Here is a 57,671-nt window from a genome sequence, read left to right on the forward strand (position 1 = left end):
GCAGGAACTCTCCCGACCAATACCCGGCACTGGCAAACAGCGTGGCCCAGACCACGGCGCCTAACAGGTTGATGCACGCAAACTTGACGGGGGACACCTTACTCGCGCCAATCACCATCGGCCCCACCAGGCGCATGCCGTAAAGAAAGCGCACTGCAAAAATCGACACGGTCGGGTGGCGATTGATCAACGCCGTGACCTTGTCGATAGCGGCCTGTTGTTTATGCAAGCGCGGTAACAGGCGCTCACCAAAATAGCGTCCCGCCCAGAACAACAACTGATCACCCAGCATGCCCGCCAGGCTGGCATAGCCGATGACCGGAAGCAGTTTGAGGACATGCTGGTGAGCTGCCATGCCGCCCAGAATCAGGATGGTTTCGCCTTCCAGCAGGCAGCCGATAAAGATGGCCCAGTAACCGTAGGTGGCCAGTAGGTAATTGACATCGACGTGTTCAAACATGCGCGCTCGTGTGCTCCGTTATAGGCCGGGGACTTCAGGGTCAGTGCCGGTGCCTGTGATGAATATCCGGGAAGTGAGGATGAAAGTGGCGTACAGGCACATGGACATGTGCATGGGTATGGGGTTCCTGAGCCGGGTCATCTGCTTCGTGAGTGTGTTGATGGTGCTCATCATGGTGATGTCGATGGGTATGCTCCAGGCGCGCATGCTGGTGCTCATGTGCATGCACCTCAGTCAAGTGCAACCACACACCCAGCCCCATGAAGGCCGCCGCGACCCAAAACAGCCACGAGACCGATTCACCCAGTATCACGATTGAAATCACAGCCCCCAAAAAAGGTGCCGTGGAAAAATACGCCCCCGTTCGCGCCGCCCCCAGACCGCGCAAGGCCAGTACGAACAGCACCAGACTCACGCCATAACCCAAAAAACCAATCAATAACGTCGGAGACAGCACCTGCGCCGAGGGCCATTGGGCACCCAGCGATGTAGCAATTGCGCAGTTCACCAACCCGGCACACAACCCCTTTGCCCCGGCAATGTAGAGCGCATCAGACGCCGACACTTTACGCGTAAGGTTGTTGTCCACGGCCCAGCACAAACAGGCAAACGCCACTGCAAGCGGCCCCAGCCACGAACCCGTGTCGTTTGCACCCTGCCCTGACGGCAAGGACAGCACCACCCCCCCCGCAATGATGGCCAGCATTCCCGCTACAATCCGGCGATCAGCGTTTTCCTTAAACACCACCCACGCCAGCAGCGCGGTCAGTACGGGCTCCAGGTTCAGCATGAGCGAGGCCGTGGCTCCGGAGGTCAGCGTCAACCCGAACATGAGCGCCACAGGGCCCAATACGCCCCCAAAGGCAATTGCACCCGCCAACCATGGCCATTCACCTGCGCTCAGACCGGAACGCTTCCACCCGCGATCCCGCATGCAACGCACCAACAACAGGCCCGCCCCGCTCCCCAAATACAGCAACCCTGCCAGCAGCACGGGCGACACGTCGGCCCCCAGCAGCTTGGCCAGCGGCGTACTGGCGCCGAACAGGGCTGCCGCAATGAGCGCGTAGAGGACACTTGAATTCATTTCACCCACTTCTGTCTCGGACCTACACACACCCTAGCCTAGCCCTCCCAAAAAACTTACATATAAGCCTGATACTTTCTTCCAACGATTTGGATAACCCCCTTCGAGTAAACTCCCCGAGGCCATAGGCTTCTGATTTTTCGAGGGTTTTATTAAGCCCCTCGATAAAAAATGTGCCCTCTCAAACTTGCGTCATCGCATAAGCCTCTATATATTCGTCCACCTGTCACACAGGCTACGGGGCTGAGATTCAGTAAAACCAGCCGGTTTGATCGCTACATAGCGCTACCGCCCGAATGGCGAAATTGGTAGACGCATGGGACTTAAAATCCCCCGTTCGAAAGGACGTGCCGGTTCGATTCCGGCTTCGGGCACCAAACAAATCAAGGGCTTGCATGAGATTCTTCATGCAGGCCCTTTGTTTTTTTGTTCCGCAAAAAAATCAAGCCGCTGCGCAATTCCGGTGCTACCGCCATCCTGCCGAACACCTACAAACCCATTAGTCCGCTTCATCTGGAACACGGTCTGGCCTTGTGCGCACCTGATTATCGGGCGCCATCCGACCCGCAAGTCTTTGTGATTGATAGTCCCCTAACGAAAAGCACAGGCTAGAGGGCTTCGCTCGGGTTTATATCATTCCGGATGATAATGACCTTCGCTGGGTTCGATTCGTGCGCCAGCACCCGCGCCAGCATTATCCGCCCCATCTCAACAGATTGGCGGACTCCCCCTCATGGAACAGTCACTTAAACATTTGCGCTTCCCACTGGCCGCTTTGGCCATCGTGGTGATGAGTGCATGCGGCAAAACTCCACAAGCGACTGCTCCGGCGCCTGCTGCAAAAGTCAGTGTGGCCAAAGTGCTTGAGCAGCCTGTGAATGAATGGGACGAGTTCACCGGTCGGCTGGAAGCGCCGGAAACGGTGGAAATTCGCCCTCGCGTGTCCGGGCAGATTGATCAGGTCGCTTTCACCGAAGGTGCGTTGGTGAAGAAAGGCGACCTGTTGTTCCAGATCGACCCGCGCCCGTTTCAGGCGCAAGTACGCCGCCTTGAGGCACAGGTCCAACAAGCCCGCGCCAATGCCACCCGCAGCGAAAACGAAGCCCAGCGCGGCGAGCGCCTGCGCCAGAGCAATGCCATTTCGGCCGAGCTGGCCGACTCGCGCAGCACCGCTTCGCAGCAAGCACGCGCCGCCGTCGCGGCCGTTCAGGCCGAGCTGGATCTGGCCAAGCTGAACCTGAGTTTTACCCGCGTCACCTCCCCGATAAGCGGGCGTGTGAGCCGCGCGGAAATTACAGCGGGCAACATCGTGACGGCGGATGTCACACCGCTGACCAGCGTGGTTTCAACCGACAAGGTGTATGCCTACTTTGATGCCGATGAACGTGTGTTTCTCAAGTACACCCAACTGGCCCGTGAAGGCCAACGTGGCCAGACCACACCGGTGTACCTGGGCCTGTCCAATGAAGACGGCAACCCGCACCTGGGGCAAATGAACTTCGTCGATAACCAGGTCAACCCCAAAACCGGCACCATCCGTGGCCGCGCGGTGTTCGATAACGCCGACGGCAGCTTCACCCCGGGCCTGTATGCACGCCTCAAACTGGTAGGCAGCGGGACGTATTCGGCTGTGCTGATCAACGACGAAGCCGTCGGCACCGACCTGGGCAAAAAGTTCGTGCTGGTCCTCGATGGCGACAACAAGTCGATCTACCGCGCCGTTGAGCTGGGGCCGAAGATCGAAGGGTTGCGCATTGTGCGTAATGGTTTGCACAAGGACGACACCATCATCGTCAAAGGCTTGCAGCGGGTGCGTCCTGGCTCGCCGGTCACCCCTGAAGTGATCCCGATGGCGACCGAACAAACCCTCGCTGCACTGGCGCTCCAACGACAAGCCCTGGAAGCCAGCAACCTGCCACAGGTCAAGCCCGCCAACAGCGCGCCGAAGCTGGCTGGCGTCGCGACTCCTCGTGGTTAAGGGACGATAACTCCGATGAATTTTTCTCAATTTTTCATTCAGCGGCCGATTTTCGCCGCTGTGCTGTCCCTGCTAATCCTGATTGCGGGCGGCATTTCGCTGTTCCAGTTACCGATCAGTGAATACCCGGAAGTGGTGCCACCCACCGTCGTGGTGCGCGCCAACTTTCCCGGTGCCAACCCCAAAGTGATCGGTGAAACCGTGGCCGCGCCGCTGGAACAAGCCATCACGGGCGTTGAAAACATGTTGTACATGTCTTCACAGTCCACGGCCGACGGCAAGATCACACTGACGATCACTTTCGCCCTGGGCACTGACCTGGACAACGCACAGGTCCAGGTGCAAAACCGCGTGACCCGCACCCAGCCCAAATTGCCCGAAGAAGTAACCCGCATCGGTATTACGGTCGACAAAGCATCGCCCGACCTGACGATGGTGGTGCACTTGACCTCGCCGGATCAGCGCTACGACATGCTGTACCTGTCCAACTACGCCATCCTTAACATCAAGGATGAGCTGGCGCGCCTGAACGGCATTGGCGATGTACAAATGTTCGGCATGGGCGAATACTCGTTGCGCGTGTGGCTGGACCCGAACAAAACCGCGTCACGCAACCTGACTGCAACCGATGTGGTGAATGCCATTCGCGAGCAGAACCGTCAGGTCGCAGCCGGTGCGCTTGGCGCGCCCCCTGCCCCGAATGCCACAAGTTTCCAGCTTTCAGTCAACACTCAGGGACGCTTGGTGACTGAAGAAGAGTTCCAGAACATCATCATTCGCGCCGGCGATGATGGCCAGATCACACGCCTGAAAGACATTGCGCGGGTTGAGCTGGGCTCCAGTCAATATGCGTTGCGTTCGCTGCTCAACAACCAGCCCGCGGTGGCGCTGCCGATCTTCCAGCGGCCGGGCTCCAATGCCATTGATATCTCGAACGACGTGCGGGCGAAGATGGCCGAGCTCAAGCAGAGTTTCCCTGAAGGCATGGACTTCGACATCGTCTACGACCCGACCATTTTCGTTCGCGGTTCTATCGAGGCGGTGGTTCACACCTTGTTCGAAGCCCTGATCCTTGTGGTGCTGGTGGTTATCCTGTTCCTGCAAACCTGGCGAGCCTCTATCATCCCGCTGGTGGCCGTGCCTGTGTCGTTGATCGGTACATTTGCCGTGATGCACATGTTCGGGTTCTCACTTAACGCCTTGTCGCTGTTCGGGCTGGTGTTGGCCATCGGGATTGTGGTCGATGATGCCATCGTGGTGGTGGAAAACGTCGAGCGAAACATCGAGCTGGGGCTTAATCCGGTCGATGCTACCAAGCGCGCCATGCGCGAAGTGACCGGGCCGATCATTGCCACGGCGCTGGTGCTGTGCGCCGTGTTTGTACCGGCTGCGTTCATCTCCGGCCTGACCGGACAGTTCTATAAGCAATTCGCCTTGACCATTGCCATTTCCACGGTGATCTCGGCGTTCAACTCGCTGACACTGTCTCCGGCGCTGGCCGCCGTGTTGCTCAAAGGCCATCACGCGCCCAAAGACCGTTTTACCCGCTTGCTGGATCGCCTGTTCGGGGGCTGGCTGTTTGGCCCGTTCAACCGTTTCTTCGTCAAAGCCAGTAATGGCTATGTGGGGGCGGTCCGCCGGATCATCCGTGGCAGCGGTATCGCGATGTTGCTGTATGCAGGTTTGATGGTGCTGACCTGGGTTGGTTTTGCGCATACACCCACCGGTTTCGTCCCCCCGCAAGATAAACAGTACCTGGTGGCTTTCGCGCAACTGCCGGATGCCGCGAGCCTGGATCGTACCGAAGCGGTGATCAAACGCATGTCCGAAATTGCTCTCAAGCAACCGGGCGTGGCGAACTCAGTGGCATTCCCGGGCCTGTCGATCAACGGGTTCACCAACAGCCCAAACAGCGGCATCGTGTTCACCCCGCTCAAACCTTTTGACGAGCGTAAGGACCCGAGCCAGTCGGCAGCAGCTATTGCCGCAGCCTTGAATGCGCAATTTGCAGACATTCAGGATGCCTACATCGCGATCTTCCCGCCGCCGCCAGTACAAGGCCTGGGCACCATTGGCGGTTTCCGCCTGCAAGTCGAAGACCGCGGCAACCTGGGTTACGACGAACTGTACAAAGAAGTGCAGAACATCATTACCAAGAGCCACAACGTGCCGGAGCTGGCGGGGTTGTTCACCAGTTATCAAGTCAACGTGCCGCAAGTGGATGCAGCGATCGACCGCGAAAAAGCCAAGACGCACGGTGTGGCCATCAGTGACATTTTTGACACGCTGCAGGTCTATCTGGGTTCGCTGTATGCCAACGATTTCAACCGCTTCGGCCGTACCTATCAGGTCAACGTGCAGGCTGAACAGCAGTTCCGCCTGGAACCTGAGCAGATCGGCCAACTGAAAGTGCGCAATAACAAGGGCGAAATGATCCCGCTGGCGACCTTTATCAAGGTCAGCGACACCGCCGGCCCCGACCGGGTCATGCACTACAACGGCTTTGTCACGGCCGAGATCAACGGCGCAGCAGCGCCGGGCTACAGCTCGGGTCAAGCCGAGGCTGCGATTGAAAAGCTGCTCAAAGAAGAATTGCCCAATGGCATGACCTATGAGTGGACCGAACTGACATATCAGCAAATTCTGTCAGGCAATACCGCACTGTTCGTGTTCCCGCTCTGCGTGCTGCTGGCGTTTCTGGTGCTGGCCGCGCAATACGAGAGCTGGAGCCTGCCGCTGGCGGTGATCCTGATCGTGCCGATGACCCTGCTGTCCGCGATTACCGGGGTGATTCTGTCGGGGGGTGACAACAACATTTTCACCCAGATCGGCTTGATCGTATTGGTGGGACTGGCGTGCAAGAACGCGATTCTGATTGTCGAGTTTGCCAAGGATAAACAGGAAGAAGGCCTCGACCCGCTGGCTGCGGTGCTGGAAGCCTGCCGTCTGCGTTTGCGGCCGATTCTGATGACCTCGTTCGCGTTCATCATGGGCGTGGTGCCTTTGGTGCTGTCGAGCGGCGCAGGGGCGGAAATGCGCCATGCCATGGGCGTCGCGGTGTTTTCCGGGATGCTGGGCGTGACCTTCTTTGGTTTGCTGCTGACCCCGGTGTTCTACGTCCTGATCCGTCGCTACGTGGAGCGCAGTCAAGCGCGCAAAGCCGCCAGGCACATGACGTTGGAGTCGCAACCATGAACGTGAACGTATTCTTGCCGAGTCTGTTGGTACTCGCGTTGAGCGCGTGCGCCGTCGGCCCGGACTATCAAACGCCGAAGACCGAGCCGGCTCAGATCAGCGCCGATAACCTCAAAGGTTTTGACCGTGCCCATTTCGAAGCAATCTGGTGGCAACAGTTCGACGACCCGACCCTCAACCGGTTGGTGACGCGGTCGCTGGCAGGCAACCGTGAGCTGCGCGTGGCGTTTGCCCGGCTGCGGGCTGCCCGGGCGATCCGCGATGACGTCAGCAACGACGCCATGCCAACCATCACCAGCCGCGCCAGCAGCGAGCTGGGCAAAGGGCAGATTCCGGGGCAGACCGAAAAGCGCGTCAACAGTGAGCGGTACGATCTTGGGCTGGACATGGCGTGGGAACTCGACCTGTTTGGCCGTATCCAGCGTCAACTGGAAGCCAGCGATGCGGACGAACAGGCCGCCGCAGCGGATTTGTATCAGTTGCAAGTGACCCTGATTGCGGAATTGGTGGACGCCTACGGCGAACTGCGCGGCGCGCAACTGCGTGAGCACATTGCGCTGGCCAACCTGAAAAACCAGCAGGAATCCAAAGCCATCACTGAAAGTCTGCGTGATGCGGGTGTCGGTGATGAGCTGGACGTCATGCGCGCTGACGCACGTCTGGCGGCCGTTGAAGCCAGTGTGCCGCAGTTGCAGGCGCAGCAGGTACGTGAACGCAATCGGATTGCCACCTTGTTGGGCGAGCGTCCGGAGCAACTGAGCGTCGATTTGAGCCCGGCCAAACTGCCCGCGATTGCCAAGGCCCTGAACATTGGCAACCCCGGCGACCTGCTACAGCGACGCCCGGACATCCTCAGTGCGGAACGCAAACTGGCGGCCGCAACCGCCCGGATCGGCGTGGCCAAGGCAGATCTGTTCCCGCGGGTCAGCCTCAGCGGGTTCCTTGGGTTTACCGCTGGGCGAGGCTCGCAGATCGGCTCAGCAGCCGCCAATGCCTGGGCTCTGGGCCCGAGCATTACTTGGCCTGCCTTTGATTTGGGCAGTGTGCGAGCACGTTTACGTGGCGCGGATGCCGAAGCCGATGGCGCACTGGCCCGTTACGAACAACAGGTGTTGTTGGCGCTTGAAGAGTCGCAAAACGCGTTCAGTGATTACGGCAAACGTCAGCAACGCCTGGTGTCGCTGATACGTCAGAGTGAGTCGAGCCGCACCGCAGCCGATCTGGCGGCGATTCGCTATCGCGAAGGCACGGTGGACTTCCTGGTGTTACTCGATGCCCAGCGTGAACGGCTCGCAGCAGAAGACAGTCAGGCACAGGCCGAGGTTGAGTTGTATCGCGGCGTGGTGGCGATCTACAAAGCGCTGGGCGGCGGCTGGCACGTTGAAACGGTGGCCAGCGCGCACTGATGTGTACCTGATTTAACGGCTCCTTTGGTTGGTCGCATCCAACCGTTTAGCCCCGCGTTCATTCGGTCGCGGGGCTTTTTTTGGCCTGCAGTTCAGGCGGTTGGCCGTGCCTGTACAAGGGGCGTGTGGGGCAGCAGTTGGACCCCAAGGTATAACGCCAGCATCCCGTTCAGGCTCAGGGGGTCAACCCCGCTCAGCTCGGCAATCCGATCCATCCGGTACCGCAGGCTATTGCGATGGATGCCCAGCGCATCGGCGCACGCCTGACTTTGGCCGTCATGCTCGCACCAACTGCGCAAGGTTGCGATCAGTTGGCCATTGCTGTCCTTGGCGACCACTTTGTGCAGTGGATTGAGCAGTTCTTCCAGCGCATCGTCATTGCGATGCCGCCACAGCATCACCGGCAAGCGGTAGCGGTCAAGACTCAGTAAACGCGTGTCCGGCAACACATCACGGCCATACGCCAGCAAATCCCCCACGCGTCGATAACAACGGCGCAGTCCTTTGAGTGCATCCGCCTGTCCGCCTTCGGCGATGCGCAACACGTTCCAGCCGTGGCCGTCGAGCCGTTCCAGTAGCCGCGTGTCGTCCAGTGTGGTGGTTGACGGGCGGCACCACAGCAGCGAGGCATCGGCCGGGCACACGCACCAACTGTCCGGGTAGCGTGATTGCAGCCACACGCTCAGGGCCTCGGCACTCTGGCCCTTGCCCAGTTCAAACAAATAAGGAATGCGCGATAGCTGCGGCTTGAGCCCCAGTTGTTGGGCTTCGTCGATCAGGCGCGGTGAGTCGCCGCTTTCACTCAACAATATGGCCACCAGGTCGTCGCAACGTTGACGACGCCATTGCTGTTCGGCTTGTTGATGGCGTTGGCCCACCAGCATTTCGGCCGTCATGCGCACCAGTTCGGCGTAGGTGCGCAGCAATTCAGGTTCACCGGTCAGCCCCAGCACGCCGATCAGGCGCTGATCGAGCAGCAATGGCAAATTGATTCCCGGCTGCACGCCTTTCAGGCATTTGGCGGTTTGCGCATCGATTTCCACTACCCGTCCGTTGGCCAGCACCAATTGCGCGCCTTCATGGCGGGTATTGATACGCTCGGGCTCGCCGCTGCCGAGGATCAACCCCTGGCTGTCCATCACATTAACGTTGTACGGCAAGATGGCCATCGCGCGATCCACGATGTCCTGCGCCAAATCATGATCGAGTTCGAACATAGGGTGACAATCCTTGGAAACATTTGTTCGTGCGCACAGCCTCAGCAGAAAAACACTGTGCAGCAGCACAAAGACAGCAACGTTTGGGTGACCGAGACTCACGCAGCGACCAACGTTAACCTCGGATCGCGAAAAAACATAATAAAGAGAGACATGAGATGTCACAGAGCGCCCCCGCTTCGCTGACCGGCGATGACGATAAAAACGCCATCTACAAGCGCATCACCCTGCGTTTGATCCCCTTCATTTTTATCTGCTACCTGTTCAATTACCTCGACCGGGTAAACGTTGGCTTTGCCAAATTACAGATGCTTGATGCGCTGAAATTCAGCGAAACGGTCTACGGCTTGGGTGCCGGGATTTTCTTCATTGGCTACGTCTTGTGCGGGGTTCCCAGCAACCTGGCATTGACCCGATTCGGGCCTCGGCGCTGGATCGCCGTGATGATGATCACCTGGGGCGTGCTGTCCACCTGCCTGATGTTCGTCACCACCCCGACCCAGTTCTATACCCTGCGCCTGTTCACCGGCGCCGCCGAAGCGGGTTTCTTCCCAGGCGTTGTGCTCTACCTCTCACAATGGTTCCCCACGTTCCGTCGTGGCCGCATCATGGCGCTGTTCATGTCTGCAATCCCGGTCTCCGGCTTGATCGGCGGTCCCTTCTCGGGCTGGATTCTTAGCCATTTCGCCGCAGGCCAGGGCGGACTTGCCGGATGGCAATGGATGTTCCTGCTGCAAGGTATTCCCACCGTTGTGTTGGGTGCGCTGGCGATCTTCCTGCTCAGCGACAGTTTTGCCAATGCCAAGTGGCTAACGGCTCACGAGCGCGCCGTGCTCGACGCTGACCACCGCCTGGACACCGTCAACAAACCCGCCACCACTTCTGATTCGCTGCTTGCCGTGTTTAAAAACCCGGCCATCTGGGCGTTCGGCCTGATCTATTTCTGCATCCAGAGTGGCGTGTATGCGATCAACTTTTGGCTGCCGTCGATCATCAAAAACCTGGGGTTCAGCGACACGCTGGTGATTGGCTGGTTGAGTGCGATTCCTTACTTGCTGGCTGCTGTGTTCATGTTGCTGGTGGGGCGCTCGGCTGACGTGCGCAAAGAGCGTCGCTGGCATTTGGTCGTGCCAATGTTGATGGGGGCGCTGGGCTTGGTGATTGCTGTCAACTTCGCCACGCAACCGGCCATCGCCATCTTGGGGCTGACAATCGCGACCATGGGCGCCCTGACCGGCTTGCCCATGTTTTGGCAGGTGCCCACTGCCATGCTCAGTGCAGGCGCGGCCGCTGGCGGCCTGGCCTTGATCAACTCCATGGGTCAAATGGCGGGGTTCCTGAGCCCGTATCTGGTGGGTTTTGTCAAAGACGCCACCGGCTCGACCGATGCTGCGCTGTACCTGTTGGCGGCGGTGATTGTGGGCGGCAGTGTGCTGGCCTTGCGCATGACCCGCGGCATGCGTCACGCCTGACGCCATCGGTTTTGCTGCGCAGGGGGCGTTTTGCGGGCCTCTGCGCAGGCAATCGGCTCAGCAAGATTTGCCCTACAGCCTTTGGAGCCTCAAGCTACGCGTCTCTAATAATCAAAATGCGCGTTTCAACGAGGCTGTTGTGTCTAAAGGTATTGTTTTATCGGTTCTGGCATCGAGCCTGTTCGGTGTCATGTATTACTACACATCCCTGCTCTACCCTTTGAGTGGCGCCGAAATTTTCGGCTGGCGGATGCTCCTCACCTTGCCCTGCATGACCCTGTTCATGTGTTTTTCGGGGGATTGGCGGCTGGTGCCGACGATCTTCTCCCGCCTGCAGCAAACCCCCCGGCTGTGGATTGCCCTGTTTGCCTCCAGTGCGCTGGTGGGCCTGCAACTGTGGCTGTTTCTGTGGGCGCCCCTCAACGGCCACAGCCTGGACGTGTCACTGGGGTACTTTTTGTTGCCCCTGACCATGATTCTCACGGGCCGCGTGGTGTATGGCGAACACCTTTCCCATCTGCAAAAAATTGCTGCCGCGCTGGCGATACTCGGGGTCGCCAACGAGGTGTACCGGGTCGGCGGTTTTTCCTGGACCACCCTCGTAGTGGCCATCGGTTACCCGCTGTATTTTGTGCTGCGCAAACGGGTCGGGACCGACAATCTGGGCGGCCTGTGGATCGACATGCTGCTGCTCATGCCCGCGGCGTTCTTGTTTGTGCAAACAGGCGAACACGGCTTCGATGTGGCCAGCCAACGTGCGGCACTGTACACGCTGATCCCGGTACTGGGCCTCATCAGCGCTCTGGCCTTGATCAGTTACATCATGGCCAGCCGCATGCTTGCCTTCAGCCTGTTCGGTCTGCTCAGTTACGTTGAGCCGGTGCTTCTGGTGTGCGTGGCGTTGTTGCTGGGTGAAAGTATTAGCGCCGGGCAATGGCTGACCTATTTACCGATCTGGCTGGCGGTGCTGGTGTTGATGTTTGAAGGGTTCAAGCATTTGTTGCGTCAGCAAAAATCCGTGTAAAGGCAATGCAATGGGCTGGTTTCACAGCCCATTGCCACCCTCGAGGTAGATGAAGCCGCTGCAAGGACTACCGTTTATCATTTTTTTCAGCGAGTGCGAACGAACGTTTTAAACGGTTTTGGCCCAGTATTTGCTTGCTCGTTTCACGTATCACCTTCCGGACTAGCTTTTTAAGCCAACTGATTGGTTTAAAACATATTTGCCAATGGTGTTCCACAGCCTCAAGCTATGTGCCCACTCATACGAGTAACGCTGTAGATCCATTGAGGTTGTTGTGTCCAAAGGTATTGTTTTATCGATTCTGGCTTCCTGTTTATTTGGCGTCCTGTACTACTTCACATCCCTTCTGCGACCGCTGGACGGTCAAGAAATTTTCGGTTGGCGAATCCTAATATCGCTGCCCTTCATGACACTCTTTCTCTGCCTTTACGGCGAATGGAAGTGGGTTGCGCTCATCTTTCAGCGCTTGCGCGCCCGGCCTGCATTGATCCCCTGCGTCATGTTGACCAGTTTTCTGGTGGCGGTACAACTGTGGATGTTTATGTGGGGGCCTTTGAACGGTCATGGGCTCGATGTTTCATTGGGTTACTTCCTGCTGCCACTGACGATGATTCTCACGGGGCGCATCGTCTATGGTGAGCACCTGTCGCATCTGCAAAAGATCGCGACGGCGCTCGCTGTGCTGGGTGTGGCCAATGAACTGTACCGCACGGGTGGTTTCTCCTGGACCACGTTGGTGGTCGCCTTGGGTTACCCGATGTACTTTGTACTGCGCAAAAAAATCGGTATCGATAACCTCGGCGGCTTATGGCTGGACATGCTGCTGATGGTGCCCGTGGCGCTGTGGTTTGTGTTGGCAGGCGAGCATGTCGACCTTCAGGCGCAACGCTCAACGCTCTACGTACTGGTGCCGATGATGGGCATCATCAGTGCCGCTGCAGGTTTCGCTTACATCTTGGCAAGCCGCTTGCTGCCGTTCAGCCTGTTCGGATTGCTCAGCTATGTCGAGCCTGTGTTGTTGGTGGCCGTCGCCCTGCTATTGGGCGACAGCCTGGAGGAAGGTCAATGGCTGACCTATGGCCCGATCTGGCTGGCGGTGGGTGTGCTGGTACTCGAAGGTCTCAAACATGTGAGCCGGCAACGCCGCTATCTGAGCTAAACCGGTAGCCACAACCGGAAACGCGCTCCGCCCAGGGGGGAAGGCTCAATACTGAGCGTTCCACCTTGGGCTTCGAGGGCGCGCCGGCTGATCGCCAAGCCCAGACCAAAGCCCCCCGTGGCGCGGTCGCGGCTGCGGTCCAGGCGATAGAAAGGTTCAAACACGCGTTCGCGGTCCGCTTCCGGGATGCCGATGCCGTCATCGTCGACCCACAATTCACAGCCGTGCGCAGTGACATTCACCCCCACCTGAATGCGCCGATCGCAGTAGCGCATGGCGTTACGCAGCAAGTTTTGTAACGCGCGCGCGGTGAGTCTCGGGTCCAGCGCAAAGCGCTCCTGCGAGCCGTGCAGCAGCACGTCCAGCACGATGTCGGGGGTTTCCAGCTCTTCGTCGAAACTGCCCAGAATACTGTCGACAAATTCATCCAGCGACACCTCCACGCGCTCCGGCACCAGCGCCGGGTTTTGCAAGCGGCTAAAAGACAGCAACTCCAGCACCAATTCATCCAGTTCGCGGATATGCCCGACCAACACCTGCAACCGCTCGCGGCTGGCTGGCGGCAAGTCGTCGCATAACACCAGCGCCAAACCGAAATCCAGCCGCGTCAGGGGTGTGCGCAGTTCGTGGGAGACCGCATTGAGCAGGTCGCGTTGCTGGTTGAGCAGGCTTTCGATGTCTTGGGCCATGGTGTCAAATGCACTGGCCAGCCCGTGAACGTTCGACCGTGGCGAGATCTGCGTGCGCTCGCTCAATTGCCCCTGACCAATCAACGCCGCTGTGCGCTTGAGACGCTCCAGGTCGCGCCAGTGAGGACGCAGCCACAGCAATAAACACCCGAGCAATGCCGCGCCGATCAGTACGTTAATGCTCCAGTACAGGACGTTCATGTCGAAGGGATCGGGGGGCATCACCAATTCAATAGCCTGTTGCTTGTCCAGCGGTGACACCACCAGCGTGCGCCAGCCCCATTCGCCAATGCGCAACACGCCCTGCCCTTGCTGTAACTGGCGCTGTTCATCGGCATCGAATTTCGGGTCATTGACTGACAGCAGATTGACCCGCAACGGCGAGAACTGGCTGTCCAGCTCCCGGGCCAGCGCGGGCCATTGTTCGGCGGGTAATTGATGAAATTGTTTGACCAGCAGGGTTTGCATGCCGCGGGACATGTCGATGTTGTAATTCATGAACCGATCATGAAAGACCGTAACGATCAACTCGGGTACCAGGTAGATGGCTGCCCCGAATGTGACCATGGTCACCAGATATAGCCTTAGCAGGACCTTGAACATGGTTTCAGCATTCCCACTCGGAACGGCTGAAGAGGTAGCCTTTGCCCCACACGGTTTTGATCTTGCGCGCTTCCCCCGCGCAGTCATCGAATTTGCGCCGCAACTTGGAAATGGCCACGTCCACCGAGCGGTCTGTGCCGTTGAATTCAATGCCACGTAAACGCTGGAGGATTTGATCGCGGCTGAGCACTTCACCGGCATGCCGGGCCAGGACCACCAACAGGTTGTATTCACCGCTGGACAGCTCAATGTCTTGCCCGCGCCACGTGACGTTGCGTTCTGACAGGTCAATGCACAAGTTGCCGATCACGATCCGGTCATTGGCCACCTGCGGCTCGATCAGGCTGCTGCGGCGCAGTAACGTCCTCACGCGCGCCAGTAATACCCGCGGCTCGCAAGGTTTTGTCACATAATCGTCGGCGCCCATCTCTAGCCCCAGCACCTGATCATGACTATCGTCGCGGGCCGTCAACATCAGGATCGGCAGGCTGGCCGAGTCAGCACGCAACAAGCGGCACACTTGCAGGCCATCAAGGCCCGGCAACATCAGGTCAAGAATCACCAAGTCCGGCGGGTTGCTTTTAGCCCGGTCACGCACCAGGTCGCCACGGGCAATCACGCTGACCTCGTAGCCATTGCGCTCCAGGTAACTGGCAATCAGCTCCGAGAGCGCGGCGTCATCTTCGACCAGCAAAATAGTGGGCATAATAAATGCTTACAACTCGGGGAAAGCCAAAGGATATACAACCTCACACGGATAGGAGCATTACCTTCACACTTTTTCACACACCGCCTACACAGCTTCACAACGCCTCTTGCGTGCTGCCCTTAGCATGCGCAAGCACTTACAGAACTATCCTGCATTTATAAGAAGGCTCGCTCATTGAAAAAGCTCTTTGCCCCGCTCTGCCTTTCAGCGCTGGCACTGGCCCTCGCGGGGTGTGGCAAGAACCCCGACGCTGAAGAAAAAACGCCCCTGGTCAAGGTGCGAACCGAAGTCATCGCCACCGCGCCGCTGTCGATCAATAACGAATTGAGCGGACGCATCGTTGCCCCGCGCGTGGCCGAAGTGCGCGCCCGCGTGGCTGGCGTGGTGCTCAAGCGGGTGTACGAAGAAGGCAGCGAGGTCAAACAGGGGGACGTGTTGTTCCTGATTGATCCTGCGCCTTTCAAGGCCGATCTGGACAGTGCGCTGGCCGCCCTGCGCAAATCCGAAGCGCAGGCTTTGCAAGCCAGGTTGCAGAGTGAGCGTTACGCTGCGCTGATCGAAAGCAACGCCATCAGCGGTCAGGAATACGACAACGCCCGCGCCCAAGCGCAGCAGGCACACGCCGATGTCGCAGGCAATAAGGCCGCGGTGCAGCGTGCCCGCTTGAACCTGGGTTATGCCACGGTCACCGCGCCGATTTCCGGACGCATCGGCCGCGCACTGGTCACTGAAGGCGCTTTGGTCGGTCAGGGCGAAGTCACGCCGTTGGCACGGATTCAACAACTCAATCCTGTGCACGTAGACCTGACCCAATCCACCCGCGATCTGGACAACCTGCGCGAATCCTTCCGCGCTGGCGAATTGCAAAAGGTCGGCAACGAGCAGGCCCGCGTCACCCTTGTCCGTGATAACGGCAGCCTGTACCCGTTGCCCGGCAAACTGCTGTTCACCGACGTTAACGTAGACCCGAGTACGGGCCAGGTGATTCTGCGCAGCGAGTTTCCCAACCCGGATAACGACCTGCTACCCGGCAGTTTTGTGCGCGTGCGTCTGGAACAGGCTTTTAACAAGCAAGGCATCAGCGTGCCGCAGCGCGCTATTTTGCGTGACAGCGCCGGGGTGGCTCAGGTGTTGTTGGTTGAAGCGGACAATCGCATCAAGCAGCAGCCGGTGCAGCTGGGCAATGCCCAACAGGATCGCTGGATCGTCAATGCCGGCCTGAAAGCTGGCGACCGCATTGTCATCGAAGGCCTGCAACATGCCCGCCCGGGCGAACAGGTGCAGATCGATGACCCCGCTCTTCCCCTCGTACACTCCACGGATCGGTGAGCATGCCGCAGTTCTTTATCGATCGGCCCATCTTTGCGTGGGTCGTCGCGTTGTTCATTGTGCTGGCGGGGGCTTTAGCCATTCCGCAATTGCCGGTCGCCAAATACCCAAACGTCGCACCGCCCAAGGTTGAGGTCTATGCGGTCTACCCCGGCGCTTCGGCCCAGACGCTGGACGAAAGTGTGGTCAGCCTGATTGAGCAAGAGCTCAACGGCACGGATGGCCTGATGTATTTTGAGTCTCAGAGCAGCCTGGGCAGCGCCACCATTACCGCCACGTTCAAGCCGGGCATCGATCCGGAAATGGCGCAGGTCGATGTGCAAAACCGCCTCAAGGCCGTCGAGTCACGTTTGCCACAGGCGGTCATGCAACAGGGGTTACAAGTCGAGAAAGTCTCGTCCGGCTTTTTAATGCTGGTAACGCTCACGGCTAATAACAGCCCGCTGGACGAGGTCGCGCTCAGTGACTACCTCGCCCGCAACGTCATGAACGAAATCAAGCGTATAGAAGGCGTGGGCAAGGCCCAGCTCTATGGCGCCGAACGGGCCATGCGCATCTGGATTGATCCGCAAAAGCTGATCGGCTTTCACTTGACCCCTGCTGACGTCAATCAGGCAATTGCCAATCAGAACGCTCAAGTTTCGGCGGGCAGCATCGGTGATTTGCCGGGACGCCCGACGCAGGAAATCACGGCTACGGTGCTGGTTAAAGGCCAGCTCTCGACCCCTGAAGAGTTTGGCGACATTGTGCTGCGCGCCAATCCGGACGGCTCCACGGTGCGCGTGCGCGACGTGGCGCGGGTCGAAATTGGTAGTCAGGAATACCAGTACGGCACACGCCTCAATGGCAAGACTGCCACAGCCTTCAGCGTGCAGTTGGCGCCCGAAGCCAACGCCTTGAGCACTGCGACCCTGATTCGCGCCAAGATGGACGAGTTGAGCCGGTACTTCCCTGCGGGTGTTGAGTACACCATCCCGTACGACACATCGCCGTTCGTCAAAGTCTCGATTACCAAAGTGATGTACACCCTGGTCGAGGCGATGGTGCTGGTGTTTGCCGTGATGTTCCTGTTTTTACAGAACATCCGTTACACCCTGATCCCGACACTGGTGGTACCGGTCGCGCTGATGGGCACGTTTGCCATGATGCTGGTGCTTGGCTTCTCGATCAACGTACTGACGATGTTCGGTATGGTGCTGGCGATCGGGATTCTGGTGGATGACGCCATTGTGGTGGTGGAAAACGTCGAGCGGATTATGGTGACCGAGGGGCTGTCCCCACGCGAAGCCACACGCAAGGCCATGACCCAGATCAGCGGCGCTATCATCGGTATCACCCTGGTATTGGTGGCCGTGTTTATCCCGATGGCGTTCATGCCGGGCTCGGTGGGGGTGATTTACCAGCAATTCTCGCTGTCGATGGCCACCTCAATCCTGTTCTCGGCTTTTTTGGCCCTGTCGCTGACCCCGGCGTTGTGCGCCACCCTGCTCAAGCCCATTGCCAAAGGCGAGCATCATGCCAAGGGCGGTTTCTTTGGCTGGTTCAACGCGCGGTTTGAGCGGCTGTCCCAAGGCTACGAGCACTGGGTGGTGCATGTGATCAAGCGCAGCGGGCGCTATTTGCTGGTCTACGGCGCACTGCTGGTGATGTTGGTGCTGTGTTTTGCCCGTCTGCCCTCCTCGTTTTTGCCGGTTGAGGATCAGGGCTACACCATTACCGACATCCAGTTGCCGCCGGGGGCCAGCCAGGTGCGCACGATCAAGGTGGCTGAACAGATCGAAGCGCACAACGCCACTGAGCCGGGGGTGGGTAACACCACGATGATTCTGGGCTTCAGCTTCTCCGGTAACGGCCAGAATGCCGCGCTGGCGTTCACGACCATGAAGGATTGGTCCGAGCGCGGCGTAAAAGACTCAGCTTCGGCCATCGCCGACCGCGCCAATGCGGCGTTCAGCGACCTCAAGGATGCTGTGGCATTTGCCATTCTGCCGCCACCCGTGAGCGGGCTGGGGACCTCGAGCGGTTTTGAGTTCCGTCTGCAAGACCGTGGTGGCGTCGGGTATGACGTGCTGATGCAAGCACGCAGCGAGTTGCTGGCGTTAGCCGAGAAAAGCCCGGTGCTGACCAATGTGCGTGAAAGCGCACTGGCTGAGAGCCCGCAGGTGCAACTGGAGGTTGACCGTAAGCGCGCGAATGCATTGGGCATTTCCTTTGCCGACATCGGAAACGTGCTCTCTACGGCCGTGGGATCGGCTTACGTCAATGACTTCCCGAATCAGGGCCGCATGCAGCGCGTGGTGGTACAGGCCGAGGGCGATCAGCGCAGTCAGGTTGAAGACCTGCTCAAGATCAATGTGCGCAACAACCTCGACAAGATGGTGCCGTTGTCGGCCTTTGTCGAAGCGCGCTGGATTCAGGGGGCATCGCAGTTGACGCGTTACAACGGTTACCCGGCCATCAGCATTTCCGGCGAAGCGGCCGTCGGCCACAGCACTGGCGAAGCGATGATCGAGATCCAGCGTCTGGTTGCACAGCTGCCCGCTGGCATGGGCATGGAATGGACCGGCCTGTCGCTGGAAGAAAAAATCTCCGGAGCACAGGCGCCGATTCTGCTGGGCCTGTCGTTGCTGGTGGTGTTCTTGTGCCTGGCAGCCTTGTACGAGAGTTGGTCGATCCCCACTGCTGTGTTGTTGGTGGTGCCTTTGGGCGTATTGGGCGCAGTGCTGGCAGTGACGTTGCGAGGAATGCCCAATGACGTGTTCTTTAAGGTGGGCTTGATCACGATCATTGGCCTGTCGGCCAAGAACGCGATCCTGATCATCGAGTTCGCCAAGACCTTATATGACGAGGGTCATGATCTGGTGGATGCCACTGTGCAGGCGGCGCGCTTGCGTCTGCGTCCGATCGTAATGACTTCACTGGCTTTCATTCTCGGCGTCGTGCCGTTGGCCATTGCCACCGGCGCGAGCTCCGCGAGTCAGCAAGCAATTGGTACGGGCGTTATCGGCGGCATGATCGTGGCCACGCTGGCCGTGGTTTTCGTGCCGGTCTTTTTTGTTGTGGTGATGAAACGAGTGAGCAGAAAACCGCGAGCGCATTAAGCATCGTCGGCGCGTGCTAAGGTTCAGCACTACCACGTTACAGGGACTGTTTATGCCGCACCTTGCACGCACTCACCCTCGCCTGACCGCTGCCACTGTTCTGGGGGTTGCGGTCGGGATTTTCGCACCCGCCGCGACCCTGACCACCCAGTTTCTGCTGGGCTGGAATGCCGGTGTCTGGCTGTACTTGGCGTTGACGTTCTGGCTGGTGGTTCGCTCCAAAGCCTGCGACGTCAAACGCACGGCGGAAGTTGAAGACGAAAATGCCAGCATGGTGTTGTTCACTGTCTGCGTGGCTGCAATCGCCAGCCTGGCAGCGATCACCCTTGAGCTCTCCGGTAATAGCAAACTGAGCAACACCGACCAGGTGATGCACTACGCCTTCACGGGTATGACCATCGTCGGTTCGTGGTTGATGATCGGGGTTATCTTCAGCCTTCACTACGCCCGACTCTTTTACAACAATGATGGCCCTGAACCTGCGCTGCGTTTTCCTGAAGGTGAGCTGGACCCGGACTACTGGGACTTCCTGTACTTCTCTTTCACGTTGAGCGTAGCGGTACAAACCGCTGACGTTTCAATTGCCACCCGCGAGATGCGTAAAGCTGTATTGGGCCACTCCTTGTTGGGTTTCTTGTTCAACACGGCTGTATTGGGTTTCTCCATCAACATTGCCGCAGGCTTGTTTTAAGCCCATAAAAAAACGCCCGCCCCTATGACAGGGCGGGCGTTTTTTTGTGCGCCAGAATCAGTCTGCGGTCAATACACCGCGACGCACCTGATCACGCTCGATGGATTCAAACAGGGCCTTGAAGTTACCTTCCCCAAAACCGTCGTCCCCCTTGCGCTGAATAAACTCGAAGAACACCGGGCCCATCAGGGTTTCGGAGAAGATCTGCAGCAGCAAGCGCTTGTCGCCCTTATCGGACGAACCATCGAGCAAGATCCCGCGTGATTGCAGGGCCTCTACCGACTCGCCATGATTTGGCAAGCGGCCTTCAAGCATTTCGTAATAGGTGTCCGGTGGAGCTGTCATGAAGCGCATGCCGATTTTCTTCAGCGCGTCCCAGGTCTTGACCAGGTCGTCACTGAGGAAAGCCACGTGCTGAATGCCTTCGCCGTTGAACTGCATCAGGAACTCTTCGATCTGCCCGGCACCCTTGGACGACTCTTCATTGAGCGGGATGCGGATCATGCCGTCCGGGGCTGTCATGGCCTTGGACGTCAGGCCGGTGTACTCACCCTTAATGTCGAAGTAACGAATTTCACGGAAGTTAAAGAGCTTTTCGTAGAAATTGGCCCAGTAAGCCATACGCCCGCGGTACACGTTGTGGGTCAGGTGGTCGATGATTTTCAGGCCTGCCCCCACGGGATGACGGTCCACGCCTTCAATGAAAACAAAGTCGATGTCATAGATCGAACTGCCTTCGCCATAACGGTCAATCAGGTACAGCGGTGCACCACCGATGCCTTTGATCGCAGGGAGGTTCAGTTCCATTGGACCGGTCGGGATTTCAATCGGTTGCGCGCCCAGTTCAAGTGCCCGGGCATAAGCCTGTTGCGCATTGCGCACGCGAAATGCCATGCCGCAAACGGACGGGCCGTGCTCGGCAGCAAAGTAGGAGGCTACGCTGTGAGGCTCATTGTTGAGGATCAGGTTAATGTCGCCCTGGCGGTACAGATGCACAGCCTTGGAGCGGTGGGTGGCGACTTTGGTAAAACCCATGATTTCGAAAATGGGTTCAAGGGTATTCGGTGTTGGGGATGCGAACTCGATGAATTCAAAGCCCATCAGACCCATTGGGTTTTCGTATAGATCAGCCATTTTGGCGCCTCATCTTTGTCATTTTTAGAATTAACGTAAGGTTATTTGCTAAGAATGCCGAAGCGTTGAGGCGGCGCGCAGGAAATGCCACGTACACTGCGCGCAAGGAAATCTCCGTGAATCAGTTGGAACCCGAATATCTTCATGTCGACCCATCTCTTGCGGGCGGGGCTTCTGCTTGCAGAAGTCATTATTCTTGTATGCGTAAGCGGATTCTACATGGCGTAATCAGGTTTGTCCCGGCCACCCGTGAATTTGTGGCGTACCAATGCTAGCCTTTTCCTATTACCGCCTACCCTCTTTCTATCGATAGCCCTTGTGTGCGCAGGAACCTGAATGCCTTTAACGCTGAAAATGACCCGCAAATGGACAGAGCGTTACGCGTTGGTTGTGCTCAGTGGATTACTGCCTGTGGTGCTGGGGTTGTGCATCATTGTCTGGCAGGCTGATCGTTCTTTGAAACTGGTCGCTCAACAGACCTCGACCGAGGCGGTCAGGCAATTCGATCAAATGCTCGACAATGCAGCGCTGGCATCGGAGGTGGTGCTGCCTTTATCCGGTCAGGCCTGCCCCCAGGTCGAACTTGCGCTACGCGATCAAGTTACTCGCCGCCCCTTTGTTCGCTCGGTCAACCTGGTATGGGATAACCAACTGTACTGCTCCTCGCTGTTCGGCAACTTCAAGGAAACCGTCAACCCGGAAAATTATGCCGCCGGGCGGTTGTGGTTAATGGCAGGCAATCCGGTCACCCCGAACGAACCCCTGCTGATCCTGCGCAAACAAAAAAACGCTCAAGGCGTTCTGGTCAGCCTGTATGGTTTTCACTTGGTCAATGTATTGGGCCTTATCAATCATAAAACCCTTTTATTGATACAAGTGGGCGATGCCTGGATTGACCGTTATGGCGTCGTTCGCACTACGCCTGTACCGCAATACCCTGTGGCGCAAGTTAGCTTGCCATCGTCTGAATACCCCTACCGTGTCGTGGCGGGTTTCAGCGACGGTGAAGTGTGGCGTTTTGCTGTGGTGGAATACCCCGGTTTACTCGCATTACTGATCTTTTTGGGCGTGGTGTCGGCGGCCACTGTTCGCTGGTTACAAAAGCGCGCGTCATCTCCCAGCCATGAACTCCAGCGGGGGTTGGAGGCAGGAGAATTCATTCCCTTTTTCCAGCCTATTGTGCGCGCCGCTGACCGGCAGTGGGCGGGCGCTGAAGTATTGATGCGCTGGCAACATCCACGCGAAGGTCTGGTCGGGCCTGATTTGTTCATTCCTTTTGCAGAGCACTCCGGGCTTATTGTGCCCATGACGCGGTCGTTAATGCAGCAAACCGCAAAGTTGTTGGCGCCACAGGCCAATCGTCTGGAGACCGGTTTTCATATTGGGTTCAATATCACGGCCCGGCACTGTCAAGACCTTGAACTGGTTGAAGACTGCCGGTCTTTTCTTAAGGCTTTTGCACCCGGGCATATAAAACTCGTATTGGAGTTAACAGAGCGTGAATTGATTGTCCCGAGTGAGGTGACCCACCGCTTATTTGCCCAATTGCATGAGCTGGGGGTGATGATAGCCATTGATGACTTCGGCACAGGGCACTCAAGCCTGGGCTACCTGCATGAATTCAATGTGGATTATTTAAAAATTGATCAAAGTTTCGTCGCCATGATCGGCGCGGATGCCCTGTCCATTCATATTCTTGATGCCATTATTGAGCTCAGCGCAAAACTGGGGCTGGGGGTTGTCGCGGAAGGGATTGAGACCGAGGAACAAAGCGACTATCTGGCAGCCCGTGGCGTGGCGTTTTTGCAGGGGTACTTGTTCGCACGCCCTTTACCTGCAGAGCAGTTTATCGTGTCTTTGCACGAGCGCCCGACCGCATAGATGTAAACGAAGCCAAACGCTTTAATCAGGTGTTATAGAGCCGATCATCTGTTGTGTGGCAGTTTGTAAATTAACTACTACAATTTTTTTGACCGGATTCAGGTCGCCCAATTCCTTATGTTACTGAGCAGTCATTTGCAATGAACCGCTGAAGTACTGTTCTGTCTACCTTATGTTGCCCGTCCATCTTTCATCACATCGGTCAGGTACAGACCGAACCCACGATCGGAGTAATGACTTTGAGCAGACTTGCCGAGTTTCGCGCCGCTGAAAAGGCGCTACAAGAACAAATGGCGCAGTTGGAAGCCTTGAAAAATGATGCCGGATTAAAAAAGGAGATTGAATTCGAGCAAAAACTTCAAGGGTTGATGAAATCTTACAATAAGAATCTGCGTGACATCATCGCGATTCTTGATCCTCACCCCGTGACATCCAAGCCTTCAGCAGCCCCTAAACAGCGCAAAGCCCGTGTTGTGAAGGTTTATCACAACCCACATACCGGTGAACTTATTGAAACCAAAGGCGGTAACCATCGCGGGCTTAAAGCGTGGAAGGAAAAGTACGGCGCATCAACCGTCGAGAGTTGGGTTCGCAGCTGACCCTTCCTGTAAAAGCCCTGTTTATCAGGGCTTTTTTGGGCAAGTAATTTATAGCGCCCTCTTTACAGCACATTGAAGGCTCACCCATGTCCACCGGCGCCGATAGTGCGAGGACCATTCAGCCGGGTTACGGGTCCGATAGTCGCAAGCGCATCGATATTCACAAATTTTTCACACCCATAGTTTCAGGATGAAGGCTGCTAAAGGACTAGCGCCCCATGCCCGCTTCGGCGGGCTTCTTTTTGCCTCGGATTTATCGAGCGCCCGCTCTACATCAACATCGCCATCCGTCCCATGAGCCGAATCGGGTTTGGCGCATGGCGTCACATTCCGTATCATTCCCTTCATCACGCTTAACGTAGCGACCAATCATCCAAGCATCATCTTCGGAGGGTTCATGAGCCTGCAAACACTGAACAGCATTCCCGGCGTTACTGCCACACCGGATAGCGCTACCCAAAATTTCGTGTTCAACCACACGATGCTGCGCGTCAAGAACATCGAGAAATCCCTGGATTTTTACACCCGCATCCTGGGTTTCTCATTGGTGGAAAAGCGCGACTTCCCTGAAGCAGCGTTCAGCCTGTACTTCCTGGCGCTGGTCGACAAAGCGCAGATCCCGGCGGATGACGCCGCACGCACCGAATGGATGAAGTCTATCCCGGGCATTCTGGAACTGACCCACAACCACGGCTCGGAAACCGACGACAGCGTTGTTTACCACAATGGCAATACCGATCCGCGCGGCTTTGGCCATATCTGCATTTCCGTGCCTGATATTGTCGCGGCCTGCGAGCGTTTTGAGGCACTGAATGTCGACTTTCAGAAGCGTCTGAGCGATGGCCGCATGAAGTCCCTGGCCTTCATCAAAGACCCCGACGGCTACTGGGTCGAGATCATTCAGCCCACCCCGCTGTAATAAGCAGCGCAAAAAAAACCCATGATTGCTCATGGGTTTTTTTCTGTCCGGACCATTAATCAGGAGCAGACGTGCGGATCAAATGATCGAAGGCACTCAGCGACGCCTTGGCGCCCTCGCCTACCGCAATCACGATTTGTTTGTACGGCACTGTAGTAACGTCACCGGCTGCAAAAATACCGGGGATCGACGTTTCACCCCGCGCATCCACCACAATTTCGCCACGTGGTGTCAACTCGACAGTCCCTTTGAGCCAATCAGTGTTAGGCAACAAACCGATCTGGACAAAAATCCCTTCCAGCTCGACAGTGTGCACGTCACCGGATTGACGATCTTTGTAACGCAAGCCATTCACTTTCTGACCGTCGCCAGTCACTTCCGTGGTTTGTGCCTGGGTGATGACAGTGACATTTGGCAAACTGTTGAGTTTGCGCTGCAAGACGGCATCGGCCCGCAGCTTGGTGTCGAACTCAAGCAAGGTGACGTGAGCAACGATGCCGGCCAAGTCAATGGCTGCCTCAACCCCTGAGTTACCGCCACCAATGACGGCCACGCGCTTGCCCTTGAACAGCGGCCCGTCGCAGTGCGGGCAGTATGCAACGCCACGGCTGCGGTATTCCTGCTCGCCGGGCACGTTCATTTCACGCCAGCGCGCACCGGTCGCCAGAATCAGCGTTTTGGCTTTCAATGACGCCCCACTGGCAAATTTGACTTCGTGCAGCTCGCTGCCCTTACCCGGAATCAATTGGTCTGCGCGTTGCAGGTTCATGATGTCCACGTCGTATTGCTTGACGTGTTCTTCAAGTGCCGTGGCCAGCTTCGGCCCTTCGGTTTCTTGAACCGAGATGAAGTTTTCGATGGCCATGGTGTCCAGCACCTGACCGCCGAAACGCTCTGCTGCCACGCCGGTGCGAATGCCTTTACGGGCAGCATAAATAGCCGCTGCTGCGCCGGCCGGGCCGCCGCCAATCACCAGCACATCAAAGGCATCTTTAGCGCTGATTTTCTCGGCCTGACGCTCAATGGCGCCGGTGTCCAGCTTGCCGAGAATCTCTTCAAGACCCATGCGGCCCTGACCAAAGTTGACGCCGTTCAGGTAAACGCTGGGAACCGCCATCACCTGGCGATCATTGACCTCGTCCTGAAACAGAGCACCGTCAATCGCCACGTGGCGAATATTGGGGTTGAGCACGGCCATCAGGTTCAGCGCCTGAACCACGTCCGGGCAGTTTTGGCAGGACAAGGAGAAGTACGTCTCGAAGTTGAACTCGCCTGTGAGCGAGCGAATTTGTTCAATCACTTCGGGACTGGCTTTCGATGGGTGGCCGCCTACTTGCAGCAAGGCCAGTACCAGCGATGTAAATTCGTGGCCCATGGGGATGCCTGCAAAACGCAGACTGATATCACCGCCCGGGCGGTTCAACGAGAACGATGGTTTGCGCGCATCGGTACCGTTGTCCAGCAAGGTGATCTGGCTGGAAAGGCTGGCGATTTCTTTCAACAAGTCATGCATTTCACGGGATTTCGCACCGTCGTCGAGGGATGCAACGATCTCGATCGGCTGGGTGACCCGCTCCAGGTATGACTTCAACTGAGCTTTTAAATTGGCGTCCAACATACGGGCGATCTCCTTAACGGTTTAAGACTGTGTAAAAAAAACGCCCGAGCGAATCTCGCCCGGGCGTTTTGAGGGCGATGCTGCTAACAACTCAGGTGCGGATCACCGCCCTTGGCTGGCTCACAGGCTTAGATCTTGCCGACCAGGTCGAGCGATGGCGCGAGGGTGGACTCACCTTCTTTCCACTTGGCCGGGCACACTTCACCCGGGTGGGCAGCGACGTACTGGGCAGCCTTGATTTTGCGCAGCAGTTCGGAAGCATCACGGCCAACGCCGCCATCGTTCAGCTCAACGATTTTGATCTGACCTTCAGGGTTGATCACGAACGTGCCGCGATCCGCCAGGCCCGCTTCTTCGATCAGAACGTCGAAGTTGCGAGAGATAGTCAGCGTCGGATCGCCGATCATGGTGTACTGGATTTTGCCAATGGCTGGCGAAGTGTTGTGCCATGCAGCGTGAGCGAAGTGAGTGTCAGTGGACACGCTGTAGATTTCCACGCCGAGTTTTTTGAACTCTTCGTAGTTGTCAGCCAGGTCTTCCAGCTCGGTTGGGCATACGAATGTGAAGTCAGCCGGGTAGAAGAACACAACGGACCATTTGCCTTTCAGGTCGGCGTCCGACACTTCTACGAAGCTGCCGTTTTTGTAAGCGGTGGCTTTGAACGGTTTTACTTGGCTATTGATGATAGGCATCGTTGACTCTCCGTCAGGGTTGAAAAGTTGATGGGGTGAATCCTAACAACACATGGTGTATCTGGCTCATTGGGAAAGCTGATACTGGTGATTGGTTTTGGCTATCAGGTTGCCCTATTAATAGAAGAAACCCGAATATCACTTTCTGCCAGCCCGCCAACCCGCATCTTGATCCCGATCAAGGCCCGATACGTTTTTCTGCCGCAATGCTCATCCCAGTAAACGGGGACGCTTCAACATAGCGCATCGCTGACTTAACGTCCTTCCAGCCGACGTAATTCATCAGGGACTTAAGGTCCCAGCCACTTTGATGCGCCCATGTTGCAAAACCACGTCGCAACGAATGGCTTGTGTACTGTTCGGCGGGAATGCCAGCTCGCTCCAGCGCTTGACGCAACAAGGGAATAACACTGTTGGCGTGCAAGCCCTCCTCACCCAGATTGCCCCAGCGATCGATCCCTCTGAATACCGGGCCGCGGACCAGCGCTGAAGCATTGAGCCACTCGATGTAAGCGCGCACCGGGCACAGGCGAAGCAATGCCGGGGTCTGGAAGGTTTTACCGAGGTTGTCTCGGTCACCTTTACTGCGCGGCAGATACAGGGTGATGCCCGAACCTGCGAGTGCTTGCACGTGTTCAATCTGCAAACGGCACAGCTCGTCACTGCGAAAGCCCCGCCAAAACCCCAGCAGAATCAGCGCCGTGTCGCGACGCGCACGCAGCCATCCTGGCTTATCGGCATTGGCTTGAGCCGCTTGGGCCTCACTTTCGAGCCAATCAATCACTTTCTCCAGATGCTGCAATTGCAACGGTTCTGCCTGCTTTTCTTGCGCCGGGTGTAACGCACGGATGCCTTTGAACACTTTGCGCACCACCGGCGCCTTTGTGGGGTCGGCAAAGCCTTGGCTGTTGTGCCATTGAGCTATGGCCGACAGACGCAATTTCAAGGTGTTGATCGAGAGCTGGCCTGCGTGCGCCACCAAGTAACGGACCACGCTGTCACTGGTGGCAGGCAAAAAACCGCCCCATGTCACTTCAAAGTGCTCAATGGCGGCGCGGTAACTGCGTCGGGTGTTATCGCGGGTAGCCGCGTTCAGATAGCGATCAAGATCGCTCATTGGGGCATCTCTCACATTTGCGTACTGGAAACAGGCCTGAAAATCACAAAACAGCCCTTGACGCGGGATAATACCAGTATATCCCGCCTGATAATTCATAAAATGTGACAGAAGATTCAATTCAATATAGTATGTAATTACATGATACATACCACAGTACATAATCGTAGGAGATACCCATGGCTCGCGGCGGTGTAAACAAAGCAGTGGTGCAAATTGCACGCGCGGCAATCCTGGCCCGTGGTGAACACCCAAGCATTGATGCGGTGCGGATCGAGATGGGGAATACCGGCTCAAAAACCACTATTCACCGATATTTGAAGGAGTTGGACGACAGTGACAGCCGTCGAGGTGTTTCCCATGAAGCGCTTGGCGATGAGCTGGCAGACTTGGTCTCCCGCCTCGCCCATCGGCTGCAAGAGCAAGCACAAGAACCGATTGATCGCGCCCAGGCACATTACGAACAGCTGAAAACGCAGCTGCAGGCCCAATTGTCTGAAGCTCAACTGACGCTGTCTGCGTTGAAACAGGAGCTGGATATTCAGGCGACAGCCTTGAACCAGGAAACCGCTCACCTCGAGTCCACGCGCTCCATGCTGCAGACCGAGCAGACGCGTAATGCGGCTCTAAATCAGGCGTGCAGCGATTTTGAACTGCGCCTCAAAGACCGTGACGAGCAAATACGTTCGCTGGAAGAAAAACACCTCCATGCGCGCGATGCGCTGGAGCATTACCGCAGCGCTGCCAAAGAGCAGCGCGAGCAAGATCAGCGGCGCCATGAGGGTCAGTTGCAACAGGTGCAGATGGAACTGCGACAGGCGCAGCAAAGCGCCCTTGTGCGGCAGGATGAAATCACACAACTGCACCGCGATAACGAACGGGTGCTCAGTGAAAACCGTGCGCTGGCCAAGGAAATCCATCAGGTCAATGAGCAGCAGAAAAAGCTGGCGCAACACAACCAACACTTGAGCAATCAGGTGAGCCAGTTGGAGGGGGAGCGCACCTTGCTCCAAGAACGGTTGCGGGTGGCAATCCATGAGGGCGAAACGCTTAAGCATGTACAGACCGAAGCTCAACAGGCTGTCACAGGCCTCACCATGCGCGCGATGAAGGCTGAGGCAGCACTTGAAACCTTTAAGGCACTGAGAGAACACGATGCGCCTTTACCCGTCACGCCGCCCGGCGAATGACGCAGTAGAAGCAGTAGCCTGCTGCCAGACGCTCAGTCCTGTTTGCCGAAGGCTGAGCGCCTGACCCAGGCGATTTAAAGTCCCGGACTGGCCGGCTTCTTTTCCGCAGCCGGATCAGCTCGAGGTACGGTGACCTTCCAGGTAGACGTCACCGTCCCCACCTCCCCCCACGCAGGGCTGCCAACCAGCACCTGCAATGAACCCGATCGTGCAACCAGGCTGATGTATTCACTGGGCTTTAGCGCATTGGCGCGCAACTTCATCTGAAGTGCATTTTTTCGAACACATTCAAGCTGATCCGCCCTGGGCGTAATTCTCTCCATCAGCCGACCTTCACGCTCGGAACCGCTCGGCGTGTACTTGATGAGCGCACCATCGTGCCCAAAAAAGTATCGGTATTGCGCCCACTGACGCTCATCAATGGCAGCCCGCAGCTCATGAGGTTCAAGCATGTTGCGATACAACTGCTCTTCTTCAGCCGAGCGCCATAACTGTAAAGGCTGCACCCGGTGACTGTGGTAAACCGCAACCACCCGGTAGCCTTCAGGCATTAGCGCAGGCGATTCAGCAGGATAAACACTCATGGGATCGAATGTTTCGCTGTACGACGCGACAGGCTCGGTGGCCGTAAATAAACCATCTGCGCGCTGACAGATGAGCCCGCCAAACACGCGATCACTCTCACGCTTAATGTGCTGGTGCACATGCAGGGCGACAGCGTCAGCATCCCTGAAAGCAGGACTCCAGTCGCGCTCGGTGACGTGCTTGTAGGGCTGCCAGTGTGCGTCTACTCGTCCAACTGCGCCCCACATATCAGTGGCATCAATAACACTTAGCTGAACAGTGGCAGCAACCGTGCAAATGTAGTCGCGCATCGCTACCGTCCCCGCCAACACGTTATTACGTGTATACCGGGGTGACGCCGCACCTGACTCATCAATCAACTCGGACAGGCGCCTAACACTGTTGTTATCCGGCATAACCCTTAATACCGCCCCCTCACGGGCGTTGATATAAAGAGGGACCGGCCGTTCAGTGCGCGAACATGCCGCCTTGATACCTGCCAATAAAAACTCAGGGTCAATAAAGTGTTTAAACAACCCGCGATCACGTGGCGGCAAGCGCTTGGGCGAGTGATAAAGAGAACTGGCGCAGTAGAAGCCATGAACCTCATAGCCGTGAGGCAACTGGACGCCCCCCTCAGCACCCGCTCCAAACACTCTGCTAAGCGAAAAGTCCACCTCACCCAAAACGGGCTCGGAAGCAATAAATTCTTGCCGCGTTAAATGTTGCAAAATTACCCCATAGTGACGCTCACTTGATTGGTGACTGCGTGACTTTGCATCCTTAATGGCCTCTTCGAGGGTTGGGTTGACCGCTCCGAATGCCGGATGCTCAACGATTCTGGGAGCAAGATCCAGATAACTCGAAGGCGTATACACCTCAAAGTCCGCGCCAACCCTGCCGACCTTTCCGCGCCACACCTCACTGGACTGAATGACCGACAACTTTCCTAGCGTAGCGGCGCCCCGGATCTGCTCGGTGAGAACCTCAAACAGCGTTGCCTTAAACATGGCCTCGACCATTACATCTTCAAGCGCGTCATCCTGCTCAGCCCCTTTGGACTGATATTTAATTAACGAGCCATTCAAGCCTGACAAATAATGCACGCTGATGAATGTGGCTATATCCGTATTGCGAAACACATCGTTGGGCGTAAAAAAACTGTCTCGCGTATAAAGGGCCGCTATTTCACGCAGGTCATTCTTCGCGGGGCTGGGCTCATAGTCATTGGTATGCGAATGATAAAGGGCATAGCAGATAAAGCCGGGGGGGTGACTTAGCTTTCCGGTCTCATCGACAGGAAGCAAGCGATAAGGGTTGTATTCGTCGGTCTCCGTAAAGAACGGCAAGGTCGCCACATACTTGCCATCCTCTGCTTTGAGGATTAGCCCTCCACACTCTTTAGCGTGCGTGTGATCGATGAATGCATGGACATAACGCGCGGCATCATCGGCACTCAGAAAATCAGGGCTTAAACCTGGCAGTACAGCATCTGCACGCTCATCAAATTGCCGCCGTACTCGAGTCGGTATCGGTTTCATGGCTTTCATCCGTCTGTGATTGATAAATCAACATTTCCAGACGGGATGATTGATGAACGCACGCACATGCGGGTGGTTGATATATACAGCGCATACAGCGTGATGGATGCAGAGCGACTGCCGCAGGCGTATGGCGTCGCCTGCGGCAGTCTCCGCACCCACAATCAGTCAGCGCTTAACGGGCGTGCGCATGGTGACGAATTCTTCTGCGGCAGTGGGGTGCACACCAATGGTTTCGTCAAAGTGTTGCTTGGTCGCCCCGGCCTTCATGGCAATCGCCAAACCTTGCACAATTTCTCCAGCTTCAGGACCGACCATGTGACAGCCCAGTACTTTGTCCGTTTCAGCATCAACCACCAGCTTCATGAACGTGCGTTCCTGGCATTCAGTCAACGTCAGCTTCATCGGCCGGAAACTGCTTTCGAAGACCTGCACCGTGTGACCTTCTTCGAGGGCCTGTTCCTCGCTCAAACCCACCGTCCCGATATTGGGCAGGCTGAAGACGGCTGTTGGAATCATGTTGTAATCCACTGGCCGGTATTGCTCGGGCTTGAACAGACGACGCGCCACTGCCATGCCTTCTGCGAGCGCTACTGGTGTCAGCTGCACGCGGCCGATGACGTCGCCGATGGCCAGGATCGAAGGTTCGTTGGTTTGGTACAGGTCGTTGACTTGAACAAAACCGCGCTTGTCCAGCGTGACGCCCGTCGCTTCAAGGCCAAGGTTGTCGAGCATCGGCCGGCGCCCCGTCGCATAGAACACGCAATCGGCTTCAAGCACACGCCCGTCCTTGAGCGTGGCGCTCAGACTGCCATCTGGCTGCTTGTCAATTCGCGCAATATCGGCGTTGAACTGAACGTCCATGCCACGCTTAAGCAGCTCTTCATGCAAATGCTTGCGTACAGAGCCATCAAACCCCCGCAGGAACATCTCACCGCGATACAGCAGCGAGGTCTCGGCGCCCAAGCCCTGGAAAATCCCGGCAAACTCGACGGCAATGTAGCCTCCGCCCACGACCAGTACACGCTTTGGAAGCTCCTTCAGGAAGAACGCTTCATTGGAGCTGATGGCATGCTCACGACCCGGAATGTCCGGAATCTGTGGCCAGCCACCTGTGGCGATGAGGATATGTTTTGCAGTATGGCGTTGACCATTGACCTCCACCTCGTTTGGCCCGGTCAATCTGGCGTGCCCTTCAAGCAGCGTGACACCACTGTTTACCAGCAAGTTGCGGTAGATACCGTTGAGACGATTAATCTCACGGTCCTTGTTGGCAATCAGCGTTGACCAATCGAAGCTGGACGTGCCCAGCGTCCAGCCAAAGCCTGACGCTTGCTCGAACTCTTCAGCAAAGTGGGCGCCGTAGACCAACAGCTTTTTGGGTACGCACCCCACATTGACGCACGTTCCGCCCAAGTAGCGGCTTTCAGCCACGGCCACTTTTGCACCAAAGCCTGCTGAAAAACGGGCAGCCCGTACACCGCCGGACCCGGCTCCAATCACAAACAAATCAAATTCGTAGGACATCACTATCTCCTGAGCAGTCCATCAGCATAATCCCTACGGCACGATTGACCAGCGCCGAGGGTGACTGAAATCGGAAAACGAGAAAGCCACCCGTAGGTGGCTTTCCCTTGAAGCAGTCAGCAAGCTCGCGTTACTTAGTAAGCTTTGCCGGTCTTGTAGAAGTTCTCGAAGCAGAAGTTGGTAGCTTCGATGTAGCCTTCAGCACCACCGCAGTCGAAACGCTTGCCCTTAAACTTGTACGCGATCACGCAGCCGTTTTGCGCCTGCTTCATCAGCGCGTCGGTAATCTGGATTTCGCCACCTTTACCCGGTTCGGTTTGCTTGATCAGATCAAAGATGTCAGGGGTCAGGATGTAACGACCGATGATCGCCAGGTTGGAAGGCGCGTCTTCAGGCGCTGGCTTCTCAACCATGTTGCGCACGCGGTACAGGTCATCACCAATCAGGTCACCGGCGATTACGCCGTACTTGTTGGTTTCCTGCGGATCAACTTCCTGAATGGCGATGATGGTGCAGCGGTACTGGTTGTACAGTTTGACCATTTGGGTCAAAACGCCATCGCCTTCAAGGTTGACGCAGAGGTCATCCGCCAGCACGACAGCAAAAGGCTCGTCGCCGATCAGTGGACGGCCAGTCAGAATAGCGTGACCCAGGCCTTTCATTTCGGTCTGACGGGTGTAAGAGAACGAGCATTCGCTCAGCAGGCGACGGATACCTACCAGGTATTTCTCTTTATCAGTGCCCTTGATCTGGTTTTCCAGCTCGTAACTGATGTCGAAGTGGTCTTCAAGTGCGCGCTTACCACGGCCGGTCACGATAGAGATTTCGTTCAGGCCTGCATCGAGTGCTTCTTCAACACCGTACTGGATCAGTGGCTTGTTCACCACCGGCAGCATTTCTTTAGGCATGGCTTTGGTCGCTGGCAAAAAGCGAGTGCCGTAGCCGGCTGCTGGGAACAAGCATTTCTTGATCATATGAGTCCTTAAAAGGGCTGTGCGTACGGATTTGGCGCAGTCTAATCAGGCGGCAGCAACCTTACAATGCCCCCGATAGCATCCTGATACCAACATAGAGAAAATATGTGCCACTTAGTTCCTTTTTAACTTTTTTTTCATGTGCCAGCGTCATTTACGGAACCTCTGAAATAACGCCAGGGTCTGCTTGAGACTAGTGGCACTTAAACATCCTTGACAGCGCAAGCCCCGGTTTGGCGGTACCATACGTGCTTTTCCAAGCAGAGGATCTAATTGCCATGTCGGATGTAAAAAAAGTTAACGGGTATCTGATTAAAGAAATCCAGCCAGGTGAGTGGTGGATCCTAGGCAACACCGAAGAGCAGGTTGCAGGCGCTTTTGTGACAGAGGCGGCCGCCATCGAAGTGGCCGCTGTGCTTCAGGACCTCCCCCCTTCACCGGTGCGCAAGCGTAATAAATCCTCCTGACCTTCTTTGCGAAAACTGGCACTCAATGAAAAAGATTCTGATAGGCGTACTGTTGACCCTCGGAGGCTGCGCAACAGCATCCAACACCTACTTGCCTGACGGCCAGCAGGGACTGAGCATCGACTGCTCCGGTGAGGCCATGTCATGGGGCAAGTGCTATGAAAAGGCGGACGCTTCATGTGCTGGCACGGGGTACACGATTGTTGGCACAGATGGCTCTTCGGCCGTCAAGGAAAGCGAAAAGACCATGGGTGTTGATGTCGGAAATTTCACCAGCCGTACGATTATCGTGATGTGCAAATAGCTCCAGCCTCAGAGGTGCACTTCGACGAACTTGATACCCAGTGAACGCAGCGTTTCCACTAACGTATCCAGGCCTTCGAAAGACTCAACTTCGTCGTTGTCATCCACCAAAAAGTAACTGCGCCCTGCACTCTTCTTGAAAAAAACAATCCACTCATCGGTCGCGGCCGGGTTGGGGATGGCATGGGTAGCTGTAATGCTGCCTTCGGCATGACGCTGCCGGACAAGCGCTCGTTTCATCGCGTTCTCCCGAAAAACTGCCGTGGCTCTACACGTTTTTAACGGCAGTGAGGTTCAAGGGGCACAGTTTACGGGATACCTTGCCCGATCAAAACGCCATTAACGGTTTGCCCATACGCGTTGACCCCGTCATTGGCGTGAAACTTCACGCGTGTTTTTTCAATCGACCCCTCCACCAAACGCGGGTCTTGTGGTCGCTCGTGCGTATTGACATACGCCGCCACATCCCAGGCTTGCTCGTCGCTCAAACTGCCGGGTTTACCCAAGGGCATATTGTGCTTGATGAACGACGCCGCCGTATTGATGCGATGCATGCCCGCCCCCCAGTTGTAGGAGTCTTTACCCCACAAAGGTGGCATCACGTAATCGGTTCCAACCTTCTGGCCTTGCCCCTCATTGCCATGACACAGCGCACAGTGCGCCTGATAAACAGCTGCGCCACGCACCAAGTCGTAGCCGCCAGCGGGTTCAGGCACCTGCGGATAGCCGCGCCCGGGCAGCTCGACCCCAACGGGCGCTTTTGTCGACAACCAATAGGCATACACCGACAAGGCTGTGATTTCACGACTGTCTGCGGCCGGTGGCGTGCCGCCATTCATACTGAACTGAAAACAGCCCTGCAGGCGTTCGGCAAACGTATTGACCTTGTCATTTTTCTTGCGATACGCGGGGTACATCGGGTAAGCCCCCCACAGCGGCGCGGAGTTCGCCAGTTTTCCCTGATCCAGATGGCAATTGGTGCAATTGAGGCCATTGCCGACGAATTGGGGCGCCTGACGTTTGGTGTCCACAAACAGTGCGTACCCGTCCATGACCATCTTTCCATAGGCATTGTCGGGAAGTTCGCTTTGCTGCGGCGGACGAAAATAGGAATTCGGGTGCTTTGCCGCAGGCGGGATTTTAAGCTGCGACTGATCTTCCATGGCAATGGTGGCTGCACCCGCCATCGGTGCAACCAGCACACAAAACGCATACACGGGCAACAGACGTTTCATTGCGCAGCCTCCTGAGGTGCCAGGGTGGCGAAATACTCAGCGACCGCCTTCACTTCTTCTGCTGTCATGGCTTTGGCAATATGCCCCATCAGGTCGCTCGGGTCGTTGCGGCGCAAGCCTTCACGCCAGGCATTAAGCTGTCCGGCAAGGTAAAGGGCGGGTTGATTGGCCAGTGGCGGAAAGGCGCTGCCAACCCCTGCACCGCCAGGCCCATGGCAGCTCACGCATTCAGGAATGTTGCGCTCCCAGGCGCCGCGAAGGGCCAGTGACTGCCCCACACTTTTGACCACCTGGCTGCGACTTACAGCAGGCGCTGTTGGCGCAGGCATGGCGGCTAAGGCTGTGGTCACTGAACGGATCTCATCCGACGTCAATGCACTGGCCAACGGCTGCATCACGGGACTTACCCGCGAGCCCTCTCTAAAGTCACGCAGCTGTTTGCTGAGGTAATCGGCAGAAAGACCTGCCAATCGCGGAAATCCTGCCGGGGCGACGCCCATGCCATCCATGCCATGACACGCCATACAGGCTGTGGCCCCAGGCTGACTGCCACCTTGCAGGAAGATGTTGCGAGGCTCCGCGGCCTGAACGCTGCTGATAGCAAGCAGCACTAAACCACCGGCCAGTGTTCGCTTAAGTGGCACCATGGCCCGCTCCATTATTGTTATATGCTTAGGCTTAACCCTTATAAGCACACAAATAGTAAGCTAATGGCCATTTGCCTGCAATGCGTAGTCCTCACTATCCGGCAGGCGTAAGAAAAAAACCTGACAGTTGCAAGAAGCAAGTGTCAGGTTTTGTGTTTGCCGCAGGAAGAATGAACGGAAGCGTTATTCGCCTGAGATGCAGTGCGTGGCTGCCGCGCGAATATCCCCTGGCCGAATCGGCACGTTAGACATGCTTTCGTAAACCTTGATGCTGCTTCCCGCCGAACGCTCTTCGATATCAATCACCGCTGTGGGCCCCGAGGTAAGCTTTTGCGGAACAATCACCCGCAAACCATCCTTGTGCGGCTCAATTTGCGGGGCTTTGCGCGTGCGTGACAATTGTTGCACCAGGCACTGAGCGTAGGCATTGGGCTTCTTGCCCGAAATCACACTCATCGTCGGCAATGTCTGCTCAATGTCCGTTACGGATGCACAGCCGCCCAAAGCCAACACTGCCACCAATACGCCCCACTTCATACAAATCCTCCGATAAAGATCCTACGACCATGGATCTTTAAAATTTCTCCCTGCCAGCAGGGAATTAATACTCAAAAAGTAGCAATTTTAATTTGCCAAACGTCAGATTCATCTGCACGGCAGCATAATAAGCTGGTTTAGCCTCCAACTTGGACTAAAGCACATGCTATCGTCCTGTTTTTTTAGCAAAAGCGCCCATCGGAGCCCCCATGAAATTCATTCACCAGCGTGAGCACCTCAACGAAGATGACATTGTCGTCATCGAGTGCTCCCATCCCTGCAACATTCGCCTGATGAGCGATGCGCACTTTCGCAGCTTCAAAAATGGCGGCCGCCACTCCTACCATGGTGGGGCATTTGACAAGTTTCCGGCCAGGATCACCGCGCCGAGCACCGGCTTCTGGAATATCACCATCGACACAGTCAGCAGCCGCGCCATCAGCGTGACCCGCAAGCCGACCTTGAAGCACTCGATCAAAATCGTTCGCCGGTCCAGCTCCAAGCTCCGTTAAACCTGACACCGTCTCTTAGCGACAGGAACTCCCGTGACAACCACTAAATACGTCATCAAGTACACGCTCAACGGCGAGCGCCGTTTTGAATTCGCGCAGCTCGAGTCCGCAACCGTGGAAGAAGCCCGCGCAGCGCTTGAGAAGATTCACGGCAAAGAAGAAATCATCGCCGACATTAAAGTGAGCAAGGCGCTCTAATCCGTCATGTCTTTCGACCTGTTTGACGAAAGCGACCTGCAACAACCCGCCCGGATTGAACAATTCAGTACGCAAGCGTTTGTCTTGCGTGGATTTGCCCTGCCCTGGGTCGAGGCATTGTTGACGGCACTTGAGCGCGTACTGAATGAATCGCCGTTTCGCTCTATGCAAACACCCGGCGGTTTTACCATGTCAGCGCGCCTGAGCAGTTGTGGCGCGCTGGGGTGGACGACCAGCGCTCTAGGCTACCGTTACAGCCCGGTTGACCCCTTGAGCGGCAAACCTTGGCCTGCGATCCCCCCTGTGTTGCTGAACCTCGCTGAAACCGCTGCGGCTACCGCAGGCTTTGAGGAGTTTGTGCCCGATGCCTGCCTGATCAACGCTTATGCGCCCGGCGCCAAAATGTCATTGCATCAGGACAAGAACGAACGTGCGTTCACAGCGCCGATTGTTTCGATCTCCCTCGGGTTGCCGGCAGTTTTCCAGTTTGGCGGCTTTGAACGCAGCGATCCTGTGCAGCGCATCTCGCTGTTTCATGGTGATGTCGTGGTCTGGGGGGGCGTCGATCGCTTGCGCTACCATGCGATCTTGCCCATCAAGCCCGGCACCCATTCATTGCTGGGCGACCAGCGCGTCAATATCACCCTGCGCAAGGCAGGCTGAAGTGCCCCTACGCAGGCGACCATGATGGCCATTTGAGAACAAAGCGCTATAAACTTTTTGCTATAGCGATTATCTTCTCGTTGCCCGATGCTGCGCGTTACCCCGGGCGACCCTCGCCATTACATGGAGTTTCCCGATGACCGCGCATGCAGTGCGTTTTGTCCCCTTGGTAATCGTCGCGTTTTTCGGCGCTGGCTTGGCCATGAACGTGCAGGCTGGTGACGTTCAAGTCGCCGTTGCCGCCAATTTCACAGCCCCGATTCAAGCCATTGCCAAGGATTTTGAAAAAGATACAGGCCATAGATTGATCGCAGCCTACGGTGCGACAGGCCAGTTCTATACCCAAATCAAGCATGGCGCCCCGTTTGAAGTGTTTCTGGCGGCCGATGACACGACGCCCGAGAAACTCGAAAAAGAAGGTGACGTCGTGCCGGGTAGCCGTTTCACCTATGCCGTTGGCACGCTGGCATTGTGGTCAGCGGATAAGGCGTTGATTGACGGCACTGACAAAGCCTTATTGGCCAACCATTACACTCATCTGTCCATCGCCAACCCCAAGGCTGCACCTTATGGTCTGGCGGCCACACACGTGCTGGCCAAGCTCGGCCTGACGGACAAGGTCAAAGAAAAAATTGTCGAAGGGCAAAACATCACACAGGCTTATCAATTCGTTTCGACAGGGAATGCCGAACTCGGTTTTGTGGCGCTGTCTCAAATCTACAAAGATGGCAATATCACCAGCGGTTCAGCGTGGATCGTGCCTGGCACGATGCACGCCCCCATCAAACAGGACGCCGTGATCCTTAAAAAGGGTGATCACAATGCCGCTGCACAGGCATTGGTGGACTACCTGAAAGGCCCCAAAGCGGGGGCCATCATCCAATCCTTTGGTTATCAACGCTAAATGCCGCTGTCCAGTGCCGATTTCGCCGCCATTTGGCTGACCCTGAAACTGGCGTCACTGACCACCGCCATTTTGTTGGTGATAGGGACGCCACTCGCTTTATGGCTGGCCCACACCCCGTCGAGGTGGCGCGGCCCTGTGGGCGCAGTGGTGGCTTTACCACTGGTGTTGCCACCCACAGTGATCGGTTTTTACCTGCTATTGGCGATGGGCCCCAATGGCGTTGTGGGGCAGCTCACCCAGTTCCTGGGGCTCGGCACCTTGACCTTCAGCTTTGCCGGGCTGGTGATCGGCTCCGTGATTTACTCCCTGCCTTTTGTTGTACAGCCTTTGCAGAATGCCTTCATGGCAATCGGCCGACGACCGCTTGAGGTGGCTGCGACCCTGCGCGCCAATCCCTGGGACACCTTTTTCTACGTCACGCTGCCGCTGGCACGTCCAGGTTTTATTACCGCTGCGATTCTCGGGTTTGCCCATACAGTGGGCGAGTTCGGTGTAGTGCTGATGATTGGTGGCAACATTCCTGAGAAAACCCGTGTGGTCTCTGTGCAGATCTACGATCACGTCGAAGCCCTGGAATATGCCCAGGCACATTGGCTATCCGGGGCCATGCTGGTGTTTTCCTTTATCGTTCTGCTGGCGTTGTACTCCAAACGCAGCCCCCCGAACCAATGGAGCTGAACATGCATTCGCAGCTTAATGTGCGGCTCACACTGAGTTACAGCGGCTTTTCCCTGGACGTAGATCTCCAGCTGCCGGGCAAAGGCGTGACAGCCCTTTTTGGCCATTCGGGCTCAGGTAAAACCACCTGTTTGCGTTGTATTGCGGGCCTTGAACGTGCTCGCGAGGCGTATATCGAAATCAATAGGGAGGTGTGGCAAGACAGCGCGCGCAATGTCTTCATGCCTGTTCATAAGCGTTCATTGGGCTATATCTTCCAGGAGGCCAGCCTGTTCCCCCACCTTTCGGTACGCGCCAACCTTGAGTTTGGGTTGCGCCGCATTGCGCGCCACGAGCGCCGTGTGGAGTTGGTTCAGGCCGCGCAATTACTAGGCATCAGCCACCTGCTTGAACGTGCCCCCGCGCATTTATCAGGGGGCGAGCGCCAGCGGGTGGGGATTGCGCGCGCCTTGCTCACCAGCCCAAAATTGTTGTTGATGGATGAACCGCTCGCTGCGCTGGACAGCCAACGCAAGCGCGAAATACTGCCCTATCTGGAGCGTTTGCATGCAGAGCTGGAGATCCCGGTGCTGTATGTCAGTCACTCACAAGAGGAAGTCGCACGACTGGCTGACCACATTGTATTGCTCAGCGAAGGCAAAGCACTGGCCTGCGGGCCGCTGGCTCAAACACTCTCCAGACTCGATCTGCCGTTGGCGCAAGGGGATGATGCAGGCGTGGTGATTGAAGGCCAGGTCACGCACTACGATGCTGACTACCAATTGCTAACCCTGCAACTGCCGGGCACTGAACAGTGCCTGAGGGTTGCTCATGGGCCTCTGGCGGTAGGCCAGACATTGCGTATCAAGGTTCAGGCCCGGGATATCAGCCTGAACCTGAAGCCGGGCGAACACAGCAGTATTCTTAACTGCTTGCAGGCCACGGTCATCAGCGAGGCGCCTGCTGACAACCCGGCTCACAGGCTGGTACGCCTGGATGCAGGCGGTACCGCCTTGCTGGCACGCATCACGCGGTACTCGCGGGATCAGTTAAAACTCGTGCCAGGGCAAGTGATTTGGGCGCAAATCAAATCTGTCGCTGTACTTTTTTAACCGATTACGACGCTACACGGCGGCTGACAACCAAAAAACGCACCGTGGCGATGCCCAGCCCCAGCAAACAACCCAGTATCAGACCTAGCCCGACAATCAGCGCCTTTTTGGGCTTGCTCGGACTGGCCGGTGTCTGTGCCTTACGATCGATGCTGACAATTCCCAGCTTGCTCATGTCGGTATTCAAATTGCCAAGACGTACAACTTCAGCTCGCAGCGGCTCGATGTTTTTCAGGAACAAATCTTCATTCGAGCGTTTTGCGAGCTGTTCAACCTGTCGATTGACCTCCAGCATCTGCAATTTTTTGCCGATGGTTGAGATGCGTTTGTCGGTGAAATCGTCCGATGTCCGTTTAAGCAACGCGGCGCGCTCGGCTTCAAGGGCTTGAGTGCCCATGAAATACAACGGAATGCTTTGAGAGGTGATTTCCGTGCGCATCACTTGGGTTGAGCCTTTACCGGCGTCCGACATGGCAGAGGGTGTTGTGGGACGGGTAATACCCAATGAACGTGCAATCGAAATGGCTTCCGAGAGCTGTGCAATACGCGACTCGCGTTCGGTTTTTAACTGCAGGCGCAATGCCTGCAACTCATCTTTCAGTTTTGCGCGCTCAAGCGTATCGGTTTCAATCAGTGTCGCAATCTTGCCTTCTTTATCTGACTTGTAACCGGAGCGAGCAGCATCAATTTTTTCTTCCAGCTCTCTAAGTCGGTTATTAATGATGACTTTGAGGTCTGCACCAATTTGGGCACGCTGATTATTGATCGCGTATTCAACAAAACCGTTAAGAATTTTTACCCCGTCAACACTCTCGGGATACGTCATTTCCAATTTGAGGAAAGGGCTGAGCGAATCCTGCTTTTTTGGATCCGGTTGTATGAGGTTGATGGCATCGCGGTTAAAAATTTCGAAACTTTGCTCGAGCGTTACTCCTTTTTTTTGCAACGGCTCAAACAGTTCCTGATGCGATTCAAAAAAATTGAAGCGCGTTTCGTAGGAATCCAGCGCTGCACCAACTTTGAGCAGGGCTTCGGTCGGTGGCAGCTTGTAGACCTCCGAACGGTTGAGGGCATCCAACTCATTGATCGCCGCCGGCCTGAGCACGGTGCTGGCCTGATACTCACGCGGAGCAAGCATGGCGTAGCCCAAGGCCAGGGCGCCTACCACACAGGTGGTGCCCAGGATCAGTTTCTTTTGTTGCCAGAGTGATTGAATCAGAGCAAACAGATCAATTTCGTCAGTCGAAGTTTCTGCTAGCGGATGCTGAATAGTTTTCAAAAAATGCACCTTGTGAGTAGAACTTCTTGGCAAGTTCACCGCTTGACTGTTTAAACACCTATCGGCTAGGCCTTTCTCAAGCTACGTCAGACAGACCATTCTAGAAAAAGATCCCTGCATTTAGAATCAAGCACATACCGCGCCAAAATCAAGTGATGCCAAAGTGATATCTCGTAATTTTCTTATAAACAAAGATCCGTTCTCATTCCGAAAGACAATTTACTTCAAAAAGTTAAGAAACTTCCTACGACGATCTCTGAGTCAGCGCCTAAATACAGCCCTTCCCGCCTATATAAACAATGGATCCAAACGCTTTCTATTGGGGACAATCGTTTAGTGCCGTAAACATCCATGAGACCTGCCTGCGTTCCTCAGGTTCAGAGCGCGGATAAAACGCCCCGTGATGTCAAAGCGGCATATTTTCCCTGCCTGTGTAATCATCTGCGCCACAAAAAAACACGCTGACGTGTGGAGCAACAATCAGGATGGATATTTTTCAGGCGATGCGGGTTTTCGTGCGAGTGGTCGAAACCGGCAGCTTCACGGCCGCTGCTCAGGTATTAGGCTACTCCACGGCGCAAACTTCGCGTCTGTTGAGTGAACTGGAAGCCTCGCTGCAGGCACGCTTGCTGCAACGCAGCACACGGCGTCTGGCGCTGACCGAAGTCGGAACCCGCTACCTGGAACGTTGCCGCCTGATATTGGCCGAAGTTGAAGACGCCAATGCTGAAGCCGGTGGCGCGCATTTAACACCGCGTGGTCATTTGCGGGTGCAATCAACCACCGGCATAGGCATCCAACTGCTTGCGCCGTTGGTGGCGCGTTATGCGCAACTGTATCCAGAGGTCAATGTGGATTTGACCCTTTCACAGCGTCAGCCCGATTTACTCGAAGAAGGCCATGATGTGGTCATCACGCTGTCTTCTCACTTGCCCGACTCCGAGCTGGTAGGCCAAGCGCTGGGCACTATCTCCAGCGTGATCAGTGCCGCGCCCTCCTACCTCGAGCGCTATGGTATTCCGCAAACGCCTGACGACCTTGCCAACCACCGCTGCCTGCATCTGGTCGATCCGATGTTTACGGATAGCTGGGTATTCCGTGATGAGCAGGGTGAGCAATCCGTACGCCCCGGCGAGGTGTTTCAGGTCAATGTCGCAGAAGCCATGGCCCAGGCCGCTGAAGCAGGACTCGGCGTGTGCTTGCTGCCCGATTACGTTGCCGTGGACTCATACAAACGCAAAGGCTTGGTGCGCTTGTTGCCGCACTACCGGCTGCACGAAAAAAGCATTTACGCGCTCTACCCTTCACGCCGATTTCTGGATGCGAAAGTCAAAACCTGGGTCGAATTTCTCAAACAGGAAATACCCGGCATGCTTGAAGCGCACCAGGCCACGGTGAATGACCCGGCGCATTGGGCTCAGGCGTTGACTGCACGCAACCACTGATTTACGCATTGACACCGCCAGCGGTTTCAACCGATATGCCGTCAGCGTGGCTGAGCAGGCTGCCTGGCCGGCACACGACCCGGCACCGTTTTCTTCAGTGGCATCGCCTAGCCTGGGAACAAAAATGGGTTCAGCCCGCTGCGGGCAAACCCTTGCTCTTCAATTTTGGCATCGAGCATCAGTGAGGCCAGGTCATCTGCGAAGGTTTCCAGCGTTGAATCCCGGTCCAGGTACAAGACCTTCAGGTAACTGTGACAATCCAGACAGCTTTCAGCCTTGATGCTGGCTTCTTTACTGTCCAGCGACCAATAGTCGAGGTTGCCAGTCTGCTCGCAATTGCTGCATTTGGCTCTGACCATGTGCCAACGGCTTTCACACAAGCGGCAATGCAAATACCTAAGCCCATTTTGAGCACCACCCAACACCACGCTGGTCGATGGTTCGCTATTACACACCGGGCAAAACTGGCGATGCTCACCATAGTCAGCGTGCCCGCTGGCCGGTAATTGCGCGGCCAGCTGCGTCCAATACAACGAGAGCGCCGCCCAGATAAACAGCGCTCTGCCACTGCCGACTTCGCTGTGATGGCCACTGAGCAGTGCGCTGGCCTGACGGTCCAGTTGATCGGCTTGGGTATCACGTAACCCGGCAATCACCTCCTCAACTGCATCAGTGGCTTGAGGCAGTTGATCGAGCATGGCCAACAACACCTCTTGCCAATAGCCGTCGCGTGGCAGTGTGACGTAATCCAGCGGTGCACCTCCTTGCCCCATGCGCGCAGTGGCCGCATCAACCCACTGTGCAGGCAATGGATGCTGTACCAGGACGTGTTGCTGCGCCTGAACCAGGCGCGCCACAAAGTTCAGGTAGTCCGCCATTGGATGGTCGATGGCCAGCGCCTGCAAACGTTCGGCGCGCCGCTGATAACGTTGTTTGAGCGAGGGCAACAACAAGGGCGTAATCCGGCCGATTCCACCGGTAGGTGTTTCAATCGGCGTCAGCTTGATGCTGCTCATGGATGGTCCTTCTTCGAATCAATCTGTTTAAACCAGCGATCGTGGTGGGTTTTAGCCCACTTGCGCGAGACGTAACCGGTGACCATGCCGCCGATCGAGCCTTTGACCCAAAACCCCATATAGGCGTGGCCAATAACCAGCAGGATCAGGCAAATACCGGTCAATGAATGCATCAGCGCCCCGACGCGTATCACTGGAATCGGGAAAAACGGCGCAAAGTAAGGACGCCAGATCAAAATGCCACTGATCAACAACAGCGTGATCAGGCCCATGATTCCCCAGAACAACAGCTTTTGCCCTGCATTGTATTTACCCACCTGCAACGACGTGGTGTGACGGCCCATCAGGACATCCTTGACGTTGGCGAACCACAGGCGGTCTTGGGGTTCTGGCATGTTGTACTTCACCAATCGCACGAACAGGAACATGAGGGCCAAAAACACCACCACACCCAGGAACGGGTGCAGGATCCGCGCCAGCTGCGGAGTGCCCAATACATGGCTAAGCCAGCTCATCGACGGGAAAAACCACGACAACCCCGACAGCGCCACCAACATGAAACAAATGACCATCAGCCAGTGGCACATGCGCTCGGCAAACGGGGTACGCAGAATCATGTCTTTAGGGTTCATGAGTGCTTCTCCTGTTCCGTGGGCGTGGGGGCTTTTTTATCAGCGTCGATGTGGTCGTCCGACTCATCGGTGGTCAACGGTCCTACGCCAACGTAGTGGAACAGCGTGCCTGCCAAGGTGGCAAAAAACGCCACTGCGGCGACGGGCTTGAGCCAGCCTTTCCAGCCTTCCACCACATTGCTGATCCGAGGGTCGGCTGGCAGATTGTGGTAAAGCTGCGGTTTGTCGGCATGTTGCAACACGTACATCACGTGGGTGCCGCCCACGCCTTGTGGGTCATACACCCCGGCATGTGCGAAACCGCGGGTGTTGAGTTCGGCCACCCGCTCATTGGCCAAGTGTTTCATGTCGGCTTTGCTGCCGAAGTTGATGGCCCCGGTCGGGCACGTCTTAACACAGGCCGGCTCCTGACCCACGCTCACGCGGTCAATGCACAACGTGCACTTATAGGCTTTGTTGTCCTTCTTGCTGATGCGCGGCACATCGAACGGGCAGCCTGCGATGCAATAGCCACACCCGATGCAGTGGTCCGAGCGAAAATCGACAATGCCGTTGGCATATTGCACGATCGCCCCCGGCGCCGGACACGCTTTGAGGCAGCCCGGGTCAGCGCAGTGCATGCAGCCGTCCTTGCGGATGAGCCATTCAAGCTTGCCGTTTTCGTCTTCCACCTCGTCGAAACGCATCAGGGTCCAGGTTTCGGCCGACAAGTCCGCCGGGTTGTCATAAACCCCCACGTTATGACCCACCTCATCTCGCAGGTCGTTCCACTCACCGCACGCCACCTGGCAGGCCTTGCAGCCGATGCAGATGGTGACGTCGATCAGTTTGGCCACGTGCACTTCACTGTCACGCACCTGTGGGGCGGGCGTCAGGCTATTGGTCGCAGAGCGCTTGATAATGTCTTGGGATTGCATGGACATGAGCTTTCTCCCTTACGCCTTTTCCACGTTGACAAGGAAAGCCTTGTACTCAGGCGTCTGCGCATTCGCGTCGCCGATGGCTGGGGTCAGGGTGTTGGCCAGGTAGCCCTTGCGGGTTTCCCCTTCGTATCCCCAATGGCACGGAATGCCGATGGTATCGACCTCCTGCCCGCCCACTTGCAGGGTGCGGATGCGTTTGGTCACCACCGCTTTGGCCTTGATGTAGCCGCGCTTGGTGCTGACCTTGACCCAGTCACCCTGGACAATGCCTTTCTTATTCGCCAGGTTTTCGCCAATCTCAATGAACTGTTCCGGCTGCAACACGGCGTTGATACGCGAGTGTTTGGTCCAATGGCGGAACAGTTCCGTGATCGAGTACGTGGTGGCGACGTACGGAAATTCTGCTGCTGTCCCCAGTCGCGCCTGGTCGTAAGGAAAAATACGCACCGTAGGGTTGTAAACCGTACTCGGGTGCAGCGGGTTGCGCCCTGTGGGTGATTCCGTCGGCTCGTAATGTTCCGGGAACGGACCGTCCACCAACGTATCAATGGCGTATAAACGCCCTACCCCTTCAGGCAGCATGATGAATGGGCTGGCCTTACTGCCGGGCGGCAGGGTGGCCGGGAAGTCCGGCACATCGATGCCGGTCCAGCGCTGGCCGTTCCACTCAATGACTTTGCGCGCCGGGTCCCAAGGCTTGCCTTGAGGGTCGGCTGACGCACGGTTGTAGAGGATGCGACGGTTTTGCGGCCACGCCCAGGCCCAGCCCAGCGTACTGCCCAGGCCTGATGGGTCGGCGTTGTCGCGGCGTGCCATCTGGTTGCCTTGCGGGGTCCAGGAGCCGGCAAATATCCAGTTGAAACTGGCGGTGGTGCCGTCATCGCGCAATTGCGAGAAGTCGCTGAGCAATTCCCCTTTACGCACCGTGACATTGCCCTGTGCGTCTTTGAGATCTTCCAGTGCAAAGCCGTTGGCCTCTTGCGCCACTTCTTCGGGCGTGGGGTCCAGCGGGTCACGGTAATTCCACGCCATGTTCAACAGCGGCGCGGGGTTAGCGCCACCTTCTTGCTCATACATCTGGCGAAGTTTGACGAACAGATGGCCCAAAATTTTGCCGTCATGCCACGCTTCATTCGGCGGCGCCGCACCTGCCCAATGCCATTGCAGCCAGCGGCCCGAGTTGACGATGGAGCCGTTTTCTTCGGCAAAACAGGAGGATGGCAAACGGAACACTTCGGTCTTGATGCTGGCGGTATCGACGTCGTTCTGGTCGCCGTAGTTCTTCCAGAAGCTGGAGGTCTCGGTCACCAGCGGGTCAATGATCACCAGGTACTTGAGTTTGGACAACGCGGCGCTGGCCTTGTTTTTGTCCGGGAAGGCCGCAATCGGGTTGAAGCCTTGGGCAATGTACCCATTGACCTGCCCGTCGTACATCATCTCCAGATAGCGCAACACGTCGTAACTTTTATCCCACTTGGGCAACCAGTCAAACCCCCAGTCGTTGGCTGCGGTAGCGTTATCACCCCAGAAGGTTTTCATCATGCTGGTGAAAAATTTTGGCGTGTTCTGGTAGTAGTTGACCTGTTCGGGCAACAAGGCCTTGGGTGTGGTTTGTTTGAGGTAAGTGGCCAAATCGGTTTGCTGGTCACTGGGCAAATTCATGTAGCCCGGCAACCGCAACGACAGCAGCCCAATGTCGGTGTAACCCTGAATATTGGAGTGGCCGCGCAAAGCGTTAACGCCGCCGCCAGCCATGCCGATGTTGCCGAGCAGCAATTGAATCATTCCGGCACCGCGAATCATCTGCACGCCACTGGAGTGGTGAGTCCAACCCAGCGCATAGAGGAAGGTCGTGGTGCGATTCGGCACACTGGTTTCACCGATGATGCGGCAAATTTCCAGGAAGTCTTCTTTAGGCGTGCCGCAAATGTCAGTCACGACGTCGGGCGTGTAACGGCTGACGTGGGCTTTAAGCAGGTTCCACACACAGCGCGGATGGCTGTAGGTTTCGTCGCGTCGGGCGAAGCCGTTTTCGTCGACTTCATACATCCATTCGCTGCGATCGTATTGCTTTTTGGCCGGATCAAAACCGCTGAACAGGCCTTCTTCGAAGGTATAGCTGTCACGCACGATCAGCGGCGCGTTGGTGTAGGCCCGCACATACTCATGGTGAATGCGGTCATGGGTGATCAGGTAGTTGATCATGCCCATCAGGAAGGCAATGTCAGACCCAGCGCGGATCGGCGAGTAGAGATCCGCCACCGCAGCACTGCGGTTGAAGCGCGGATCGACCACGATGACTTTGGCGCCATTACGGATCTTGGCTTCGACCACCCATTTGAAACCCACCGGGTGCGCTTCGGCGGGGTTGCCGCCCATGATCAGCACCACGTTGGCATTTTTGATATCGACCCAGTTGTTGGTCATCGCACCGCGGCCCAACGTTGGCGCCAGGGCCGATACAGTAGGTGCGTGACACAGCCGCGCCTGGCAATCGATGCCGAGCATGCCCAGCGCACGGGTGAAACGTTGATCGAGGAAGCCGGTTTCGTTACTGGCCGCCGACGAGCACAGCATGCCCGTGGTCAACCAGCGGTTAACGGTCACGCCGTCGGCGTTCTTTTCGATAAAGTTGGCGTCCCGGTCGTCTTTCATCAAACGGGTGATACGGGTGATGGCTTCGTCCCAACTGATGCGTTGCCACTCGTTGGAGCCGGGGGCGCGGTATTCCGGGTATTTAAGACGCTGTTCGCTGTAGATGAAGTCAATCAGGCCAGCGCCTTTGGGGCACAGCGAGCCTCGGCTGACCGGGTGATCCGGGTCGCCTTCGATATGGAAGATGCGGGCTTTGGCGTTCTTCGCGCCGTCACCCAGGCTGTACATCAAGATCCCGCAACCCACCGAGCAATAGGTGCAGTTGTTACGGGTTTCTTTGGCGCGTAACAGTTTGTATTGGCGGGAGGGATCTGCTTGAGCAAGACCGGGGGCAAACCCGAGTGATGCAACTGTGGCCGTGGCTACACCGGCCGTACAAAGTTTGACGAACTGTCTTCTGCCGACGTCCATAAATCTCCTCAACATCCGTGCGCTATGCCGGACACAGAGTCGTTCCCGCCTCACGGTGACGGGATACGCTCAGGCTTTTTTATCTAATGACCATAGCCAACTTCCGCTCGCACGCGAGGAAAAATCAACCCTAAGGAATATGACAAAAAGCGCCGCAGCGTTATTGACGGACGTCAAGAAAGATGTGAATGGCGGCAAACTGCGCGGGTACGTCGTTTGCCGCTGGTGACTTAAATGCCTTGCAGGGCAAGGTCCATCGCAAAGTAGGTGAGGATCATGTCGGCACCGGCGCGCTTGATCGAGCCCAGGCTTTCACGCACCACACGGGCCTCATCGATGGCCCCCGCCTGTGCGCCAAACTTGATCATCGCGTATTCGCCGCTGACCTGATACGCCGCCAGCGGTAAACGCGAGGCTTCACGGATGTCGCGAATGATATCCAAATAAGCCCCGGCCGGCTTGACCATCAAGACGTCCGCGCCCTCCTGTTCGTCCAGCAAGGACTCGCGAATCGCTTCGCGGCGGTTCATCGGGTTCATTTGGTATGACTTGCGGTCGCCCTTCAATGCACTGCCGCCTGCTTCACGGAACGGGCCGTACAGGGCCGAGGCGAACTTGGTGGAATACGCCATGATCGACGTGTCCAGAAACCCCGCGCCATCCAGCGCACTGCGAATCGCTTGCACCTGGCCATCCATCGCGGCCGAAGGCGAGATGAAGTCAGCGCCCGCAGCCGCAGCTGCCACGGCTTGTTTGCCGAGATTGATCAACGTCGCGTCGTTGTCCACGCCATGGTCATGCATCACGCCACAGTGGCCGTGAGAGGTGTATTCGCAGAAGCAGGTGTCGCTCATGACCACCATGTCCGGCGCCGCGTCTTTGCTGATGCGCACCATGCGCGACACCAGCCCGTCTTCACGCATGGCATCGCTGCCAGTGGCGTCCAGATGGTGCGACACGCCAAACAGCATCACTGACTTGATACCGGCGCGCGCGTACCGCTCGATTTCGCCCGCCAGTTTCGACTCAGGGATGCGCATGACACCCGGCATGCTGATAATAGGCACGAAGTCGTCGATTTCTTCCTCAACAAAAATCGGCAACACCAGGTCATTAAGGCTGAATTCGGTTTCCTGGAACAGGTCGCGAAGGGTTTGGGAGCGACGCAAACGACGCGGGCGAACAGCGGGGAACTGGTTAGGCATCATGGTTCCTGAGGGGCAGGTTCATAAGACAAGTGAGCCTTGGCCAAGGCTCAATGGCGCAACAAATACAGGATTGACCCCTGAATTGCAAAACATCCGGCCCACCTGCGCGCCATTGCCGCGCCCGGCATATCAGGCGTGCGGGTTGAACATTTCGTTAAAAGGCGTAATATCGCCGCCCATGATTCTCGAACAGCTCAAAGCGCTGGGCAATGACACTCGCATGCAAATGATGGAGTGGCTCAAAGACCCACTTACCCATTTCCCGCCACAGGATCACGGAGATCCTGCTATCGGTGTCTGCGTGACCCACTTGCAGCACAAGGCAGGGCTTTCACCCTCCACGGCTTCCGCGCATCTGGCCATTTTGCAGCGTGCCGGCTTTGTCTTGACCACGCGCATTGGCAAATGGACCTATTACCGGCGCAACGAGCAGGCGATTGATGACTTTGCGGCTAGGCTGAAAATCGAGTTGTAATTTTTACCTATACATTTCGTCGTTTTGCGTAATGTAAAAATATGAGGAACTTCCATGAGCACTAAAACCATTTTCGTCCAACCCGGTGGTGGCTATGACAACGTGGTTGTCGGCAGCAGCGAAGTGCGCGCGCCAGCGGGCGGCGAAATTACCGTGCGACTGCATGCCAACTCCCTGAACTATCACGATTTCGCTGTGGTTAGCGGCATGTGGGGGCCGTCTGAAAAGCGCATCCCGATGGCCGATGGTGCGGGAGAAGTGATCGCGGTAGGCCCGGACGTAACCGAATTCAAGGTCGGGGATTCAGTCGTCAGCACTTTCTTCCCCGAGTGGATTGATGGCACGCCGTTGGTGGAAGGGTTTGTCACCGTTCCGGGGGATGGCATTGACGGCTACGCCCGCGAGCACGTGACGGCCAAAGCGACCGCTTTCACACTGGCCCCGACCGGTTACAGCCACGCTGAAGCCTCGACCCTGACCACCGCGGGCCTGACAGCCTGGCGTGCGCTGATGGCCGATGACTCGCTCAAACCCGGCGACACCGTGCTGGTACAAGGCACGGGAGGGGTTTCAATTTTTGCTCTGCAATTCGCGAAAATGGCCGGTGCAACCGTCATTGCCACCTCCTCCAGCGATGAAAAGCTGGAGCGTCTGAAAGCGCTGGGGGCGGACCACGTCATCAACTACCGCAAAGACACCCGTTGGGGCGAGACCGCCCGCGCACTGACCGGGGGCCGTGGCGTCGATCACATCATCGAAGTGGGTGGCCCCGCGACCCTTGAGCAATCGATGATTGCCGTGCGCGTCGCCGGGCACATCTCGATCATTGGCATTTTGAGCGGCGTCAGCGGCGCCATGGACTTCGTACCTGCACTGGTCAAGCAAGTTCGCCTGCAGGGCGTGCTGGTCGGCAGCCGCAGTCAGCAACAAGACATGATCCGCGCCATCAATGCCAACGGCATGCGTCCGGTCATCGATCGTCACTTCCCGCTGACCGATATTGTTGAAGCCTTCAAATACCAGGAAACCAACCAGCATTTCGGCAAAATCTGCCTGGACATCTAAACGCGATACCGCCGCAAGGCGCATTGACAGTGCGCTTGCGGCTTCACTAGATTCAGGCTTTTGCCCCCACGAGCGAAGCCTAATGAGCCTTGAATCTGTACGTGCGTTCTTTAACGCCAACGCCCCCGACCTGCACATCATCGAATTGGCCACCAGCACGGCGACGGTTGCACTGGCCGCCGAAGCCCATGGGGTCGAACCCGGTCAAATCGCAAAAACCCTGGCCTTTCGCGTTGGCGAGCGCAACGTATTACTGGTAGCTCGAGGTGACGCGCGGATCGATAACAAAAAGATCAAAAACGCCTTGGGCAGCAAAGCCAAAATGCTGGACGCCGAAACCGTGGTGGCACTCACCAGTCATCCGGTCGGCGGTGTCTGCCCTTTCGGGCTGGCGACTGACCTGCCCGTTTACTGCGACATTTCCCTGCAAAGCTTTACCGAAGTCATGCCTGCCGCGGGCGCCACGCACACCGCGGTAAAGCTATGCCCCACGCGCCTGGCAGCGCTGGTCAACGCGCAGTGGGTCGATGTGTGCCAGCCGCTTCCTGCCGCCTGATAATTGGAGAAGGCTCTAGCTCGGGCCTCTCCGCTGCATTAATTGTCCTACAATGTAGAAATTACAGTTGAGATCGATTATCATCCGCCACTCGCGCAGCACCCTACACCGCTAATCAACAATCATTAAAACGTCGCAGGTGCTGCTTTAAAGGAATGACCTGAGGCGCTCATGCACCGCTTTACTTTCAGCAAATCGTTGATTTGCGCAACATTGGGGATTGTCAGCCTGCCCTCTTTCGCGGCATTGCAACCAGCGTCAGATGCGGCGCTGGCCGGCGAAACACAACGCTCCTGCCACTTCAACAAAGACACCAGCAGCGACTGCACCACCACTTACCGTTACACCATCCTGACCAACAATGGGCGAGAGATGCTATCGCGCATTGACTTCAGCTTCCCCGAAACGGACCGGCTGGACATCATCGACGCCCACTCCACCCAGCCCGGTGGCACACCGCAGCCATTGGCTGAATCGCAAATCGACACGCGTATGGCACCCAACCCGGATCAGGGCTTTTTGCGGGCCAAACAAACGTCCATTGCGTTTCCAAACCTGCGCGTCGGCACCCAGCTCACCTACACCGTGCGTGAACACACCACGGCCAAACCGCTGATGGAGCACTTCCATTACCAGATGACATTCGGCCCCAGCCCGGTTCGCACGGATGTGTTCAAAGGCACGTTCACCGCCGAGCAGCCGATTGTCTGGCGCAGCGAACAGATGGAGGATTTCATCTTCACACCCTCGGCCGATCACAAAACGCTGGTGATCGAGCAAAAGAAACCGCGCTTTGTGAATTACATCAACGAAGCAGGCAATGGCTACATCCGCCAGGTGCCACGGGTTGAAATCGGCAGCTCTAGCCAGTTACAGGATTACTTCGGGCCTTTCGCCAAACGCTACAACGAAATTCTCGCTGCGCGCCTGCCTGCCGGTGCCGCAAAAACCGTCTCCGGGCTCAAGGGCTTGCCGCCTGCACAGCAAGTAGCCGGTGTGATGCAGTACATCCACGATCAATACCGCTACATGGGCGACTGGCGCGCTACCGACCGAGGGTATGTGCCATTCAGCCTGAGCGAGATCGAAGTGCGTGGCTACGGCGACTGCAAGGATTTATCGGTGTTGCTGACGGCCATGTTAAAAGCCAGTGGCATCAACGCGCACACCACCTGGGTCAGCCGGGGTACAACGCCGCTCAGCCTGCTGCTGCCCGGCACCAGCTCCGCCAACCACGCCATCGTGCGTGCTGAAGTCGATGGGCACGTCTGGTGGCTGGACCCGACCAATCCGGTGTTCATGCCAGGGCGCAGCATGCCGGACATTCAGGATCGCTGGGCGCTGGTCATCGATGATCAAGGCACGGTGCGTCAGGAACACATCCCCGAAGCCCCGGCTACTGTGAGCATGGACGTGAAAAAGTTTGAACACTTCAATGACGAAGGACAGGCGCGCACCACGGCGCAGGTGCAGATGGGGCAAATGATGTTGATGCAGCTCAGCTACGCCGACACGGAATCAGGGGTCTCTGCCACCGACCTGAACCTGTGTAACAACTTTGGCAAAGAGATCAGTGATTGCACCATCACCCGTGAAAAAACCGGTTTTGTGGTCCCGCAGCATTATAGGGTTCACGCCCGCCTGACCAACCTGCGCCCATTGGAGAACATGGCCGGGCAGTTGATCTATAAACCCGCGTTCATGACCGAGCGCTGGGACAGCCTGATGAACTATCGACGCACAGGCCAACTGGCAGACTTGTATATGGGGGATCCGGAAACGATGACCTACGACATCACCCTTTCAGGGGCCAAGGTGGCCAAGCTCATCAACACCTGCAAGGTCAATTCACCCTGGTTTGATCTGGAGCTGAGCAGCCAGCGCAATAAAGGTGAGTACCGTTACCGGTACTCCGTGACGCAAAAACACAGTTGGCTGAGCCATGACGCGATCATGAGCGCCCCGTTCGAAGCGATGCTGCAGCAAGCCCGAGCGTGCAACGAACAAATGCAACAACGGGTGCAACTCAACACCCAGGGTTGATAGCCGCCCTTTTAAAACGCCTGGTCCTGTAAAGGGATCAGGCGTTTTTGCAGCTGGGGTCAGGCGATAGCAGCGTCGACCAACACTTGAGCTTCTTCAACCAACCGGTTGAGGTGCTCGTCGCCGATGAAGCTCTCGGCGTAGATCTTGTAGATGTCTTCGGTGCCCGATGGGCGCGCAGCGAACCATCCGTTTTCGGTCATGACCTTCAGGCCGCCAATCGCCTGATGATTGCCGGGGGCATGGCTCAGAATTTGCGTGATGGCTTCTCCCGCCAAGGTAGTCGACTTGACTTGGTCCGGTGACAGCTTGCCCAGCAGCGCCTTTTGCGCAGGCGTCGCCTTGGCATCTACACGGGTTGAGAAAGGCTGTCCCAGGTCGTCGGTCATCTGCTGGTACAACTGCGACGGATCGCGACCGGTGCGGGCCGTCATCTCTGCGGCCAATAAAGACGGAATCAAACCATCCTTGTCTGTCGACCACACACTGCCATCGCGCCGCAGGAACGATGCCCCGGCGCTCTCTTCGCCACCGAAGCCGAGCGAACCGTCAAACAGGCCATCGGCAAACCACTTGAAGCCCACTGGCACTTCGTACAAACGACGGCCAAGACGCGCGGCCACCCGATCAATTAACCCGCTGCTGACCACGGTTTTGCCCACGGCCGCATCGACGCGCCATTGCGGACGATTGCGGAACAGGTAGTCGATGGAGACGGCGAGGTAATTGTTCGGCGCTAACAGGCCGCCCGAAGGGGTCACAATGCCATGACGGTCATGATCCGGGTCGCAGGCAAAGGCCACATCAAAACGCTCTTTCAGGCCGATCAGGCCTTGCATCGCATAGCTCGAGGACGGGTCCATGCGGATCCGCCCGTCCCAGTCGACGCACATAAAGCGGAACGTCGGGTCGACGGACGTGTTCACTACATCCAGATTCAAGCCGTAGTGCTCACCGATTGCTGACCAGTAGCGCACGCCTGCGCCGCCAAGCGGATCGACTCCCAGACGCAGATTGGCACCGCGCAAGGTATCCATGTCGATGACATTCTTCAGGTCAGCCACATAAGTGTTCAGGTAGTCGTGACGGTGCGTCGTACTGGCCTTGAGGGCTTGCTCATAACTGATGCGCTTCACACCCGCAAGCCTGGCGGCCAGTAATTCGTTGGCCTTGGCCTCAATCCACTTGGTGACGTCAGTGTCTGCCGGTCCGCCGTTGGGAGGGTTGTATTTGAAGCCACCACTTTCAGGCGGGTTATGCGAAGGCGTAATCACCACACCATCCGCCAGGCCAGACGTACGGCCGCGGTTATAGCAAAGGATGGCGTGGGAAATTGCGGGCGTCGGGGTGTACTCGTCTGCAGCGGCAATCATGGTCTCGACACCATTGGCAGCGAAGACTTCCAAAGCGCTCGCCCCGGCCGGGGTGGAGAGCGCGTGGGTGTCGATGCCGACGAACAGTGGGCCATTGATGCCCTTGGCGTGACGGTACAGGCAAATGGCCTGGCTGATGGCCAATACATGCCACTCATTGAAGTTCAACTCAAACGAGCTGCCGCGATGACCGGAGGTTCCGAACGCGACGCGCTGGGTCGCAATGCTGGCATCGGGCTGACCGGTGTAATAAGCGGTCACCAGTCGCGCAATATCGACCAGCAACTGTGCCGGCGCCGGTTTGCCCGCAAGAGGACTGAGTGTCATGCAAAACCTCGGGAAATAAATGATTCGGAGGAAAAAACGCAGTTTACTGGCACTTCGACACTGGCGAGAAGCGATCTATCCCAGGCCTGCGCAATTGCCTGCGTTTTTGATGATCACAGGCTCTATTACGGCACGTGACGATGACCCGGTTTGCAACAAAACCTAGCTCATGGCAAAACTATGGCACTTTCCGGTGTTTTCGTGATCCAACCGGAGGCTTTCTTTCTGCACTGAATTTAAGGACACATCATGAAACCACTGGTCATCAGCGCGGCACTGTTGTTTTCGTTGAGTACGCTGAGCGGCGTTGCCAACGCCGCCAAACTGGAAGACGTGGCGCCCTACCCTAAAGCCGATAAGGGCTTTAGCCGACAAGTCATTCATTTGCCGACGCAGAAAAATGAAGACGATTACAAAGTCCAGATCATTGCCGGCAAGACCCTGCAAGTGGACTGCAACAAGCAACGCCTGGGCGGCAAGCTGGAAGAGAAGACGCTCAAAGGCTGGGGCTACCCTATGTATCGCCTTAACAAGGTCAGCGGCCCGGCGACAACGCTGATGGCCTGCCCTGAAGGCAAAACGCACGCTGAATTCGTACCGGTCGTGGGGGAAGGGTTCATGCTGCGCTACAACAGCAAACTGCCTATCGTGCTGTACGTGCCCAAGGACATTGAAGTGCGTTATCGCATCTGGTCGGCCTCCAAGCAAATCAAGCAGGCCGTTGCCGAGTAACTCTTTATGGGGCGCCACGGCCACACGGGGTGGCGCCCGCGGATGCTTGCACGCTACTGCAGACCCACGCGATAAAGCACACCGTCTTTTTCATCGGTCAGCACATACAGATAACCGTCCGGACCTTGCCGCACGTCGCGAATCCGCGACTTCAATTCGCCCAGCAGGCGCTCTTCATGCACGACTTTGTCCCCGTCCAGTTGCAGGCGGATCAGGTTTTGGTCAGCCAATGCCCCAATGAACACATTGTGTTGCCAGGGCGTAAACCGAGTGGCGTCATAAAACGTCATGCCGCTTATACCCGGGGATTGCTCCCAGACATGATTGGGCCCTTTCATGCCTTCGACCGCCGCGCCCTGCGCTTCCGGAATGGGTTTGGAGGAGTAGTCAATCCCATGGGTTGCCATAGGCCAGCCA

General features: G+C 56.8%; 51 protein-coding genes and 1 tRNA gene (2 of these 52 running past the window's edge). 28 read left to right on the top strand and 24 right to left on the bottom strand.

Going from position 1 to position 57,671, the window contains the following annotated elements:
• Together HBN68_RS04545 and HBN68_RS04550 are read right to left on the bottom strand one after the other, a co-directional pair.
• On the bottom strand, positions 1–460 hold the 5' portion of the coding sequence (locus HBN68_RS04545; protein ID WP_094993545.1) for a DedA family protein. It extends 116 nt beyond the left edge of the window; only the first 460 of its 576 coding nucleotides appear in the window; its start codon is at positions 458–460; its stop codon lies off the left edge, out of view.
• A gap of 40 nt (positions 461–500) precedes the next feature.
• Entirely contained in the window at positions 501–1,547 is a 1,047-nt protein-coding gene (locus HBN68_RS04550; protein WP_094993544.1) for a DMT family transporter, read from the bottom strand.
• A 290-nt stretch (positions 1,548–1,837) separates the two neighbouring features.
• Here HBN68_RS04550 and HBN68_RS04555 point away from each other — a divergent pair.
• The 4 genes from HBN68_RS04555 to HBN68_RS04570 all read left to right on the top strand — a co-directional run bounded on the left by HBN68_RS04555 (position 1,838) and on the right by HBN68_RS04570 (position 8,126).
• Positions 1,838–1,924, top strand: a tRNA-Leu gene (locus HBN68_RS04555).
• A gap of 356 nt (positions 1,925–2,280) precedes the next feature.
• Complete coding sequence (gene mexE, locus HBN68_RS04560; protein WP_094993543.1) at positions 2,281–3,525, top strand: multidrug efflux RND transporter periplasmic adaptor subunit MexE; 1,245 nt, start codon at positions 2,281–2,283, stop codon at positions 3,523–3,525.
• A gap of 15 nt (positions 3,526–3,540) precedes the next feature.
• The gene (locus tag HBN68_RS04565; RefSeq protein ID WP_169962880.1) at positions 3,541–6,720 is read left to right on the top strand and encodes an efflux RND transporter permease subunit; all 3,180 of its coding nucleotides are present in this window, start codon (positions 3,541–3,543) and stop codon (positions 6,718–6,720) included.
• The gene (locus HBN68_RS04570) at positions 6,717–8,126 is read left to right on the top strand and encodes a TolC family protein (RefSeq protein ID WP_094993541.1); all 1,410 of its coding nucleotides are present in this window, start codon (positions 6,717–6,719) and stop codon (positions 8,124–8,126) included. Before HBN68_RS04565 ends, HBN68_RS04570 begins: the two co-directional genes overlap by 4 nt.
• Before the next feature lie 92 nt (positions 8,127–8,218).
• Here HBN68_RS04570 and HBN68_RS04575 read toward each other — a convergent pair whose 3' ends face one another.
• Complete coding sequence (locus HBN68_RS04575; protein WP_169962882.1) at positions 8,219–9,343, bottom strand: sugar diacid recognition domain-containing protein; 1,125 nt, start codon at positions 9,341–9,343, stop codon at positions 8,219–8,221.
• 158 nt (positions 9,344–9,501) lie between these two features.
• Between HBN68_RS04575 and HBN68_RS04580 the strand changes: the two genes are divergently transcribed.
• The 3 genes from HBN68_RS04580 to rarD (HBN68_RS04590) all read left to right on the top strand — a co-directional run bounded on the left by HBN68_RS04580 (position 9,502) and on the right by rarD (HBN68_RS04590) (position 12,998).
• Positions 9,502–10,815 carry an MFS transporter gene (locus tag HBN68_RS04580; RefSeq protein WP_169962884.1) on the top strand — a complete coding sequence of 438 codons (1,314 nt, stop codon included), beginning with the start codon at positions 9,502–9,504 and terminating at the stop codon, positions 10,813–10,815.
• Between the two features lie 139 nt (positions 10,816–10,954).
• Positions 10,955–11,839, top strand: a complete 885-nt coding sequence (gene rarD / locus HBN68_RS04585; protein WP_094993538.1) for an EamA family transporter RarD — start codon at positions 10,955–10,957, stop codon at positions 11,837–11,839.
• Positions 11,840–12,113: 274 nt separating this feature from the next.
• Positions 12,114–12,998, top strand: a complete 885-nt coding sequence (rarD, locus tag HBN68_RS04590; protein WP_094993537.1) for an EamA family transporter RarD — start codon at positions 12,114–12,116, stop codon at positions 12,996–12,998.
• Here the strand turns inward: rarD (HBN68_RS04590) and HBN68_RS04595 are convergent.
• Both HBN68_RS04595 and HBN68_RS04600 read right to left on the bottom strand, forming a co-directional pair.
• Positions 12,995–14,290 (bottom strand): ATP-binding protein, encoded by a 1,296-nt coding sequence (locus HBN68_RS04595; RefSeq protein ID WP_169962886.1) that lies wholly within the window; start codon positions 14,288–14,290, stop codon positions 12,995–12,997. The genes rarD (HBN68_RS04590) and HBN68_RS04595 overlap by 4 nt on opposite strands.
• Before the next feature lie 4 nt (positions 14,291–14,294).
• Complete coding sequence (locus HBN68_RS04600; RefSeq protein ID WP_094993535.1) at positions 14,295–14,996, bottom strand: response regulator transcription factor; 702 nt, start codon at positions 14,994–14,996, stop codon at positions 14,295–14,297.
• 177 nt (positions 14,997–15,173) lie between these two features.
• Here HBN68_RS04600 and HBN68_RS04605 point away from each other — a divergent pair, with 177 nt between their 5' ends.
• From HBN68_RS04605 to HBN68_RS04615, 3 genes are read left to right on the top strand one after another with little or no spacing between them, the layout of a single operon-like run.
• The gene (locus HBN68_RS04605) at positions 15,174–16,328 is read left to right on the top strand and encodes an efflux RND transporter periplasmic adaptor subunit (protein WP_094993534.1); all 1,155 of its coding nucleotides are present in this window, start codon (positions 15,174–15,176) and stop codon (positions 16,326–16,328) included.
• 2 nt (positions 16,329–16,330) lie between these two features.
• Complete coding sequence (locus tag HBN68_RS04610; protein ID WP_094993533.1) at positions 16,331–19,429, top strand: efflux RND transporter permease subunit; 3,099 nt, start codon at positions 16,331–16,333, stop codon at positions 19,427–19,429.
• 52 nt (positions 19,430–19,481) lie between these two features.
• Positions 19,482–20,120: a DUF1345 domain-containing protein gene (locus HBN68_RS04615; RefSeq protein WP_169962889.1), complete on the top strand. Its 639-nt coding sequence runs from the start codon at positions 19,482–19,484 to the stop codon at positions 20,118–20,120.
• A 57-nt stretch (positions 20,121–20,177) separates the two neighbouring features.
• Here HBN68_RS04615 and hppD read toward each other — a convergent pair whose 3' ends face one another.
• Complete coding sequence (gene hppD / locus HBN68_RS04620) at positions 20,178–21,254, bottom strand: 4-hydroxyphenylpyruvate dioxygenase (protein ID WP_094993531.1); 1,077 nt, start codon at positions 21,252–21,254, stop codon at positions 20,178–20,180.
• Between the two features lie 336 nt (positions 21,255–21,590).
• Here hppD and HBN68_RS04625 point away from each other — a divergent pair, with 336 nt between their 5' ends.
• The 3 genes from HBN68_RS04625 to gloA all read left to right on the top strand — a co-directional run bounded on the left by HBN68_RS04625 (position 21,591) and on the right by gloA (position 24,653).
• Positions 21,591–23,135 (top strand): EAL domain-containing protein, encoded by a 1,545-nt coding sequence (locus HBN68_RS04625; protein ID WP_169962892.1) that lies wholly within the window; start codon positions 21,591–21,593, stop codon positions 23,133–23,135.
• Positions 23,136–23,374: 239 nt separating this feature from the next.
• Entirely contained in the window at positions 23,375–23,734 is a 360-nt protein-coding gene (locus HBN68_RS04630; RefSeq protein ID WP_169962895.1) for a histone-like nucleoid-structuring protein, MvaT/MvaU family, read from the top strand.
• A gap of 397 nt (positions 23,735–24,131) precedes the next feature.
• Positions 24,132–24,653, top strand: a complete 522-nt coding sequence (gene gloA, locus HBN68_RS04635; RefSeq protein ID WP_094993529.1) for a lactoylglutathione lyase — start codon at positions 24,132–24,134, stop codon at positions 24,651–24,653.
• Positions 24,654–24,708: 55 nt separating this feature from the next.
• Here gloA and ahpF read toward each other — a convergent pair whose 3' ends face one another.
• The 3 genes from ahpF to HBN68_RS04650 form a co-directional block, all read right to left on the bottom strand.
• A complete protein-coding gene (gene ahpF, locus HBN68_RS04640) occupies positions 24,709–26,271 on the bottom strand; it encodes an alkyl hydroperoxide reductase subunit F (protein WP_169962897.1) in 1,563 nt (520 codons plus the stop codon).
• Positions 26,272–26,399: 128 nt separating this feature from the next.
• Positions 26,400–26,963, bottom strand: coding sequence for an alkyl hydroperoxide reductase subunit C (ahpC, locus tag HBN68_RS04645; protein ID WP_016780891.1), 564 nt, complete (start codon positions 26,961–26,963; stop codon positions 26,400–26,402).
• A 178-nt stretch (positions 26,964–27,141) separates the two neighbouring features.
• Entirely contained in the window at positions 27,142–28,080 is a 939-nt protein-coding gene (locus HBN68_RS04650) for a site-specific integrase (RefSeq protein WP_169962900.1), read from the bottom strand.
• A 179-nt stretch (positions 28,081–28,259) separates the two neighbouring features.
• Here HBN68_RS04650 and HBN68_RS04655 point away from each other — a divergent pair, with 179 nt between their 5' ends.
• Positions 28,260–29,270, top strand: coding sequence for a DNA-binding protein (locus HBN68_RS04655; RefSeq protein WP_169962902.1), 1,011 nt, complete (start codon positions 28,260–28,262; stop codon positions 29,268–29,270).
• A 74-nt stretch (positions 29,271–29,344) separates the two neighbouring features.
• Here HBN68_RS04655 and HBN68_RS04660 read toward each other — a convergent pair whose 3' ends face one another.
• From HBN68_RS04660 to galU, 3 genes are all read right to left on the bottom strand, one after another.
• Positions 29,345–31,375, bottom strand: coding sequence for a DUF4329 domain-containing protein (locus HBN68_RS04660; RefSeq protein ID WP_169962905.1), 2,031 nt, complete (start codon positions 31,373–31,375; stop codon positions 29,345–29,347).
• 168 nt (positions 31,376–31,543) lie between these two features.
• Positions 31,544–32,902, bottom strand: a complete 1,359-nt coding sequence (gorA, locus tag HBN68_RS04665) for a glutathione-disulfide reductase (protein ID WP_169962907.1) — start codon at positions 32,900–32,902, stop codon at positions 31,544–31,546.
• A gap of 134 nt (positions 32,903–33,036) precedes the next feature.
• The gene (galU, locus tag HBN68_RS04670; RefSeq protein WP_047274668.1) at positions 33,037–33,876 is read right to left on the bottom strand and encodes a UTP--glucose-1-phosphate uridylyltransferase GalU; all 840 of its coding nucleotides are present in this window, start codon (positions 33,874–33,876) and stop codon (positions 33,037–33,039) included.
• Between the two features lie 278 nt (positions 33,877–34,154).
• Between galU and HBN68_RS04675 the strand changes: the two genes are divergently transcribed.
• Positions 34,155–34,343 carry a hypothetical protein gene (locus HBN68_RS04675; protein WP_094993523.1) on the top strand — a complete coding sequence of 63 codons (189 nt, stop codon included), beginning with the start codon at positions 34,155–34,157 and terminating at the stop codon, positions 34,341–34,343.
• 25 nt (positions 34,344–34,368) lie between these two features.
• Positions 34,369–34,647 (top strand): hypothetical protein, encoded by a 279-nt coding sequence (locus HBN68_RS04680; RefSeq protein ID WP_094993522.1) that lies wholly within the window; start codon positions 34,369–34,371, stop codon positions 34,645–34,647.
• 8 nt (positions 34,648–34,655) lie between these two features.
• Here the strand turns inward: HBN68_RS04680 and HBN68_RS04685 are convergent, their stop codons facing one another.
• The 4 genes from HBN68_RS04685 to HBN68_RS04700 all read right to left on the bottom strand — a co-directional run bounded on the left by HBN68_RS04685 (position 34,656) and on the right by HBN68_RS04700 (position 37,065).
• Positions 34,656–34,886: a hypothetical protein gene (locus tag HBN68_RS04685; RefSeq protein ID WP_169962909.1), complete on the bottom strand. Its 231-nt coding sequence runs from the start codon at positions 34,884–34,886 to the stop codon at positions 34,656–34,658.
• Between the two features lie 68 nt (positions 34,887–34,954).
• On the bottom strand, positions 34,955–35,881 hold the full coding sequence (locus HBN68_RS04690) for a c-type cytochrome (RefSeq protein WP_169962911.1): 927 nt from the start codon (positions 35,879–35,881) through the stop codon (positions 34,955–34,957).
• On the bottom strand, positions 35,878–36,528 hold the full coding sequence (locus HBN68_RS04695; RefSeq protein ID WP_094993519.1) for a c-type cytochrome: 651 nt from the start codon (positions 36,526–36,528) through the stop codon (positions 35,878–35,880). The genes HBN68_RS04690 and HBN68_RS04695 overlap by 4 nt, the downstream gene beginning before the upstream one ends.
• Positions 36,529–36,711: 183 nt before the next feature.
• Positions 36,712–37,065: a hypothetical protein gene (locus tag HBN68_RS04700; protein WP_094993518.1), complete on the bottom strand. Its 354-nt coding sequence runs from the start codon at positions 37,063–37,065 to the stop codon at positions 36,712–36,714.
• A gap of 209 nt (positions 37,066–37,274) precedes the next feature.
• Here HBN68_RS04700 and HBN68_RS04705 point away from each other — a divergent pair, with 209 nt between their 5' ends.
• From HBN68_RS04705 to modC, 6 genes are all read left to right on the top strand, one after another.
• Complete coding sequence (locus tag HBN68_RS04705) at positions 37,275–37,577, top strand: DUF1883 domain-containing protein (protein ID WP_047274675.1); 303 nt, start codon at positions 37,275–37,277, stop codon at positions 37,575–37,577.
• Positions 37,578–37,610: 33 nt separating this feature from the next.
• Positions 37,611–37,775: a hypothetical protein gene (locus HBN68_RS04710; RefSeq protein WP_094993517.1), complete on the top strand. Its 165-nt coding sequence runs from the start codon at positions 37,611–37,613 to the stop codon at positions 37,773–37,775.
• Between the two features lie 6 nt (positions 37,776–37,781).
• Positions 37,782–38,438 carry a DNA oxidative demethylase AlkB gene (gene alkB / locus HBN68_RS04715; RefSeq protein WP_094993516.1) on the top strand — a complete coding sequence of 219 codons (657 nt, stop codon included), beginning with the start codon at positions 37,782–37,784 and terminating at the stop codon, positions 38,436–38,438.
• Positions 38,439–38,574: 136 nt separating this feature from the next.
• Complete coding sequence (gene modA / locus HBN68_RS04720) at positions 38,575–39,342, top strand: molybdate ABC transporter substrate-binding protein (RefSeq protein WP_094993515.1); 768 nt, start codon at positions 38,575–38,577, stop codon at positions 39,340–39,342.
• Entirely contained in the window at positions 39,343–40,023 is a 681-nt protein-coding gene (gene modB, locus HBN68_RS04725) for a molybdate ABC transporter permease subunit (RefSeq protein WP_169962913.1), read from the top strand. It begins immediately after the preceding gene.
• 2 nt (positions 40,024–40,025) lie between these two features.
• Positions 40,026–41,114 carry a molybdenum ABC transporter ATP-binding protein gene (gene modC / locus HBN68_RS04730; protein WP_169962916.1) on the top strand — a complete coding sequence of 363 codons (1,089 nt, stop codon included), beginning with the start codon at positions 40,026–40,028 and terminating at the stop codon, positions 41,112–41,114.
• Positions 41,115–41,118: 4 nt separating this feature from the next.
• Here the strand turns inward: modC and HBN68_RS04735 are convergent, their stop codons facing one another.
• Positions 41,119–42,393, bottom strand: coding sequence for a Wzz/FepE/Etk N-terminal domain-containing protein (locus HBN68_RS04735; RefSeq protein WP_262373426.1), 1,275 nt, complete (start codon positions 42,391–42,393; stop codon positions 41,119–41,121).
• A gap of 485 nt (positions 42,394–42,878) precedes the next feature.
• On the opposite strand from HBN68_RS04735, the gene HBN68_RS04740 reads away from it, so the two are divergent.
• Positions 42,879–43,838: a LysR family transcriptional regulator gene (locus tag HBN68_RS04740; RefSeq protein ID WP_094993512.1), complete on the top strand. Its 960-nt coding sequence runs from the start codon at positions 42,879–42,881 to the stop codon at positions 43,836–43,838.
• Positions 43,839–43,945: 107 nt separating this feature from the next.
• Here the strand turns inward: HBN68_RS04740 and fdhE are convergent, their stop codons facing one another.
• The 5 genes from fdhE to hemB all read right to left on the bottom strand — a co-directional run bounded on the left by fdhE (position 43,946) and on the right by hemB (position 50,680).
• Positions 43,946–44,854 (bottom strand): formate dehydrogenase accessory protein FdhE, encoded by a 909-nt coding sequence (gene fdhE / locus HBN68_RS04745; RefSeq protein WP_094993511.1) that lies wholly within the window; start codon positions 44,852–44,854, stop codon positions 43,946–43,948.
• A complete protein-coding gene (locus HBN68_RS04750; protein WP_094993510.1) occupies positions 44,851–45,486 on the bottom strand; it encodes a formate dehydrogenase subunit gamma in 636 nt (211 codons plus the stop codon). The genes fdhE and HBN68_RS04750 overlap by 4 nt, the downstream gene beginning before the upstream one ends.
• Complete coding sequence (gene fdxH / locus HBN68_RS04755; protein ID WP_275941099.1) at positions 45,483–46,403, bottom strand: formate dehydrogenase subunit beta; 921 nt, start codon at positions 46,401–46,403, stop codon at positions 45,483–45,485. Before fdxH ends, HBN68_RS04750 begins: the two co-directional genes overlap by 4 nt.
• Positions 46,404–46,421: 18 nt before the next feature.
• The gene (gene fdnG, locus HBN68_RS04760; protein WP_169962920.1) at positions 46,422–49,475 is read right to left on the bottom strand and encodes a formate dehydrogenase-N subunit alpha; all 3,054 of its coding nucleotides are present in this window, start codon (positions 49,473–49,475) and stop codon (positions 46,422–46,424) included.
• Between the two features lie 230 nt (positions 49,476–49,705).
• Positions 49,706–50,680 carry a porphobilinogen synthase gene (hemB, locus tag HBN68_RS04765; protein ID WP_169962922.1) on the bottom strand — a complete coding sequence of 325 codons (975 nt, stop codon included), beginning with the start codon at positions 50,678–50,680 and terminating at the stop codon, positions 49,706–49,708.
• A gap of 181 nt (positions 50,681–50,861) precedes the next feature.
• Between hemB and HBN68_RS04770 the strand changes: the two genes are divergently transcribed.
• From HBN68_RS04770 to HBN68_RS04785, 4 genes are all read left to right on the top strand, one after another.
• Entirely contained in the window at positions 50,862–51,158 is a 297-nt protein-coding gene (locus HBN68_RS04770) for a winged helix-turn-helix domain-containing protein (protein WP_047274754.1), read from the top strand.
• 54 nt (positions 51,159–51,212) lie between these two features.
• A complete protein-coding gene (locus HBN68_RS04775) occupies positions 51,213–52,223 on the top strand; it encodes an NAD(P)-dependent alcohol dehydrogenase (protein ID WP_094993506.1) in 1,011 nt (336 codons plus the stop codon).
• An 82-nt stretch (positions 52,224–52,305) separates the two neighbouring features.
• A complete protein-coding gene (locus tag HBN68_RS04780; protein ID WP_169962924.1) occupies positions 52,306–52,779 on the top strand; it encodes a YbaK/EbsC family protein in 474 nt (157 codons plus the stop codon).
• 171 nt (positions 52,780–52,950) lie between these two features.
• Positions 52,951–54,822 (top strand): DUF3857 domain-containing transglutaminase family protein, encoded by a 1,872-nt coding sequence (locus HBN68_RS04785; protein ID WP_169962925.1) that lies wholly within the window; start codon positions 52,951–52,953, stop codon positions 54,820–54,822.
• 59 nt (positions 54,823–54,881) lie between these two features.
• Here the strand turns inward: HBN68_RS04785 and pgm are convergent, their stop codons facing one another.
• Positions 54,882–56,522, bottom strand: coding sequence for a phosphoglucomutase (alpha-D-glucose-1,6-bisphosphate-dependent) (gene pgm, locus HBN68_RS04790; protein WP_169962927.1), 1,641 nt, complete (start codon positions 56,520–56,522; stop codon positions 54,882–54,884).
• A gap of 249 nt (positions 56,523–56,771) precedes the next feature.
• Here pgm and eco point away from each other — a divergent pair, with 249 nt between their 5' ends.
• Positions 56,772–57,254 (top strand): serine protease inhibitor ecotin, encoded by a 483-nt coding sequence (eco, locus tag HBN68_RS04795; protein ID WP_169962928.1) that lies wholly within the window; start codon positions 56,772–56,774, stop codon positions 57,252–57,254.
• 53 nt (positions 57,255–57,307) lie between these two features.
• Here eco and HBN68_RS04800 read toward each other — a convergent pair whose 3' ends face one another.
• Positions 57,308–57,671: the end of a PQQ-dependent sugar dehydrogenase gene (locus HBN68_RS04800; protein ID WP_169962929.1), read on the bottom strand. The gene runs 779 nt beyond the window's last position; 364 of the gene's 1,143 nt are visible here — the last part of the coding sequence; its start codon lies beyond the right edge, outside the window — the gene reads right to left on this strand; it ends in the stop codon at positions 57,308–57,310.

The sequence above is a fragment of the Pseudomonas sp. WS 5078 genome, from assembly GCF_012985745.1.
GTDB classification, from domain to species: domain Bacteria; phylum Pseudomonadota; class Gammaproteobacteria; order Pseudomonadales; family Pseudomonadaceae; genus Aquipseudomonas; species Aquipseudomonas lundensis_A.

Coding starts and splice junctions, on each gene's coding strand:
- HBN68_RS04575 (WP_169962882.1), bottom strand. CDS start 9,343: ATGTTCGAACTCGATCATGATTTGGCGCAGGACATCGTGGATCGCGCG.
- HBN68_RS04780 (WP_169962924.1), top strand. CDS start 52,306: ATGAGCCTTGAATCTGTACGTGCGTTCTTTAACGCCAACGCCCCCGAC.
- fdhE (WP_094993511.1), bottom strand. CDS start 44,854: ATGAGCAGCATCAAGCTGACGCCGATTGAAACACCTACCGGTGGAATC.
- HBN68_RS04565 (WP_169962880.1), top strand. CDS start 3,541: ATGAATTTTTCTCAATTTTTCATTCAGCGGCCGATTTTCGCCGCTGTG.
- HBN68_RS04580 (WP_169962884.1), top strand. CDS start 9,502: ATGTCACAGAGCGCCCCCGCTTCGCTGACCGGCGATGACGATAAAAAC.
- alkB (WP_094993516.1), top strand. CDS start 37,782: ATGTCTTTCGACCTGTTTGACGAAAGCGACCTGCAACAACCCGCCCGG.
- HBN68_RS04570 (WP_094993541.1), top strand. CDS start 6,717: ATGAACGTGAACGTATTCTTGCCGAGTCTGTTGGTACTCGCGTTGAGC.
- hemB (WP_169962922.1), bottom strand. CDS start 50,680: ATGCCTAACCAGTTCCCCGCTGTTCGCCCGCGTCGTTTGCGTCGCTCC.
- HBN68_RS04595 (WP_169962886.1), bottom strand. CDS start 14,290: ATGTTCAAGGTCCTGCTAAGGCTATATCTGGTGACCATGGTCACATTC.
- gloA (WP_094993529.1), top strand. CDS start 24,132: ATGAGCCTGCAAACACTGAACAGCATTCCCGGCGTTACTGCCACACCG.
- fdxH (WP_275941099.1), bottom strand. CDS start 46,403: ATGCAATCCCAAGACATTATCAAGCGCTCTGCGACCAATAGCCTGACG.
- HBN68_RS04675 (WP_094993523.1), top strand. CDS start 34,155: ATGTCGGATGTAAAAAAAGTTAACGGGTATCTGATTAAAGAAATCCAG.
- HBN68_RS04550 (WP_094993544.1), bottom strand. CDS start 1,547: ATGAATTCAAGTGTCCTCTACGCGCTCATTGCGGCAGCCCTGTTCGGC.
- HBN68_RS04610 (WP_094993533.1), top strand. CDS start 16,331: ATGCCGCAGTTCTTTATCGATCGGCCCATCTTTGCGTGGGTCGTCGCG.
- modC (WP_169962916.1), top strand. CDS start 40,026: ATGCATTCGCAGCTTAATGTGCGGCTCACACTGAGTTACAGCGGCTTT.
- HBN68_RS04750 (WP_094993510.1), bottom strand. CDS start 45,486: ATGAACCCTAAAGACATGATTCTGCGTACCCCGTTTGCCGAGCGCATG.
- HBN68_RS04740 (WP_094993512.1), top strand. CDS start 42,879: ATGGATATTTTTCAGGCGATGCGGGTTTTCGTGCGAGTGGTCGAAACC.
- mexE (WP_094993543.1), top strand. CDS start 2,281: ATGGAACAGTCACTTAAACATTTGCGCTTCCCACTGGCCGCTTTGGCC.
- HBN68_RS04785 (WP_169962925.1), top strand. CDS start 52,951: ATGCACCGCTTTACTTTCAGCAAATCGTTGATTTGCGCAACATTGGGG.
- HBN68_RS04690 (WP_169962911.1), bottom strand. CDS start 35,881: ATGAAACGTCTGTTGCCCGTGTATGCGTTTTGTGTGCTGGTTGCACCG.
- modB (WP_169962913.1), top strand. CDS start 39,343: ATGCCGCTGTCCAGTGCCGATTTCGCCGCCATTTGGCTGACCCTGAAA.
- HBN68_RS04625 (WP_169962892.1), top strand. CDS start 21,591: ATGCCTTTAACGCTGAAAATGACCCGCAAATGGACAGAGCGTTACGCG.
- HBN68_RS04695 (WP_094993519.1), bottom strand. CDS start 36,528: ATGGTGCCACTTAAGCGAACACTGGCCGGTGGTTTAGTGCTGCTTGCT.
- HBN68_RS04680 (WP_094993522.1), top strand. CDS start 34,369: ATGAAAAAGATTCTGATAGGCGTACTGTTGACCCTCGGAGGCTGCGCA.
- HBN68_RS04705 (WP_047274675.1), top strand. CDS start 37,275: ATGAAATTCATTCACCAGCGTGAGCACCTCAACGAAGATGACATTGTC.
- hppD (WP_094993531.1), bottom strand. CDS start 21,254: ATGGCTGATCTATACGAAAACCCAATGGGTCTGATGGGCTTTGAATTC.
- ahpC (WP_016780891.1), bottom strand. CDS start 26,963: ATGCCTATCATCAATAGCCAAGTAAAACCGTTCAAAGCCACCGCTTAC.
- HBN68_RS04600 (WP_094993535.1), bottom strand. CDS start 14,996: ATGCCCACTATTTTGCTGGTCGAAGATGACGCCGCGCTCTCGGAGCTG.
- HBN68_RS04655 (WP_169962902.1), top strand. CDS start 28,260: ATGGCTCGCGGCGGTGTAAACAAAGCAGTGGTGCAAATTGCACGCGCG.
- modA (WP_094993515.1), top strand. CDS start 38,575: ATGACCGCGCATGCAGTGCGTTTTGTCCCCTTGGTAATCGTCGCGTTT.
- HBN68_RS04650 (WP_169962900.1), bottom strand. CDS start 28,080: ATGAGCGATCTTGATCGCTATCTGAACGCGGCTACCCGCGATAACACC.
- fdnG (WP_169962920.1), bottom strand. CDS start 49,475: ATGGACGTCGGCAGAAGACAGTTCGTCAAACTTTGTACGGCCGGTGTA.
- eco (WP_169962928.1), top strand. CDS start 56,772: ATGAAACCACTGGTCATCAGCGCGGCACTGTTGTTTTCGTTGAGTACG.
- HBN68_RS04685 (WP_169962909.1), bottom strand. CDS start 34,886: ATGAAACGAGCGCTTGTCCGGCAGCGTCATGCCGAAGGCAGCATTACA.
- gorA (WP_169962907.1), bottom strand. CDS start 32,902: ATGTCCTACGAATTTGATTTGTTTGTGATTGGAGCCGGGTCCGGCGGT.
- pgm (WP_169962927.1), bottom strand. CDS start 56,522: ATGACACTCAGTCCTCTTGCGGGCAAACCGGCGCCGGCACAGTTGCTG.
- HBN68_RS04700 (WP_094993518.1), bottom strand. CDS start 37,065: ATGAAGTGGGGCGTATTGGTGGCAGTGTTGGCTTTGGGCGGCTGTGCA.
- HBN68_RS04660 (WP_169962905.1), bottom strand. CDS start 31,375: ATGAAACCGATACCGACTCGAGTACGGCGGCAATTTGATGAGCGTGCA.
- HBN68_RS04770 (WP_047274754.1), top strand. CDS start 50,862: ATGATTCTCGAACAGCTCAAAGCGCTGGGCAATGACACTCGCATGCAA.
- HBN68_RS04615 (WP_169962889.1), top strand. CDS start 19,482: ATGCCGCACCTTGCACGCACTCACCCTCGCCTGACCGCTGCCACTGTT.
- HBN68_RS04775 (WP_094993506.1), top strand. CDS start 51,213: ATGAGCACTAAAACCATTTTCGTCCAACCCGGTGGTGGCTATGACAAC.
- ahpF (WP_169962897.1), bottom strand. CDS start 26,271: ATGTTGGACGCCAATTTAAAAGCTCAGTTGAAGTCATACCTGGAGCGG.
- galU (WP_047274668.1), bottom strand. CDS start 33,876: ATGATCAAGAAATGCTTGTTCCCAGCAGCCGGCTACGGCACTCGCTTT.